Annotated in this window: 46 protein-coding genes and 1 pseudogene (1 of these 47 only partly in view); 24 read left to right on the forward strand and 23 right to left on the reverse strand. The window is 58.8% G+C overall.

Annotated features, from left to right (window positions below; genetic code table 11):
• From CD04_RS0107510 to xth, 4 genes and pseudogenes are all read left to right on the forward strand, one after another.
• On the forward strand, positions 1–107 hold the final stretch of the coding sequence (locus tag CD04_RS0107510; protein WP_031405534.1) for a YqhA family protein. The gene continues 559 nt to the left of window position 1, outside the view; only the last 107 of its 666 coding nucleotides appear in the window; its start codon lies off the left edge, out of view; the stop codon is at positions 105–107.
• A 75-nt stretch (positions 108–182) separates the two neighbouring features.
• Positions 183–1,712: a fumarate hydratase gene (locus CD04_RS0107515; RefSeq protein ID WP_031405536.1), complete on the forward strand. Its 1,530-nt coding sequence runs from the start codon at positions 183–185 to the stop codon at positions 1,710–1,712.
• Between the two features lie 2 nt (positions 1,713–1,714).
• Positions 1,715–2,407 (forward strand): annotated as a pseudogene (gene murI, locus CD04_RS24125) (glutamate racemase); the annotation flags it as partial.
• Positions 2,408–2,704: 297 nt separating this feature from the next.
• Positions 2,705–3,481, forward strand: coding sequence for an exodeoxyribonuclease III (gene xth, locus CD04_RS24130; protein WP_031405537.1), 777 nt, complete (start codon positions 2,705–2,707; stop codon positions 3,479–3,481).
• 51 nt (positions 3,482–3,532) lie between these two features.
• Here the strand turns inward: xth and ntrC are convergent, their stop codons facing one another.
• The 6 genes from ntrC to CD04_RS0107550 all read right to left on the reverse strand — a co-directional run bounded on the left by ntrC (position 3,533) and on the right by CD04_RS0107550 (position 10,225).
• Positions 3,533–5,086: a nitrogen regulation protein NR(I) gene (gene ntrC / locus CD04_RS0107525; protein WP_031405539.1), complete on the reverse strand. Its 1,554-nt coding sequence runs from the start codon at positions 5,084–5,086 to the stop codon at positions 3,533–3,535.
• 55 nt (positions 5,087–5,141) lie between these two features.
• Entirely contained in the window at positions 5,142–6,263 is a 1,122-nt protein-coding gene (glnL, locus tag CD04_RS0107530; protein WP_051849011.1) for a nitrogen regulation protein NR(II), read from the reverse strand.
• Positions 6,253–6,786 carry a hypothetical protein gene (locus CD04_RS0107535; RefSeq protein ID WP_051849012.1) on the reverse strand — a complete coding sequence of 178 codons (534 nt, stop codon included), beginning with the start codon at positions 6,784–6,786 and terminating at the stop codon, positions 6,253–6,255. The genes glnL and CD04_RS0107535 overlap by 11 nt, the downstream gene beginning before the upstream one ends.
• A gap of 213 nt (positions 6,787–6,999) precedes the next feature.
• Entirely contained in the window at positions 7,000–8,415 is a 1,416-nt protein-coding gene (glnA, locus tag CD04_RS0107540) for a type I glutamate--ammonia ligase (protein ID WP_031405544.1), read from the reverse strand.
• Positions 8,416–8,591: 176 nt separating this feature from the next.
• Positions 8,592–9,377, reverse strand: a complete 786-nt coding sequence (locus CD04_RS0107545; protein ID WP_031405546.1) for a molybdopterin-binding protein — start codon at positions 9,375–9,377, stop codon at positions 8,592–8,594.
• A gap of 47 nt (positions 9,378–9,424) precedes the next feature.
• The gene (locus tag CD04_RS0107550) at positions 9,425–10,225 is read right to left on the reverse strand and encodes an EI24 domain-containing protein (protein ID WP_051849013.1); all 801 of its coding nucleotides are present in this window, start codon (positions 10,223–10,225) and stop codon (positions 9,425–9,427) included.
• A 156-nt stretch (positions 10,226–10,381) separates the two neighbouring features.
• Here CD04_RS0107550 and CD04_RS0107555 point away from each other — a divergent pair, with 156 nt between their 5' ends.
• Both CD04_RS0107555 and CD04_RS0107560 read left to right on the forward strand, forming a co-directional pair.
• A complete protein-coding gene (locus tag CD04_RS0107555) occupies positions 10,382–11,743 on the forward strand; it encodes an aspartate aminotransferase family protein (protein ID WP_038168117.1) in 1,362 nt (453 codons plus the stop codon).
• A gap of 151 nt (positions 11,744–11,894) precedes the next feature.
• Entirely contained in the window at positions 11,895–12,404 is a 510-nt protein-coding gene (locus CD04_RS0107560; RefSeq protein ID WP_031405552.1) for a hypothetical protein, read from the forward strand.
• Positions 12,405–12,571: 167 nt separating this feature from the next.
• Here the strand turns inward: CD04_RS0107560 and CD04_RS0107565 are convergent, their stop codons facing one another.
• Positions 12,572–13,273 carry an SDR family NAD(P)-dependent oxidoreductase gene (locus CD04_RS0107565; protein WP_031405554.1) on the reverse strand — a complete coding sequence of 234 codons (702 nt, stop codon included), beginning with the start codon at positions 13,271–13,273 and terminating at the stop codon, positions 12,572–12,574.
• 173 nt (positions 13,274–13,446) lie between these two features.
• Between CD04_RS0107565 and CD04_RS0107570 the strand changes: the two genes are divergently transcribed.
• From CD04_RS0107570 to CD04_RS0107605, 7 genes are all read left to right on the forward strand, one after another.
• A complete protein-coding gene (locus tag CD04_RS0107570) occupies positions 13,447–14,211 on the forward strand; it encodes an SDR family NAD(P)-dependent oxidoreductase (protein WP_031405555.1) in 765 nt (254 codons plus the stop codon).
• Positions 14,212–14,797: 586 nt separating this feature from the next.
• The gene (locus tag CD04_RS0107580; RefSeq protein ID WP_031405557.1) at positions 14,798–15,007 is read left to right on the forward strand and encodes a cold-shock protein; all 210 of its coding nucleotides are present in this window, start codon (positions 14,798–14,800) and stop codon (positions 15,005–15,007) included.
• Positions 15,008–15,139: 132 nt separating this feature from the next.
• Positions 15,140–15,793: a hemolysin III family protein gene (locus CD04_RS0107585; protein WP_031405559.1), complete on the forward strand. Its 654-nt coding sequence runs from the start codon at positions 15,140–15,142 to the stop codon at positions 15,791–15,793.
• A gap of 170 nt (positions 15,794–15,963) precedes the next feature.
• Positions 15,964–17,337 (forward strand): GH1 family beta-glucosidase, encoded by a 1,374-nt coding sequence (locus tag CD04_RS0107590; RefSeq protein WP_197033051.1) that lies wholly within the window; start codon positions 15,964–15,966, stop codon positions 17,335–17,337.
• A gap of 377 nt (positions 17,338–17,714) precedes the next feature.
• Positions 17,715–18,524 carry a glycoside hydrolase family 16 protein gene (locus tag CD04_RS0107595; protein WP_231480498.1) on the forward strand — a complete coding sequence of 270 codons (810 nt, stop codon included), beginning with the start codon at positions 17,715–17,717 and terminating at the stop codon, positions 18,522–18,524.
• 45 nt (positions 18,525–18,569) lie between these two features.
• Positions 18,570–19,514, forward strand: coding sequence for a glycosyl hydrolase family 17 protein (locus CD04_RS0107600; RefSeq protein ID WP_081857849.1), 945 nt, complete (start codon positions 18,570–18,572; stop codon positions 19,512–19,514).
• Between the two features lie 17 nt (positions 19,515–19,531).
• Positions 19,532–20,512, forward strand: a complete 981-nt coding sequence (locus CD04_RS0107605) for a glycosyl hydrolase family 17 protein (protein ID WP_156030170.1) — start codon at positions 19,532–19,534, stop codon at positions 20,510–20,512.
• Between the two features lie 54 nt (positions 20,513–20,566).
• On the opposite strand, the gene CD04_RS0107610 is transcribed toward CD04_RS0107605, so the two are convergent.
• The 11 genes from CD04_RS0107610 to CD04_RS22525 form a co-directional block, all read right to left on the reverse strand.
• Positions 20,567–21,646, reverse strand: a complete 1,080-nt coding sequence (locus CD04_RS0107610; protein ID WP_081857850.1) for a family 16 glycosylhydrolase — start codon at positions 21,644–21,646, stop codon at positions 20,567–20,569.
• A 157-nt stretch (positions 21,647–21,803) separates the two neighbouring features.
• Positions 21,804–24,146 carry a glycosyl hydrolase gene (locus tag CD04_RS0107620; RefSeq protein WP_051849015.1) on the reverse strand — a complete coding sequence of 781 codons (2,343 nt, stop codon included), beginning with the start codon at positions 24,144–24,146 and terminating at the stop codon, positions 21,804–21,806.
• A 51-nt stretch (positions 24,147–24,197) separates the two neighbouring features.
• On the reverse strand, positions 24,198–25,535 hold the full coding sequence (locus tag CD04_RS0107625) for a hypothetical protein (RefSeq protein ID WP_031405574.1): 1,338 nt from the start codon (positions 25,533–25,535) through the stop codon (positions 24,198–24,200).
• Between the two features lie 170 nt (positions 25,536–25,705).
• Positions 25,706–27,058 (reverse strand): glycoside hydrolase family 30 beta sandwich domain-containing protein, encoded by a 1,353-nt coding sequence (locus CD04_RS0107630; protein ID WP_031405576.1) that lies wholly within the window; start codon positions 27,056–27,058, stop codon positions 25,706–25,708.
• A 150-nt stretch (positions 27,059–27,208) separates the two neighbouring features.
• Entirely contained in the window at positions 27,209–28,273 is a 1,065-nt protein-coding gene (locus tag CD04_RS0107635) for an ABC transporter ATP-binding protein (protein WP_031405577.1), read from the reverse strand.
• A 17-nt stretch (positions 28,274–28,290) separates the two neighbouring features.
• Positions 28,291–29,655, reverse strand: a complete 1,365-nt coding sequence (locus tag CD04_RS0107640) for a GH1 family beta-glucosidase (protein ID WP_051849016.1) — start codon at positions 29,653–29,655, stop codon at positions 28,291–28,293.
• Positions 29,656–29,744: 89 nt separating this feature from the next.
• Positions 29,745–30,575: a carbohydrate ABC transporter permease gene (locus CD04_RS0107645; protein WP_031405582.1), complete on the reverse strand. Its 831-nt coding sequence runs from the start codon at positions 30,573–30,575 to the stop codon at positions 29,745–29,747.
• Between the two features lie 8 nt (positions 30,576–30,583).
• Positions 30,584–31,525 carry a carbohydrate ABC transporter permease gene (locus CD04_RS0107650; protein WP_156030172.1) on the reverse strand — a complete coding sequence of 314 codons (942 nt, stop codon included), beginning with the start codon at positions 31,523–31,525 and terminating at the stop codon, positions 30,584–30,586.
• Positions 31,526–31,564: 39 nt separating this feature from the next.
• On the reverse strand, positions 31,565–32,734 hold the full coding sequence (locus CD04_RS0107655; protein WP_197033052.1) for an extracellular solute-binding protein: 1,170 nt from the start codon (positions 32,732–32,734) through the stop codon (positions 31,565–31,567).
• Positions 32,735–33,562: 828 nt separating this feature from the next.
• Positions 33,563–34,543: a LacI family DNA-binding transcriptional regulator gene (locus CD04_RS0107660; protein ID WP_038168129.1), complete on the reverse strand. Its 981-nt coding sequence runs from the start codon at positions 34,541–34,543 to the stop codon at positions 33,563–33,565.
• 64 nt (positions 34,544–34,607) lie between these two features.
• Positions 34,608–35,858: a dienelactone hydrolase family protein gene (locus tag CD04_RS22525; protein WP_051849017.1), complete on the reverse strand. Its 1,251-nt coding sequence runs from the start codon at positions 35,856–35,858 to the stop codon at positions 34,608–34,610.
• A 24-nt stretch (positions 35,859–35,882) separates the two neighbouring features.
• Between CD04_RS22525 and CD04_RS23670 the strand changes: the two genes are divergently transcribed.
• The 5 genes from CD04_RS23670 (at position 35,883) to CD04_RS0107685 (ending at position 43,149) form a co-directional block, all read left to right on the forward strand.
• The gene (locus CD04_RS23670) at positions 35,883–36,065 is read left to right on the forward strand and encodes a hypothetical protein (RefSeq protein WP_156030174.1); all 183 of its coding nucleotides are present in this window, start codon (positions 35,883–35,885) and stop codon (positions 36,063–36,065) included.
• A complete protein-coding gene (locus CD04_RS0107670; RefSeq protein ID WP_031405592.1) occupies positions 36,062–36,934 on the forward strand; it encodes a hypothetical protein in 873 nt (290 codons plus the stop codon). Before CD04_RS23670 ends, CD04_RS0107670 begins: the two co-directional genes overlap by 4 nt.
• Before the next feature lie 582 nt (positions 36,935–37,516).
• Positions 37,517–39,268, forward strand: coding sequence for a hypothetical protein (locus CD04_RS22530; protein ID WP_156030176.1), 1,752 nt, complete (start codon positions 37,517–37,519; stop codon positions 39,266–39,268).
• 940 nt (positions 39,269–40,208) lie between these two features.
• Positions 40,209–42,659 (forward strand): glycoside-pentoside-hexuronide (GPH):cation symporter, encoded by a 2,451-nt coding sequence (locus tag CD04_RS24135; protein ID WP_255333631.1) that lies wholly within the window; start codon positions 40,209–40,211, stop codon positions 42,657–42,659.
• A gap of 127 nt (positions 42,660–42,786) precedes the next feature.
• Positions 42,787–43,149, forward strand: a complete 363-nt coding sequence (locus tag CD04_RS0107685) for a methylglyoxal synthase (protein ID WP_031405597.1) — start codon at positions 42,787–42,789, stop codon at positions 43,147–43,149.
• 445 nt (positions 43,150–43,594) lie between these two features.
• On the opposite strand, the gene CD04_RS0107695 is transcribed toward CD04_RS0107685, so the two are convergent.
• Both CD04_RS0107695 and edd read right to left on the reverse strand, forming a co-directional pair.
• Complete coding sequence (locus CD04_RS0107695) at positions 43,595–44,230, reverse strand: bifunctional 4-hydroxy-2-oxoglutarate aldolase/2-dehydro-3-deoxy-phosphogluconate aldolase (RefSeq protein ID WP_031405602.1); 636 nt, start codon at positions 44,228–44,230, stop codon at positions 43,595–43,597.
• Positions 44,231–44,233: 3 nt separating this feature from the next.
• Positions 44,234–46,072, reverse strand: coding sequence for a phosphogluconate dehydratase (edd, locus tag CD04_RS0107700; protein ID WP_031405604.1), 1,839 nt, complete (start codon positions 46,070–46,072; stop codon positions 44,234–44,236).
• Between the two features lie 282 nt (positions 46,073–46,354).
• Here edd and zwf point away from each other — a divergent pair, with 282 nt between their 5' ends.
• Genes zwf through pgi form a run of 5 tightly spaced genes read left to right on the forward strand, consistent with a single transcriptional unit; the run spans position 46,355 to position 51,984 of the window.
• On the forward strand, positions 46,355–47,815 hold the full coding sequence (gene zwf / locus CD04_RS0107705) for a glucose-6-phosphate dehydrogenase (protein ID WP_031405606.1): 1,461 nt from the start codon (positions 46,355–46,357) through the stop codon (positions 47,813–47,815).
• A gap of 4 nt (positions 47,816–47,819) precedes the next feature.
• Positions 47,820–48,494 (forward strand): 6-phosphogluconolactonase, encoded by a 675-nt coding sequence (gene pgl, locus CD04_RS0107710; RefSeq protein WP_031405608.1) that lies wholly within the window; start codon positions 47,820–47,822, stop codon positions 48,492–48,494.
• Entirely contained in the window at positions 48,475–49,464 is a 990-nt protein-coding gene (locus CD04_RS0107715; RefSeq protein WP_031405610.1) for a glucokinase, read from the forward strand. Before pgl ends, CD04_RS0107715 begins: the two co-directional genes overlap by 20 nt.
• Positions 49,457–50,299: an SIS domain-containing protein gene (locus tag CD04_RS0107720; protein ID WP_031405612.1), complete on the forward strand. Its 843-nt coding sequence runs from the start codon at positions 49,457–49,459 to the stop codon at positions 50,297–50,299. The genes CD04_RS0107715 and CD04_RS0107720 overlap by 8 nt, the downstream gene beginning before the upstream one ends.
• A gap of 26 nt (positions 50,300–50,325) precedes the next feature.
• Positions 50,326–51,984, forward strand: a complete 1,659-nt coding sequence (gene pgi / locus CD04_RS0107725; protein ID WP_031405614.1) for a glucose-6-phosphate isomerase — start codon at positions 50,326–50,328, stop codon at positions 51,982–51,984.
• Between the two features lie 258 nt (positions 51,985–52,242).
• On the opposite strand, the gene CD04_RS0107730 is transcribed toward pgi, so the two are convergent.
• Together CD04_RS0107730 and CD04_RS0107735 are read right to left on the reverse strand one after the other, a co-directional pair.
• Positions 52,243–53,364: a PilT/PilU family type 4a pilus ATPase gene (locus CD04_RS0107730; protein ID WP_031405616.1), complete on the reverse strand. Its 1,122-nt coding sequence runs from the start codon at positions 53,362–53,364 to the stop codon at positions 52,243–52,245.
• A gap of 495 nt (positions 53,365–53,859) precedes the next feature.
• On the reverse strand, positions 53,860–55,770 hold the full coding sequence (locus tag CD04_RS0107735; protein WP_038167592.1) for a GspE/PulE family protein: 1,911 nt from the start codon (positions 55,768–55,770) through the stop codon (positions 53,860–53,862).
• Positions 55,771–56,085: 315 nt separating this feature from the next.
• Between CD04_RS0107735 and CD04_RS0107740 the strand changes: the two genes are divergently transcribed.
• The gene (locus CD04_RS0107740) at positions 56,086–56,838 is read left to right on the forward strand and encodes a class I SAM-dependent methyltransferase (protein WP_031405620.1); all 753 of its coding nucleotides are present in this window, start codon (positions 56,086–56,088) and stop codon (positions 56,836–56,838) included.
• 204 nt (positions 56,839–57,042) lie between these two features.
• On the opposite strand, the gene CD04_RS0107745 is transcribed toward CD04_RS0107740, so the two are convergent.
• Complete coding sequence (locus CD04_RS0107745) at positions 57,043–57,435, reverse strand: hypothetical protein (RefSeq protein ID WP_156030178.1); 393 nt, start codon at positions 57,433–57,435, stop codon at positions 57,043–57,045.
• Positions 57,436–57,671: the final 236 nt, after the last annotated feature.

The following is a 57,671-nucleotide window of genomic DNA, read 5'->3' on the forward strand; positions in this document are numbered from 1 at the left end:
TCACGTTCCTGGCGTCCGCACTGGCCATCGCCTACACCGACCGGGTCATGAGCCGCACCATCCACGACTACCAGGCGGCGCAGGAACGAGACGCGGACAGACATTGAGGGCCGAGGAGTTCGATACGGTCCTAAGATTCGGGGATACCCTGAACTGACAATGACCTCTCGGAGACCACCATCATGTCCACCACTGTCATCCGCCAAGACGACCTGGTCGAAAGCATCGCCGCCGCCCTTCAATTCATCAGCTACTACCACCCCGCCGACTACATCAAACATCTGGCGCTCGCCTACGAGCGCGAGCGCAGCGCTGCAGCCAAGGACGCCATTGCCCAGCTACTGACCAACAGCCGCATGTGTGCCGAAGGCAAGCGCCCCATCTGCCAGGATACCGGGATTGTCAATGTGTTCCTCAAGATCGGCATGGGTGTGCGCTTCGAGGGCCTGACAGGCAGCCTGCAAGACGCGGTGGACGCGGGCGTACGCCTGGGCTACCTCAATCCGGACAACAAGCTGCGCGCATCCATCCTTGACGACCCGCTGTTCGAGCGCAAGAACACGCGCGACAACACCCCCGCCGTGCTCCATGTCGAACTGGTTCCGGGCAACACCATGGATGTAACCGTGGCGGCCAAGGGCGGCGGCTCGGAGGCCAAAAGCAAGTTCGCCATGCTCAACCCCTCGGACAGCCTGGTGGACTGGGTCCTGACCACGGTGCCGACGATGGGTGCTGGCTGGTGTCCGCCGGGCATGCTCGGCATTGGCATCGGCGGCACGGCTGAAAAGGCCATGCTCATGGCCAAGCAAGCGCTGATGGAAGACCTCGACATGAGCGAGTTGCTCACGCGCGGCGCGCGCGACAAGTACGAAGAACTGCGCATCGAACTCTACGAAAAGGTCAACGCCCTGGGCATTGGCGCCCAAGGCTTGGGAGGGCTCACCACGGTGCTCGACGTCAAGATCAAGCACTGGCCCTGTCATGCGGCGAATCTTCCCGTGGCGCTGATCCCGAATTGCGCCGCAACCCGCCACGCCCATTTTGTGATGGACGGTCAAGGCCCGGTGTACCTCGAACCGCCCAGCCTCAGCCTTTGGCCCGACGTGCGCTGGGCCCCGGACTACGACAAGAGCCGCCGGGTCGACCTCGACACCCTGAGTTCTGCGGACGTGGCGGCTTTCAAGCCGGGGGAAACGCTTTTGTTGAACGGCAAGCTCCTGACCGGGCGCGACGCAGCGCACAAGCGTATCGCCGACCTGCTGGCCCGCGGCGAGAAGCTGCCCGTCGATTTCACCAATCGCGTCATCTACTACGTGGGCCCTGTGGATCCGGTGCGCGATGAGGTGGTTGGTCCCGCCGGGCCAACCACCGCCACGCGAATGGACAAGTTCACCGAAATGATGCTGGCCCAGACCGGACTGATCGCCATGATCGGCAAGGCCGAACGCGGCCCAACCGGCATCGAGGCGATCCGTAAGCACAAGAGCGCCTACCTCATGGCCGTCGGCGGCGCCGCCTACCTGGTTGCCAAGGCAATCAAGTCGAGCCGCCTCGTCGCCTTCGGCGATCTGGGCATGGAAGCGATCTATGAGTTCGAGGTCAAGGACATGCCCGTGACGGTTGCGGTCGACTCCGAGGGCACTTCGGTGCACAAAACGGGACCTGCCGAGTGGCGTGCGCGCATCGGCAAGATTCCGGTGACCGTCGCTTGACGATGGCGCAGACCGGGGATGCCACGCCTGGGCCATCGCGTATTGGCGTCTTCGATTCGGGCGTGGGAGGGCTGACCGTCCTTGCCGCGCTGCACCTTCGGCTTCCAGGCGCCACGCTGATCTACGCCGCCGACTCGGCGTACGCACCCTATGGCGAGCGCGATCCCGCCTATGTGCAGCAGCGCAGCATCGAGCTCACACGCTTTTTGCTGGCCCACGGCGCGCAGGCCATCGTCGTGGCGTGCAACACGGCCACAGCACTTGCCATCGCCGAATTGCGACGCACCTGGCCACACGTGCCCTTCATCGGCATCGAGCCTGCCATCAAACCTGCCCTGACCATGGCACACGGCAGGCCCGTGGGCGTCTTGGCAACCCCTGCCACGCTGTCCTCACCGCGCTTCCAGGCCCTGCTGCAAGCCCACGCCGGCCGGGCTGAGGTCCTTATTCAGCCTTGCCCGGGGTTGGCTGAAGCAATCGAAACCCGTGGACCAGAGTCCGTTGAGACGACGACCCTGGTGCGGCGCTTCTGCGCGCCCCTGCGCAAAGCTGATTGCGCCACAGTGGTGCTCGGTTGCACCCACTACCCGCTGATCGCGAAAGCACTGCATGACGCGCTCGATGCGCCCGCCAGGCCGGTCAACCTCGTCGACCCGGCTCACGCCGTGGCGGCGCAAACCCAACGGGTTCTCGACACGCTGCCACGGGCAGGCGCGGCATCAGCCCAGGAACACGCACTCCAGGCGTGGACAAACGGGGATCCGATCGCGTTGGAGCGCATCGCCAAGGCCTGCGGTCTCGATGACATGATCGTGCACCCCATGCCCCCCCACGTGACGAAGGATGCGCATCACGGATCCCGTGTCCTTGCCTTCCCCGTCAGGGCAGCAGGAGGTCCTCGGATCATCCTTGACGCGATAATCGAGAACAATCGACCCCGCCCATCTGTCCCCAAGGCCTCGCGCGCGCCCATCGCCGACTCCGACCCGATGATGAAAATTGCCACCTGGAATGTCAACTCCCTGTCCGTGCGCCTGCCGCAGGCGCTGGCTTGGCTGCAAGCCCAGCAACCCGATGTCATGGTCCTGCAAGAGACCAAGCTGACAGACGACAGGTTCCCCCATGACGCGCTACGCGAGGCGGGCTGGCACGCGCAGTGTTTCGGTCAACGAACGTACAACGGCGTTGCCCTACTGTCGCGCGAACAGCCCATCGACGTCGTGCGCAACATCCCGGGCCTGCGCGATGACCAGGCGCGGGTCATCGCGGGGACGGTGGCGGGGCTACGCGTAGTCGGCGCCTACTTCCCCAATGGTCAAGAGCCTGGAAGCGAAAAATTCGCCTACAAGATGGCTTGGCTGGATGCACTTGAAACGTGGCTGCACGGCGAACTCGCCAGCCATCCGCAGCTCGTGCTCCTTGGCGACTTCAACGTAGCCCCCGAAGACCGCGATGTATACGACCCGGAAGCCTGGCGTGGCAAGATCCACTGCACCACCGAGGAGCGTGCACATTTCCAGACCCTGCTCGGCCTGGGGTTGGTCGATGCGTTTCGCTTGTTCGAGCAGGCTCCGAAAAGCTGGACGTGGTGGGACTACCGCAACCTCGCGTTTCGCAGAAATCAAGGCCTGCGGATCGATCACATCCTGGTGAGCTCGCCGCTCAAGGCGCGCGTGCGCGCTTGCACCATCGATAAGGCGATGCGCAAAAACGAGCGCCCGAGCGACCATGCCCCGGTCGTGGTGGACCTGGACTGGCCGATACCCTGACGCGGCACGCAGCGGTTCTTCGGCAAGACAGCGCGAATCGTCGCAACCCCTTCAGTCATCCAGCCCCAGATCCTGGATCTTGCGGGTGATCGTGTTGCGACCAATGCCGAGCTTGACCGCCGCCTCGATGCGGCGCCCGTGCGTGACACCGAGCGCAGCCTGAATGACGGCACGCTCGAAGCGCTGGGTCAGTTGATCCATCACTTCAGCCTGTCCTGCCTGCAGCAGTTCACGCGCAACGCGGGCAACAGCTGCCTCCCAGCCTTCCTGCGCCACTTGTTGCGACGGGCTGCCGGGTGGAGCACCAGCATCGAGTTCCGGCCCAGCAGCCTGGAGAGGGATTGCGGGCTTCTGCAACCCTGCGCTCGCGGCCGCATCGGCCTGGGCGACCTCGTCCCGTGGCGCCACGACTTGCGCCGGTTGTTGCAACGAAACCCTTGGTGCATGCCCTGGCATCTGGCGCAACTCCGGGGGAAGGTCCTTGACGTCGACCGTAAGGCCTGGCGCCATGACCGTGAGCCAGTGGCACAGGTTTTCCAGCTCGCGCACGTTGCCCGGAAACGGGTAATGCTGAAGAACGGCCAGTGCGGCATCGGACAACCGTTTGGCATCCACGCCAAGTTCGCTGGCGCTTTTCTGCAAAAAATGCCGCACCAGCAGGACGATGTCCTCGCGACGTTCACGCAACGGCGGCAGGCGCAGACGGATGACATTGAGTCGGTGATACAGATCTTCGCGAAACAGCCCCTCGCGCACCCGTTGCTCAAGGTTCTGGTGGGTTGCCGCGATCACCCGCACATGCGCCTTGATGGGGTTATGCCCGCCCACGCGGTAGAAATGCCCGTCCGATAACACGCGCAACAGGCGTGTCTGCAGCTCATAGGGCATGTCACCGATTTCATCCAGAAACAACGTTCCGCCCTCGGCTTGTTCGAACCGACCCCGCCGTGAGGTCTGAGCGCCTGTAAAGGCTCCGCGCTCATGTCCGAACAGCTCGCTTTCCAGAAGATCACGCGGAATTGCCGCAGTATTGATCGCCACGAACGGTCCGTTTGCACGCGGGCTGTGGCGGTGCAACGCCTGCGCCACGAGTTCCTTGCCGGTTCCCGATTCGCCAGTGATAAGTACGGTGACCTGTGAGGGTGAAAGCCGCCCGATGGCGCGGAACACGTCCTGCATGGCCGGCGCCTGGCCCAGCAGTTCCGGCGGCTCCAGATGTGCCTCGTCGGTGCCTTGTTCGCGCAGGCCCTCATCAACGGCGCGCTGGATCAGGTCAACCGCCTTGTCCAGATCGAATGGCTTACTCAGGTATTCGAATGCACCGCTTTGAAACGCTGACACGGCACTGTCGAGATCCGAATACGCCGTCATGATGATGACGGGCAATTCCGGATGCCTGCGCTTGAGATCCTGGAGCAACTCGATGCCGTTGCCACCGGGCATGCGAATGTCCGACACGAGGACTTGGGGTGTGTCGTTCGCCAGCGCCTCCTGAACATCACGCGTATTGGCAAAAGTACGCACCGGAAGTCCCGCCTTTTCAAGGGCCTTTTCCAGTACGAAACGGATGGATTGATCGTCGTCGACGACCCAGATGGGTTTCATGTCCGATGCCTCGCTGCCGGGTGCGGATGCGCGTGAGACGCCCTGACGGCCAACCTCAAAGCAGCGGAATGAGGATGCGGAAATCGGTTTGGCCTGGCTGGCTGTCGCACTCGATGGTTCCCTGGTGTTGTTGAATGAAGGTCTGCGCCAGCGTTAGACCCAGCCCGCTGCCGCCCTCCCGCCCCGACACCAGTGGGAAGAACATCCTGTCCTTGATTTCCGCTGGCACGCCGGGGCCGTTGTCGGAGATATGCAAGAGCAGTGCCAGGCGATAACGCTGCTTGGCCAGCGTGACCTGCCGCACGATGCGTGTTCTGAATTCGATGCGTGCATCGCCCTGCACGCATCGATCAGCCAAAGCCTGCGCCGCGTTGTGCGCGATGTTCAGAATGGCTTGGATGAGCTGCTCGCGGTCACCGCGAAATTCGGGAATACTCGCGTCATAGTCTCGGACGACCTCGAGGCCTTGGGCAAATTCGGCCAGGATGACCGAGCGCACCCGCTCGAGCACTTCATGAATATTGACATCGCCGACGACATGCGGTCGCCGATGCGGTGCAAGCAACCGGTCCACCAGGGTTTGCAGGCGGTCGGCCTCATGAATAATGACGCGCGTGTACTCCTGCAACTCGCGGCTGTCGAGCTCGCTTTGCAGCAATTGCGCTGCGCCCCGAATGCCGCCCAGCGGGTTCTTGATCTCGTGGGCCAGGTTCCGAATCAGGTCCTTGTTCGCCTGCGCCTGGTTCAACCACTGTTCCTCGCGCTCCTGGCGCGTTTGCTGGCCCAGTTCGACGAGTTCCACCAGCAGCATGCCCGGCACTTCAGTACGAGCCAGGATGAGCTGGACTTGCATGGGATCGCCAGAGTTGCGCGCGACCACCGCGCAGTCAAAGCGCTTGCTGCTGAATTCGTCCGCATGAACCTGGCGCAGCGCCTCAAGCCACAGGCCCTGGCGGGTTAACCACTGGACAAGACTCTGCCCGCGCAGATGTCGCCGCGACAAGCCCAGTGCGGCCTCCATTGCCGGATTGGCATAGAGCACGCGGCCCTGCGGGTCGACCAACGCGGCCATCGTGGCAAGCCAATCGAGTGCGGGCTGCGCAGCGAGTTCCGGAGCGGTGCCTGGTTCCTCCTGTCGAGGTGCTTTTGCTGGCTTGTTGTCCACATTACGGCCCATAGCGCTGAAGCTCCCGCTGCAGTGCCTGGATATTGGCCTCGACCAGCGTAATCTGATCCTTCATTGCGGCCACGCGATCGAGATATTTTTGCTGGTTGATGCCTCCACCCACGTTGTGCTCGCTGCCGAGATAGTCGGGATGCCCATTGTTGTAGGCCTTCTGCAGTTCCTCCAGCTTGAGCTGCTGGCTTTGAAGTTCGGCCTCCAGAATGCGGCGTGCCTCTGCGTCGCGGGCGCTTTGGGTCGATTGGCTGATGTGATCCGCGCTTGAAGCGCCGCGCGGTTCAGCAGCAGGCTTTTTCTGCGGCTGGACCGGGGAAAGCACGCTGACGTTCGCGTTGTCCACTGGCTTGCAGTTCTTCGACTTCACCACGCTGAGCATGTTGGTGTAGGAATTGTCGGGGCAGCGGTAGACCCGATTGGGGTCGGTTTCTTGCGCGTGCACGACAAGTGGCGCAAGAGCCAAGCCGGACCACACCAGACACGAGAGCAGACTGCGGCGGAAAGCTGGAAGGCAGAGCATGAATGACCTGTCAGGAAAGGTTGAGCCGGGCTGCGGTGCAGACCCCCGCGCGGCGCCTTGCGGCGAATCAGTACAGTGTAAAACTCCCCGATCGAGGCACGGCATTGCCTCCGATTGGAGACAACCACCCAAAAATGCCAAAGGGACGGCGGACCGTCCCTTTGGAATGTGCGGACCGCGTTGTCTCGTTTAACGCACGCCGGCCAGCCCGGATTACAGCGAATAGTACATATCGAATTCCAGCGGATGGGTGGTCATGCGAAAGCGCGTGACTTCTTCCATCTTCAATTCGATATAGGCGTCGATAAAGTCCTCGCTGAACACGCCGCCCTTGGTCAGGAAGGCACGATCCTTGTGCAAGTATTCCAAGGCCTGGTCAAGACTTGAGCACACGGTCGGAATCTTCGCGTCCTCTTCCGGCGGCAGATCGTACAGATTTTTACTCGCGGCCTCGCCCGGGTGAATCTTGTTCTCGACACCATCCAGACCTGCCATCAACATGGCCGAGAATGCCAGGTAAGGATTGGCGGTAGGGTCGGGAAAACGCACCTCGATACGGCGCGCCTTGTCGCTGGGCACATACGGCACGCGAATGGACGCCGAGCGGTTACGGGCTGAATAGGCCAGCTTTACCGGCGCTTCGAAGCCAGGAACCAGGCGCTTGTACGAGTTGGTCCCCGGGTTGGTGATGGCATTGAGCGCACGAGCATGCTTGATGATGCCGCCGATGTAGTACAGCGCGAACTCGGACAGCCCGGCGTAGCCGTTGCCCGCAAACAAATTCTTGCCGTCCTTCCACACGGATTGGTGAACATGCATGCCCGAGCCGTTGTCGCCCACCACTGGCTTGGGCATGAAGGTGGCGGTCTTTCCGTAGCTGTGTGCCACGTTCTGCACAACGTACTTCAGTATCTGCGTCCAGTCGGCACGCTGCACCAAGGTGGAGAACCGCGTCCCAATCTCGCACTGCCCAGCACCCGCCACCTCGTGATGATGCACCTCGACCGGCACGCCCATCTGTTCGAGCAGCAGGCACATTTCCGAACGGATGTCTTGCAGGCTGTCGATCGGCGGAACCGGGAAGTAGCCGCCCTTCACGGCCGGCCGGTGGCCCATATTGCCACCTTCAATTTTTTCACCCGAGGACCACGAAGCCTCGTCCGAATCGATCTTCACGAAGCAGCCGGACATGTCGATATTCCAGCGCACCTGATCGAAGATGAAAAATTCGGGCTCGGGCCCAAAGAACGCCGTGTCGCCAACGCCCGATGCCTTCAGGTAGGCCTCGGCCTTCTTGGCGATCGAACGCGGATCGCGGTCATACGGCTTGCCATCGCCCGGCTCCAGCACGTCACAGCTCAACAGCAGCGTGGTCTCTTCCATGAAGGGATCGATGTTGGCGGTGTTCGGATCGGGCATGAGCAGCATGTCCGAAGCCTCGATGCCTTTCCACCCGGCAACCGACGAACCGTCGAAAGCGTGACCCTCGGAGAATTTGGCCTCGTCGAAATGCGAAACCGGCACAGTGACGTGCTGCTCCTTGCCGCGGGTATCGGTGAAGCGGAAATCCACAAACTTGACGTCGTGCTCCGTCACCATGCTCATCACATCAGCAACTTGTTTGGTCATGCAAATTCTCCAGTCATGGAAATGGGTTGGGAAAATGGCGGGCTGGTTGCGACCCCTGGTGAAAATCTAGCAGAAACCATGCCACGCTCCGCGAAGGCGAAGCGGCGCCCGCCCGGAGGAAAGCGAAAGTCAGATCGGTTCAAGACCACGCCTCGAACGCACCATACCAGTGCAACTCAAATGGAGCGCACCGTTTCGGTGCGTATTTCAACCTTCAGGTCTTGCAGTCCTCTTTTCAGTGCATCGAAGGCGGGGGCGACCAATTGGGGCTCGCCCTTCACGCCGAGCTCGATGTGCCGTCCCCATTGCGGGTGGTCCACGCTGGGCAGGCTGAACACCTTTGCTCCGGCGTACTCACGCTCGATGCGCTCCATCAATGGCGTGAGGTCTGACTCCATGGCGCCCTTGACGATGAATGCGCGCTCCAGGTAACGGCCTGTCTGGTGCATATCGGCCAAGCATGTGTCCAACACCCATTCGAGCATCGGCCAGGCCATCACCGGAAAGCCCGGCACAAAAAAATGGCGCCGGATCGAAAAGCCAGGAATCTGGTTGTAGGGGTTGGGAATGATCTCGCTGCCCTGCGGAAACATGCCCATCTGAAGGCGCTGTATGCTCGCCTCGGAGTCCAGCTCTCCGAGGCCACTGGAGACAATGCGCTGCTGGATCAAGCGCTTTGCCTCGGGATGCAGGAGCAGCGGAAGGCCGAGCGCAATCGCCACGCTCTGGCGGGTGTGATCGTCGGGTGTGGCTCCAATGCCGCCGCAACTCAGCACCACGTCGCCGCGCTCGAAGCTGGCGCGCATGGTCTGTTGCAGAAGTGAAGGATCGTCACTCAGATACTGCGCCCAGTGCAAGTGCATGCCGCGCGCCTCCAGGAGTTCCTGAATCTTTGTGAAATGCTTGTCCTGCCGCTTGCCGGACAGGATCTCGTCACCGATGATGTAAAGGCCGATCGCCATGATGGGTCAAAGGACGTGGGAAGATTGGTGAGGAAAAACGGCGAAGTTCAGACGGATTGGGCGCATCCGCGCGTGGCCACCAGCGCGGCAAGAAGGTAATGCACGAACCACAACGCGGCAAAGGTCACGGCAAGAGCGTATAGCCACAAGGACAGAAGCATAAGGACCGGCAACAGCGCCAGCGCCCACCATCCCAAGCCGAACAGCAAAGTTGGCAGCATCCCCACATAGCTGCACGCGATACCCATGGCCAGCAAGGGCCAACGGTGAGCACGCAGGATCCGCCGGCGCTCCACACCGCTTGCAAACGAAGCCAACGCATCGAACGCGAACATTTTCGCGGTCATCCAACCCCAGATCAGCGGCGCAATGGCCAACCCGATCACTGGAATGATCCACAGGGGAAGGCTGACCACCAGAAGCGCCGTACCTGCCACGGTGACACCCATCGACCAGAGCAACGACTGCACCAGTTGCGTGCTCGAGCGTCGATGCAACTGCGCGTAGCGGGACCGAGCGACGAATGCCGCTGCCGAAGGCATCACGAACGCCGAAACGAGCAACAGGCTCAGCAGCAGCAGTGCCACGATGCCCAGTGCAGCCACCATCACCGACGCCAGACCTCGCTCCGGCTGCGACCAACCCAGTGCATGCAGCGTGTCAAGAAGCCAGCCCTGGGATCCAATCCAAAGGCGCGTGGAGGTCGTCCACGCATCCCAGAACAAAACATAGCCAAGCGTCCCCAGGAAGCCGGCCGCAGCCAATGGCAGTAACGACAAGATCACCATGCGCGGGCGCATGGTGTCGAGCAAAGCTCGCCACGCCGATTGAATGATGAGGTGGGCCATTACAGGCCGGTCGCAAAAGGGATGGTCATGGCTGCGATCCTAATCGCCCATCATGGCCCATGCATGGCTCCATGCCCCCATGATTTTGTGGTACTTGGACAGGCCGGCCAAGGGCAGCACAATGCGCCTTTAGACCCAAACATGATGGAGTGCACGATGGACCAGACCGAACTCACGCGCGCCAAGCACGCAGCCGCGAATATGCCAGACCTCGACGCGCTTTGGATGCCCTTTACGGCCAACCGGCAGTTCAAGGCGGCACCGCGCCTGCTTGTCGGCGCCAAGGGCATGCATTACCGCAGTCAAGACGGCCGCCAGATCCTCGACGGCGTCGCGGGACTGTGGTGCGTCAATGCTGGGCACGGGCGCGAGGAAATTACCCAGGCGATCATGCAGCAGGCACAGGAGATGGACTATGCGCCACCGTTCCAGATGGGGCATCCCGTGCAGTTCGAGGCTGCCAGGCTCCTGGCAGCCATTGCCCCGGACGATCTCACCAAGGTTTTTTTCACCAACTCCGGCTCCGAGTCCGTGGATACAGCGCTCAAAATTGCGCTCGCCTACCACCGTGCGCGGGGCGAAGGCACTCGCACGCTGTTCATTGGCCGCGAACGCGGCTACCACGGGGTCGGCTTTGGCGGCATCTCCGTGGGCGGCATGGTGGCCAACCGCAAGGTCTTCCGCGGCAACCTTCTGCCAAACGTCGACCATTTGCCGCATACGCATGACCTTGAACATCAGGCCTTCTCGCGCGGACAGCCTGCCTGGGGAGCGCATTTGGCCGATGAACTGGATCGCTTGGTGCAGTTGCACGACCCAAGCAATATCGCCGCGGTGATCGTCGAACCCATGGCGGGCTCCACCGGGGTTCTGGTCCCACCCAAAGGCTACCTGGAAAAACTGCGTGCGCTCTGCAGCAAATACGGCATCCTTCTGATCTTCGACGAGGTCATCACGGGCTATGGCCGCCTGGGCACGCCGTTTGCTGCGCAGTATTTCCAAGTCACTCCCGACATCATGACCACGGCCAAGGCCATCAACAATGCCGCAGTGCCGATGGGAGCGGTGTTTGCCCGCGAGGGCATCTTCGATGCAGTCACGAGCAATGCTGAACCGGGAGCCGTCGAGTTCTTCCACGGATACACCTACTCAGGGCATCCGCTTGCTGCAGCTGCCGCGGTGGCCGCGCAAAAGCTGTACGCCCGCGACGGACTGCTCACCCGCGTGCGGCGCGAGGGGCTTGACACCTACTGGGAAGAGGCCATGCACAGCCTGCGCGATGCGCCTCACGTCAGGGACATCCGCAATCTGGGCTTGGTCGCTGGCATTGAACTGAACTCCCGGCCCAATACTGCGGGCAAGCGTGCGTTCGACGTATTTGTCAAATGTTTCGAATTGGGCGTCCTGGTGCGTTACACCGGGGAGACCATCGCGCTTTCGCCGCCTCTGATCATCGAGCGCGGGCAGGTGGACCAGTTGGTTGAGACGCTTCGGCGCGCCTTGCTTGCCGTGCAATGAGGGGCTTCGCGCGCGCCATGCGCTGACATGGCAATTGGAGAACGGATCGATCCGGGTTCGGGGGTGAATTTCGCCCAAGGCGCGGCTAGTATGGGAGCGTGGGGCTCCACCCCTCGCTTTCGGTTTCGCCCAACTGAACAAGGAGCTTGCCATGCGACGGCTGTACTTTCTGGTTCCCGATATTGCTACGGCGCACAGCATCGTGGATGAATTGCTGCTTGCACGCCTTGCCGAAAAGCACATTCATGTCATCGCGCGTGAGGGCACGCCACTGAGCAATCTGCCCGAAGCAGGATTGGCGCAGAAAACTGACCTGATTCCCGCAATCGAGCGTGGGCTCGGATTCGGCGGGGCCACCGGCACCCTCGCGGGGCTCGTCGCGATCGCCATCCCTGGTAGCGCGGTGATTTCCGCCGGAGCGCTGGTGGTCGCGTTGGCTGTCACCGGCACAGCCCTCGGTGCCTGGATCAGCAGCATGATCGGCATCAGCGTGGAAAGCCCGCGCCTGAAGCCATACGAGCAGGCGATTGAGGGCGGGCAGTTGCTCATGATGGTGGATGTACCAGCGCCTCGCGTCAGCGAGATCGAGGCCCTGATCGCGCGGCAGCATCCCAACGCGCGCCCCGAAGGCATCGAGCCCGACATTCCGGCCTTCCCCTGAGAGCTTGCTGCCCTGCACATGCCAATGCAAAGCTGACCTCCAGCGCACCCACCTCGGTAGCCGTTGCAGGGTGGACGTCCATTGAGGCGTGCGAAGCGTTACCGCTAGGCGGCATCCCCCAGCGCTGCGCGCGGGCGTCCGCCAGAGTCCGATGGCCGAGGACGCCTTCAGAATCGCTCGACCCACGGTCGCAATTCCAGCTCCCAGGACCAGGCACTGCGGTCCTGCCGCACCAAGTGCAAATAGCTGCGCGCGATAGCGTCAGGATCGAGCATGGAATCAGGAACAGCACTTGAATCGATGCGATCGGGATGGCGAATCGCACCGTCAATCACGATATGGCCAACGTGGATACCCTGCGGCGCCAACTCGCGTGCCATGCTTTGCGCAAGCCCGCGCAGTGCGAACTTACCCATCGCAAAGGCGGCCGAATGCGGGTAGCCTTTAACGCTGGCGGATGCTCCGGTGAACAAGATGGTGCCGCGCCCACGCCTCAACATGGACCGTGCTGCCTGCTGCGCGACCAAAAACCCCCCAAACGCCGACACGGCCAGCGCCTGCGCCACGGCATCTGGCTCCACCTCCGTAATGGGGCCGCGCACGCGGTTTGCTGCGTTATAGATGACCACGTCCAATGAGGCGTCGCATGCCTTGTCAAGCTGGTTGAACAGCGCATCGACTTCCGTGCCGTCGCTCGCGTCACAGCGCAAAGCCATCGCACCAAGTTCTTGCGCCAACGCAGCGAGCCTCTCAGGGTGGCGCGATGCCAGAGCAACGCGATAACCGCCCTCGCGCGCGAAAACACGCGCCAAGGAAGCGCTCAATCCGTCGCCAGCTCCAACGATGAGGATGCAGGGTTTCGAAGACATGGCTGCGAGCTCCAGGACACGGTAGAAGGTGTCCCGACTGTAGACGATCACCAGCTCACGTGTGCTGCGACGTTGCTAAACAGACTTGCCGGCAGCGGTCAACGCTGGACACGCCAGCACGGCCCCGCAGCCCGGCGGACAATTGGTTCCTTCTCTTGACTTGGGAGTTTCGCATGAACCTGACTCTTTCACCGTCCGGGCTGCAGGGCCGCGTTGCGCTTGTCACCGGCGCCTCATCAGGCATTGGCGAGGCCACAGCCTCAATGCTTGCTCAGGCCGGTGCCAAGGTCGCCATCAGCGCCCGGCGCGCTGATCGGCTCGACGCGCTTGCCACGAAGCTTCGGTCGATGGGCGCCGAGGTCCTCGTGCTTGCCGCCGATCTTGCCGATTTGGAGGCCGCGCAGCGTGTCGTGCACGACACTGAGGCGCACTTCGGCCGGCTGGACATCCTTGTCAATAACGCGGGGGTGATGTACCTGGAGCCGATCGACACGGCCGATATGGGGCGGTGGCAGCACATGGTCCAGCTGAATCTGCTCGGGCTCATTGCCACATGCCAGGCCGCCCTGGCGGGCATGCGAGCGCGCAAGGACGGACATATCGTCAACATCGCCTCCACCGCAGGCCGCCAGGCCAATCCGAACGCGGGCGGCTACTCGGCTACCAAATGGGGCGTGGTGGGCTTCAGCGAATCCCTTCGCCGTGAGGCGTACAAGGACAACGTACGTGTCACCGTGATCGAGCCGGGCGTGGTGCAAACCGAATTGCGCGAGCACATCGCACACGCCCCAACGCAGGCAGCGATCAACGCCTGGGCTGAGGGTATGCGCCAACTGCAAAGCGAAGACGTGGCGCGCACCATCATGTTTTGCGTCAGCCAGCCAGCCCACGTGAACATCAACGAGGTGCTGATGCGTCCGACGGATCAGGAGCGCTGAGGACCCGAGCCCGGCAAACGCCAACCCCTGGCCACCGCGTCGCGTATCGCCGGCGGCGGGCAATCGGCGTGACCCCAAAATGGCGTATACCCGTCCAGCCGCCGCTCATCCGACGCCCCCGTCGAGCACACTGTGCGAAGCGTCGCCGCCCGGGCCCCAGCCCACGGCTTTCGCGGCGATGCAATCGATCAGGGCGCGGAATAACCAACAGGGGCTCGGGCCAACGCTTTGTGGCACTCGCGCAGGCGCGCAATCATTCGGGACTCACCGCCGCACAGTGCCCGCCCAATATCCCGCGAGTGATGATCGTTCGTGAGAAAGCGACTGCAGGCGCAAGCCGCGGGCTGATGCGGCAGCGCGCGCTTTGCGCACGGCCTCGCGCATGCGTGCACTTTGGGATGGTCCGCACGCGATTAGGAAACAGGATATAATGCATGCTGCAGTTACGCAAAAGCTCGTCGATTTGAAGATTTCCTGTGCCTTGTGCCACTCACGTGGCAAAGTCTGTTGAATTCCCCAAGTGATTGTCTTGCGTGTTGCTGCACTGCGTGGCATGTGCCCCGCATCACTTGTTTAAGGAACTCATATGACTACCCAAACTGGCACCGTGAAATGGTTTAACGAAGGCAAGGGTTTTGGATTCATCGCCCAAGATGGCGGAGAAGCCGATCTGTTCGTGCACTTCAGCGAAATCCAAGGCAACGGCTTCAAGACCCTGGCTGAAAACCAGCGCGTTCAATTCGAAGTCAAGCAAGGCCAAAAGGGCCTGCAGGCGTCAAACGTCCGCCTTGCCTAAGGACCCGTTCTGCTCGAACACAAAGAGCCATGAAAAACCGCAGCTTCGGCTGCGGTTTTTTTTGGTCGCCGCGCGACGGATGCATGCATGGCCACGCCGTGTGCGCAGGATTACCATTGCTGCATGGCACAAATGTCAACAGTCACTCAACCGCCACGCCCTCAGTCTTTGGGCGAGGAACTGGCGAACAGCCTGAGTCACGGCTTGGGCCTTGCCTTGGCCATTGCAGGTCTGCCGGTTCTCATCACCACATCCGCGCATACTGGAAACGGGGCGGCGGTTGTGGGCGCCTCGGTTTTTGGTGGCACCGCCATCCTCCTGTATCTGATTTCAACGCTCTACCACGCCCTTCCCCAGAGAAGGCTCAAAGAGGTGCTACAGGTCCTGGACCACGTGGCCATCTACCTGTTTATTGCCAGCACCTACACACCCTTCACCTTGGGTGTGTTGCACGGCGGCTGGGGTTGGACCCTGCTTGGACTCGTGTGGACACTCGCACTTGCTGGCGTTGTGTTCAAGATCCTCGGCGGCACGCGCTTTCCGCGAGCGTCGACCCTGCTCTATTTGGCCATGGGGTGGGTGATTTTGGTGGCGATACGGCCACTGTGGCTGCACATGCCGGCCACGGGCTTGGCCCTCTTGATTGCGGGCGGAGTCGCCTACACGTTAGGCGTCGTCTTTTTTGCACTGGATGATCGCGTCCGTTACAGCCATTTCATCTGGCATCTGTTCGTGCTTGTCGGTACCGTGTTTCACTTTTTTGCGGTGCTTCTGTACGCAGCGTGAGTGTTCACTCTGGCAAAGCGCACTTGCGCTAGGCACGCGAGGCTTCCCTACGTAGATGATCTATTGACATTGCCTAGAACTTAAATTATCTTTTTCTGAAAGCGCTTTCATGCATAGCCGCGGAGCGTATCGATTCACCCAACTCGGCAGCTTCGGCTCCAACATTACGCATGCTTGAATCCATTCCTCAAATCCACTCGACAGCGTTTCCGGAAGGTTTCATCTGGGGGGTGGCGACGAGCGCGTACCAGATTGAAGGGGCCGCGGCGGAAGACGGGCGGGGCGCATCGATCTGGGATACGTTTTGTCGGCTCCCCGGGGCCATTGCCGATGGCAGCAACGGGGATGTGGCGTGTGAGCACTATCGCCGCTGGGCCACGGATCTGGAGTTGATCGCCAGTCTGGGGGTCAACGCCTACCGTTTCTCGGTGGCGTGGCCGCGCGTACAGCCCCTGGGCGAAGGCGCATGGAACGCCAAGGGCATGGCGTTTTATGACCGCCTGGTTGATGGATTGCTCGAGCGCGGCATCGGCGCGCATCTGACCCTCAATCATTGGGATCTGCCCCAGGCACTACAGGACAAAGGTGGGTGGGCGAGTCGCGACACCGTACACCGCTTCGTCGAGTACGCCTGCGGCGTGGCCCAGCGGCTTGGCGACCGTGTGGTGTCGATCACGACGCATAACGAACCCTTTGTGCAGTCCATCCTCGGGCATGAATCGGGCATCTTCGCCCCAGGGGTGCGCGACAGGGGCGTGGCCATGCAAGCGGCACACCACCTGTTGCTCAGCCATGGCATGGCCGTGCAAGCGTTGCGCACGCTGGGCATCCGGAGTGATCTGGGCATCGTGCTCAACCTCGCTCCCATCCAGGCCGCATCCGGTGCTGCGGAAGATCGGGCGCGCGCCCATCTGGAAGACGGCCGCTTGGTGCGCTGGTACATGGACCCCCTCTTCAAGGCAGCCTATCCCGAGGACGTGCTTGCGTTCCTGGGCCAGGATGCCCCCCGCATTGAACACGGCGACATGGCCATCGTCGCCACCCCGATCGATTTCCTTGGCGTCAATTACTACTCGCGTGCCGTCTTCAGCGCATCCGGCCCCCAGGATCCGCACGACAGCGGTGCCGAGATCACCGACATGGGCTGGGAAGTCTACCCCGAGGGACTCACCGAGTTGCTGGTGCGTTTGCACCGCGATTACGCCATTCCAGCCCTGTACGTGACGGAAAACGGGGCCGCCTTCAAGGACCAACTCGTCAATGGACGGGTCCACGATACCGCACGCATGCGCTACATCGCCAACCACATCGCCGCCGTGGGCAAGGCCCTGCACCAAGGCGTGCCCCTGCGCGGCTTCATGGTGTGGAGCCTGCTTGACAACTTCGAGTGGGCAAGCGGCTATGCCAAGCGCTTTGGCATCGTGCATGTCGACTACCAAACCCAGCGCCGAACCCTCAAAGACAGCGCCCTGTGGTACCAAAACTTCCTCAGCTCACAACCCGACAAATCCGTCGCGCCGGACGGGCTACGCGCAGCGGCTTGAACCGTCCTTCGCCGATTTCCTCACCTCCCATCTCGCGACGAGCGCAAAAACCTACCCGTCCCGCTCATTGCGTCTGCACTCACCGTCGTGGAGCCATGCTGCCTACCGCTTGTTTGGTCACTTTGTGGCAATGCGCAGCAGCACTGCACAGCGCAAGTGCCGCAGTCATTCGCTCTTGCCCCAGCACCTAAACCGGAAACGGCAAGCGTTACGGCTTCGATGTCTGCCCCTGGCCAGGGTCCCCAATTGGCGTACGCAGCATGAGCAAAAGCATCGCATCGTGTGATTTCAAACCCACGGACGAATCCGAATGGACTCTGGTCTGGAGCGATGAGTTCGACGGTGACCATCTGAATCCCCAAAAATGGGATTTCGATTTGGGCAACGGCTTTTTCGCTGGAAAGGACAAAATCTGGGTTTCAGGTTGGGGCAATGACGAACTCCAGTATTACACCCGCGACCCCTCCAACATCTTCGTCCGCGACAGCGCGCTCCACATCCGAGCCCTACAGGAGTCACTGCACGGCTGTGCGTATACGTCGGCGCGCGTAAAAACGCGGCGCCACGACGGCGCGCCCTTGTTCATCAAGCAGTATGGTCGATTCGAATTTCGCGCCAAGGTACCGCATGGCAAAGGTCTCTGGCCCGCGCTTTGGCTGTTGCCGCATGAAGATCATTATGGCAGTTGGGCTGCCTCCGGCGAGATCGACGTCATGGAGATCCTCGGCGAACATCCGGAAACCGTTTTGGGAAGCATTCACTTTGGCTCCTCGTTTCCAGAACGCGAACTTGTGACGCACACGCATTCGATCCCCGATGGCGGCAGCGTCGGCGACTGGCACGTTTACGCCGTCGAATGGTATCCAGGGGAGATTCGCTGGCTGTTTGATGGGGTGATGTGGGCGAGGCAGAACTTTTGGTGGAGCTGCAGCTCCACCCGCGATGGCCAAGGGACAACGCCCTTGGCGCCCTCCGAATTGAATGCCTGGCCTGCGCCGTTCGACAGGCCCTTTTACGTCGTGATGAACGTTGCCGTGGGCGGGAATTTTCCCGGATCCCCAAATGAGCGGACCCGTTTCCCCGCCGATCTGTTAGTCGATTACGTCCGAGTCTACGACCGTGCGAAGGGCTATGAAGCGCCGAAGCCGAGAGGTGTGGGCATGCTTCCATGGGCAAAACCCCGATAAGAGCCGCATCCACGACGTCCATCCACGCCAGCCATCGGAACCACGATGTCCAAAATTCAATATCGCTGCGACGACAGCCATTTTTACCATGCGCGTTCCGGCGCCGACCCGACAATTCCCTGGGCCGCGTCGGTGCCTTCGACGCGCCAATCGCTTGAAGACCCGCGAAATCTCAAAGAGGCCTTCCGCGCGGCGCTTGACAAGGGCCTCCACGGGCTATGCTTCAGCCCCTATCTTGACGGTCAGGGCCCGGGTTCCTCGATCACCGAGCTGCAAATCCGCTCACGCCTGGAAATTATTCAATCCCACGTGCGCTGGATTCGAAGCTTCTCCTGCACCGAAGGCCACGAGGCAACGCCACGCATCGCGCATGAACTCGGCTTGAATACGCTCACTGGCATGTGGCTTGGCACCGATTCTGCCAGCAACGAGCGTGAATTCGAATCCGCCGTCGCCATCGCACGCGCTGGATACGTTGATGTGCTGGCTGTCGGCAATGAAGTTCTGTTACGCAAGGACCTTTCGGAAGACGAGTTGCTTGATTACTTGAGGCGAGCGAAGGAGGCGCTCCCCGGCATCCCAATTGGCTATGTCGACGCGTACTTCCTCTTTGAGCAGCACCCTCGTGTCACCCAGGCGTGTGACGTCGTTCTGGCCAACTGCTACCCATTCTGGGAGGGCTGCCCTCGCGATGAAGCCGTGCCCTACATGCAGACGATGTACGCCCGCGCACTAGCTGCTGCGCCCGGCAAGCCCGTGATCATCAGTGAAACCGGTTGGCCGCATCGAGGTACACCCTTCTTCGAGGCTACACCTTCTGTCGACGGCGCGATGCGTTACTTCATCGACACCCAGCAATGGGCCCGCGACCATCACATTCCCGTGTTCTATTTCGCGGCCTTTGACGAAGCATGGAAAGTTGCCGCTGAGGGGGACGTTGGCGCCTATTGGGGCCTTTGGAACCAGGATGGGCAGCACAAGTTCATCTAATTGACCACACAACACCAATGATCAAGCTCCCAACCGGCCCCGCGATCTGCTACTCCGGCTACCGTGAAGGCCAAAGCCCAGTCGAAAAGCTGTATCCATCACACGGTGAGATCGCCGAGGATCTAACCATTTTGCGGGACCACTGGTCACTCCTGCGTCTTTATGACTGCGGTGCACATGCACAGCGGGTTCTGGAGATCATTCGACGGGACCGACTTCCCTTTCGCGTCCTGCTTGGCGCCCATTTAGCCGCAGAAGTCAACAACCCCGCCTGCCCTTGGGGTGGCATGTACGCGGATCAACAACTCGAAGCCAACAGGGCCGAAAACGATGCCGAAACGCAGCGCCTCATCTCGCTAGCCACACGCTATCCCGATATCGTCTTTGCTGTTTCCGTTGGCAACGAGGCCATGGTTGATTGGACCGATCACCTTCTGCCCATCGAACGGATGATTGCCCTTGTGCGTCGCGTCAAAGCACATTTGCCTCAACCGGTCACTTTTTGCGAAAACTATATTCCGTGGCGACACCAACTCCTGGATCTTGCCGCTGAACTGGATTTCATCTCGCTGCACACCTACCCCGTTTGGGAATACAAGAACGCTCACGAAGCGATTGACTATACGCGGGAAAATTATCACAGCGTGGCAAGTCTCTACCACACCAAACCCGTCATCATCACCGAAGCGGGCTGGACAACCGGCTCCAATGGTCGTGGCATAGAACCGCACAATGCATCCCAGGCATTCCAGACCATCTATCTCGAGAAGCTGCTGGCCTGGACCCGTAACGAAAATGTCCTCACCTTCATCTTTGAGGCCTTTGACGAGTCATGGAAGGGCTCAAATGACCCCCTTGAACCTGAGAAGCACTGGGGGCTGTATACCGTGGACCGCCAACCTAAGGCCTTCATCGCGGGTTGGGAAAGCTCCAAGACCTTCGTCTCGCCCCTGCCACCGGAGTCGCAGCCGATAGCACCCAGCGCCAGCCTGGGATAGGTGGCGCCGCAGGCGCTGACGCGCCGCATCGCAACGCGGCGCGTTCCTTTCCTTTTACGGCGTCATGTACCTCACGTAGGCCACGTCCATCGCTTGACTGTAATTGGCTGGAAGGTTTGCATTGCTTCCGCTTGGGGCACCCAGATTGCCTCCCACCGCCAAATTCATGATCAGATAATAGGTTTGATAGATCCCACCGTATGGCCAAAAGGCTGATGGCGGAAGCGCAGGAGAGTTCGGATCGGTAGGGGTACAAACAAGAGTGCTCTTCGAGCACGTCGTCAACACCGTGTTGTCCACCGCAAACTGAATTTGGGTTGCCGTCCAGGCAAGCTGATATAAATGAAAACTCGTATCGATGGGCGTTGAAAGCGTCGCCTTCACATACTGGTAGGCGTCAGTGTAGGCCGGACTCGATGCGCCCGATGGCAGATGAAAGGTGCTTTGAATCACGGAATTCTGCGTTCCAAAATACCTGCTCAGCCATTCCACCATATCAATCTCCCCCCCCGCTGGCCATGTTGGCTGCGTTGCAAGCTGCGCGCTGGTTGGCGGGAAATTCTGCCCTGGCGATTCGCCAGGAAGAAGCCAAATTGCGGGCCAAGATCCGGTTCCCGTGGGAAGCTGCGCCTTCACTTCAAGAAAACCCGGCTGACTTAAATCAATGGGTTTCAGAGACGTGACCTTCGCTGACGTGAAGCTGTAGCCCGTCTGCGAATTGTCTGCCTTCCCCGTGATCACCAAATCTCCGTTCTCAACTGCGGCATTCGAGGGCAGATAATATTCGGCCTCGTTGTTGCCCCATCCCGGGTTCCCGTACTCTGCTCCGTTTCCAGTTTCCATGGCCCATAGACTTGTATTGGGCGGGCCGGAGGGGTCCTGCGAAAAATTATCAAACCACACCGTCTTCGCATAACTCGCCGCGAGCCCGGTGCTCGGTAGGGAACCAGAATTGCTGCTCGGTGTCGTGGTGGTGGTGCTGCTGCTGCTGCTTCCGCCCGTCGTTGTAGTACTCGTCCCAACGCTGGTGCTTGTCGGATTGGTGCTTGCGGTCGTGGTTCCACCACCGCCTCCTCCGCACGCACTCACGACAACCGAACCAATTGCAATCACCATTGCTGCTTTACGCATCATCTCTCCTTTTTGCCTCGCTCGGCGGCATATTCAAAACGCTGAACTATTACCGCATTTGTCGACTTTCCGCATTGGGCAGCCTTCGCCATGGAATATCAACGCCTTCTCCAGCCAACCCATTTGAAACCCCAAGACCGCGCACACCTTGATCGACGACCTAGTTTAATTTGCTTTCGCTTATATTCGGTGTCGCTCCAGGGTCACTCACAACCATTCGCGTCAAGGCGTGAGGCGCTGCATCAAGCTTTGCCCCATCGCTGTATTTGACCGGGAGCGAACTGTCACCTGGATTAAAGGCAAGATACGTTTCTGCGCCGCCCGCCTTTTTGAACACCGCGTACAACGGTGTATCCGCTGTGACTCCAAAATCGGGCTCCCCCATGTATTGCAGACTTTTAATCCAATAGTAAGCATGGGTGCGACTGTCTCCCGCTTCGGAAGATCCCTGCGAGTTCCAATCACCTCGCGCCACCTTTGGGAAGGCCAATGCCTTGTATTCCGCAAAGACGTCCTGCCAAATGTCCGATGGCGTGCCGTCTGACATGCCACTGCTTGCGTACTGGGCCTCCTCTTTCTTTAAGCCGTCGAAGAAAAGTTTGATGTAGCCTGGATCGCGGCCAAGATAAGTCGAGGCTGGAGTGATTGGCAAGAGATTAATGCCTTGGATTTCACGCGGATTCTGTGTCCACCAGGTGTTGTACGCGTATTTATCACCAAACACCTGAGCCGCCAATACCCGGTTGTAATTTGGCGCAAACACAATGTGATGAATATCAAACCAGTAATCGTCAACTGCCTGAACCTCTGTCGTATATAGATAGATTCCGAGATTGCGCACTTTATCGTCGCCAGTTGCTGCCCCCCAGAAAATAAGACCGGCCCACGCGTTGATCGCTTCCGACGATGATTCCTGATTATTGCCGTCATTCATCATTTCATCGCCACTGGCCCAGGAATGGCCCTCATAGGGGTCAAAATTTCGAAGATAAGGATCTCTTTTCAAGCCACGCCTATCGGTCGCAATGTCGTGAACCAATTGATCGACCATCCCGCCCCAATGATCTTTCGCTGCCCATGTGGGGTCCCGCAGCGCCACTTGCGCGGCCGCGTTAATCCAGTAGCCGTAATGAAAATGATGGTCATTCATGTGGCTCACACTTCCATATTCCTGCGGGTAGCCGATAGTTGTTCCAATCGATCGATCCACAACAAAATATGTTGAGGAGTTTTTTCCCGAAAAAAAGTCCTCCATGTGCTGGGTCAACATGTTTTCTAGTTTCTGCGCCTCGCCCGCCTTGCCTTGCACTGCAGCGATATCCATAAGTTGCGCGGCTCGGCCGAGCCCCTTGCCAATCCAATAGGTTCCGGGGCCTTGGACACCAAATGCGCCGTACATCTTCGCCACGTCGCCACCGAGCAGGGAGTCCACTCGGCTTCCGCCAACCGCAGCAGGAAGCTTCGGCCAGAACGGGATAATTCCGTGGTACGTCATCTGCGTAGTGAACTCATCAGCGGCGAGGAGCTTGATCGTGCCCCGGACACTTGGAAAAACATCGGGAAGCAGACCCGGAATGCTTTGATCAAACCACTGATGCGGATAGAGCCCAAGAATTGGAACCGTTTCGCCGCCTTGCATGGCGTGCGTTGTCACGACGAAGTGCGTAATGACTCGACTGGTCTTAGCGTCATAAGTCCACTCCGCCCGGGTGTTCGTAACAAATGCATAGGCATGTTGCTTAAACAGCTCGATCGTTTGCATCGAATCGTTGGGCAATGCCGCAACGGAAAAATAGCCCGAGCCCGCAGGAAGGTGCAAAATCATTTCCCGCGGCGAAACCCAGGTGAAGCTGCATCCGGAAGGCCCAAAAGCTGCATAGGGGTGGCCATCAACCACAAAGCTCGCCACCCCCGATGGCACTCCATGTCCAGCAATTACGGCGTCAGTGTCGAATTTAAGGCGCACGTCTCCGCGTGTGATTTTGTAATAGCTGAAGGGACTGCCATGAAGGATCGTGGCATCAAATTTGTCACTTCCGTTGGCCATTTGGACCTCGACATTCCAGTCCCCATGTCCGGCCAGGCGCGCGTCGACGGGTTTGAATGCAGTCGGGCTGATCGTCAGTTCCGCACGGTGTGGCCAGATCACCTCCTTGAATCCACTCGTTGCCTTGCTCACAGTGGGGGTCGGCACGCCGACCTCGAAACCGTTTGGCCCGGCTCGATAGCTAACTGGTGTCGCGAACAGAGGATATGACCAGCGCTCAAACATCAAGGATGAATACCACTGATTCGTAGGCGCCGCCATTTTCATCATCGCGGCGGTACGGTAATTGGCTTCTGGCGGCGACGGATCCGATGACCCCAAAAAACCGCCGGGATGCGGCGCTGAAAAATAGGCACCAAGCCCATCTGTAATAGGGTTGTTGAAGGTCGCGTTGGCTTGGGCCTGTCCAGCCAATACAAACAGTGCCGCTACCGCAAAAACTTCCAGGTATCTCATCAAGACCTCCGATCGAGGCGCCTTCTCAACGCCGGTATGTGATGTTTTCGCTTAGAACGTCACTAAAACACCGAGCGTCACCGACTCGCCAGAGCGCGTCGTGCGAGGATCGATGCCGGCAAAGGCAGTGTTGCTTGGCATGCTCAGAGGGGCGGGTCCCAAACGGCCAAAATGGACATAACCAAGACCACCGTAGATGCTGAGATTACGGTAAAGCTCAGGAACCTTTCGGTAAATGCCAAGGTTGGTGAAGATTGCCGAATTACTCTGGCCCCACTCGGTTGGGTTGTCTGTTTTTGCCTTGCCAAGATACACCATCCCTGCGGTGTAGGTCCAGAGGCCATGGTAATGTGATATACCAAGCAGAAAATCATTAACATTCGCAGCGTAGCCGGGGTTTATCCCACTGAGGCCGGAATAATTAAATCCCGCGTTATAAACGCACCCAGAGTATTGAACCGCATAGTCACACGTCAAGGCGGCACCTGACCAATAGCTATGCCTTACGCCCCAGGTCAGCATCCATTGCGGATTAAACCAATGGTCGCCCTCGAGAATTGCGACGCTTTGGCGAGGAATGGAACTGTAGCGTCCAGTTGTCGTTCCGGGTAGCGTCTGAGGGTCGCCTGGAGCGCCGACAAACGGTGATTTTCCCCACGATGACTGAGCACCGCCATGGCTGAGCTCCAAGGTCAGCTCAATCAAATTCTTCTGATTGGAAAATTGCGCGAACAACTCAAGCATTTGAGGCGTCGGCGTATAGACGGGTACGGGCGGGTTTTTGTTGAAGTACGTGTCGTACGCGGTTTCCGTGGCGTATGTCGCCTCGAGAGTTAGTTTGCCAAGCGAGAAATTGATTTGCGGCGTTGTATAGCGAATGGATTGAGGGAAGAGACCAAACCCAGCGCCGGATTCGCTCCATGGACTTGAAAGGCCGATGGGATAACTGAACGCGTCCTGTCGTGACCACGCGCGCGCAAGTTGCGTGCCCACGCGGATCGTGCCAAACGTCGGATATGAGACCCCAATGTTTTTGTCGAACCAGTACTGTCCCACAATGTCATTCGATCCATTGCGAATGCGTTTGGTCAGTCTTCCATCGACGGTCCAACCCGAGTCAAACTCGTGCTTGGTGGACGCCGTCACCTGAATCATGGGCGTGGGCGTGGTCACTGTCCCGGTGGTAGTGGGCGCGCCACACCCGGGGAAGGCCGTTCCCAACACACCACGTGTGTCGCCGAAGCAGTTGGTCGCAGGGGGTGCCACGTTGTTGGCAACGCTTACCTCATCTTTGGCAAAACCGGACAGATTGATCAGGCCAATTTGGGCGCCAAATGCAGAGGCCGAAGCAAGGCACGTGACTGCACCGAGCGCAAGTTTGATTTTCAATCTGATCTCCTTTCGTCTTCTCGCTACACTTCCCGACTGAAAGCGCTTTCATTGAGGTTAGGCGAGCCTCCCCCTGCATGTCAATAGCAGAAATACCGAGTCGCGTAGAACGTCATTCGTGGAATCGGTATGGCCGACTGCCGGGCGCAACGATGCGGCCGCCGACACCCTCAGTGCGGCACCGCCGCGGCAAGGGACGCAATTGCATGCCCGGGTATTTGCGTGAGGAATCGGCTTCCATCCAGTCGAAGCATGAACGATACAGGGGCATCCGTTCGGTTCATCACAATCAGCACGGGCGAGCCGTCAGGGTTGCGAAATGCCGCGCACTCGAGCGCTGCGACCGATGAGGCGCACAGGACACGACGTGCCCCGGGAACCACAAAACGGCAGAAGTGCCCGATGTAATAGAAGGAACTCTGCTGGTACAGCGCATCGTGAGCTGTGTCGATCAAAATGGGGGCGCTGCAGAAATTTCCGACGTGATTGGGCCCACCCTGCAGGTCGAGAAAGAGATTCCAGTCAATCCACCCTACCGTCCAACGGTTGAGATCGTTGATCATCGAATGCGCATAACGCTCGCCGAGCGCCCAGCTGCCCATATGTGCGCCACCTTCCTGACAGCCTTCGGTAAACAGCAACCGCTTTTCAGGCCAGGCATCGTGGACACGCTGAACATGATCAAAGTGATCCTCTCCATACCAATGGAAGCCGAGCCCCCATGCATATTTCGAGGCCTCGGGGTCGCCGTAGATGACGCTCGCCCGATCAACCATCAAATCACGGTTGTGATCCCAAACGACAATCTTGATATCAGCAAGTCCCGCCCGCACGAGCTCGGGTCCCAAATAGTCACGGATGAAATCTCGCTCTTCCTCGGCGGAGTAAACGCATGAATCCCAGCGCTGTGTTGCCATGGGCTCGTTTTGCACCGTGACGCCCCAGATCGGAACCCCCTCTTGTGCGTAGGCTTCGATGAACCGCACGAAACACCGCGCCCAAGCGAGTCGATATTCGGGTCGCAGCTTCCCGCCATGGTTCATGCTGCCATTGGTTTTCATCCAAGCCGGCGGACTCCATGGCGACGCCAGCAGCTTGATGGGATGCCTTGCGACCCGCTGGGCCGCCTTGATGAACGGCAACAGGGCTTGCTGATCGCGGCTGATGTTGAAGCTGCGCAAATCCACGTCCCCGGTGGTGTGCACGTGCGCATAATTGTCAAGGGCGAAATCGCAGCTATTCATGTGCACACGGCAAAGGGCATAGCCGTGCCCGTCTTCGGCTTGCGTAGCGAAGTACGCCCTCAACGCAGCGTCTCGCTGGTTTGGACCCAGTGCCATCCAAGATACTGCCCCTGCCTCCGTGAACGCCCCACCAAAGCCCTCGATGATTTGGAATTGATGGGTCGTGTCGACCGTCAGTACCGGCAATCCCGGTGTTTCAACACTAGACGGCTCAAGGGCGGGCTGCTCTGAAAGCCGAGCCTCCGAGTCGCGCGCCGTCAACACGTAGCGAAGCAACATGTCATCATCCTGTAGATCCGTAAATTCCCTGCACGATTGCCGTCTGGGAGCAGATGAAGGGCCTCGCATCCGCTTGTGATGCGAAGCCGGAGCAACTCGATGAATTGGGGTCCCCGCGGAACCACATGCCATCAGCCACGATCACCATGCTTATGACATGACGATTCGCCTTGCAGCTGCATCGAAGGCCAGAGCCCACGCAGGGTCTGGCACCAGCCCCACGGTCTGGCCCGCGTCGCACTGCACACCGCAGTCGCTGTGGATCGTGGCCGCCCAAACAGATTCAACACCCTCTACACGGAGGTAAATAATCGACGAGTCGCCCAGATGCTCCGCCAACTCGACCGTTGCGGGAATTCCCTGACTGGCTGGAACCACGGCGAGGTGCTCCGGGCGCACGCCCGCGCGCTGCGCGCTGTCAGCTCTTCGTCCAATTAGCGCCTGCCAAAGCTTGCGCTGCGTCGCGGAGGCGCCCGAGCCGGGTTTGTCGATCAGATTTATGCGCGGTGTCCCGAGGAACGTCGCAACGAACTCATTTGCCGGGCTATTGAAAAGCGCCATGGGCTCACCAAGTTGCTCAATCACGCCCCTGTTGAACACAGCGATTCGATCGCCCATCGTCATGGCCTCGACCTGATCATGCGTTACATAGATCATGGTCGTCCCCAACTCCTTGTGTAGACGCGTCAATTCGATGCGCATATTGACCCGCAAGGCCGCGTCCAAATTTGAGAGCGGTTCGTCAAACAAGAAGACCTTCGGCTTACGCACAATGGCTCGCCCAATCGCAACACGCTGGCGTTCACCACCCGAGAGTTGCTTCGGATAAAAGTCCAGCTGATGACTAATGCGGAGAATCTCGGCAGCACGAGCCACACGCTCTTTTCGAATGGCTTTCGCTATACCTGCCATCTTCAGCGAAAAACCCATGTTCTCCGCCACCGTCATATGCGGGTAAAGAGCGTAGCTTTGAAAGACCATTGCCGCGCCCCGCTCGGCCGGACGCACGTCGTTGGCTCTCGCGCCATCAATCTCCAAGTCGCCTTCAGTGATGCTCTCCAAACCCGCAATCATTCGCAGCGTGGTTGTCTTGCCACACCCCGATGGGCCAACAAAAACCAGGAACTCTCCGTCGTGCACCTCGAGGTCGACCCCTTTGATGACATCGACACTGCCGTAACGCTTGCGCACGCCTCTTAAAGTCACCCGACACATATCACGCTCCAATCGATTCAGCCAACTGCGACGGATTTGTCGGGTTGTGAGCTGAGGAAGTTTTGGTACCACAGGGCGCTGTCTTTGAGGGTTCGGCGCTGGGTTTGGTAGTCGACATGCACGATGCCAAAGCGCTTGGCATAGCCGCTTGCCCACTCGAAGTTGTCAAGCAGGCTCCACACCATGAAGCCGCGCAGGGGCACGCCTTGGTGCAGGGCCTTGCCCACGGCGGCGATGTGGTTGGCGATGTAGCGCATGCGTGCGGTATCGTGGACCCGTCCATTGACGAGTTGGTCCTTGAAGGCGGCCCCGTTTTCCGTCACGTACAGGGCTGGAATGGCGTAATCGCGGTGCAAACGCACCAGCAACTCGGTGAGTCCCTCGGGGTAGACTTCCCAGCCCATGTCGGTGATCTCGGCACCGCTGTCGTGCGGATCCTGGGGGCCGGATGCGCTGAAGACGGCACGCGAGTAGTAATTGACGCCAAGGAAATCGATCGGGGTGGCGACGATGGCCATGTCGCCGTGTTCAATGCGGGGGGCATCCTGGCCCAGGAACGCAAGCACGTCCTCGGGATAGGCTGCCTTGAAGAGGGGGTCCATGTACCAGCGCACCAAGCGGCCGTCTTCCAGATGGGCGCGCGCCCGATCTTCCGCAGCACCGGATGCGGCCTGGATGGGAGCGAGGTTGAGCACGATGCCCAGATCACTCCGGATGCCCAGCGTGCGCAACGCTTGCACGGCCATGCCATGGCTGAGCAACAGGTGGTGTGCCGCTTGCATGGCCACGCCCCTGTCGCGCACCCCTGGGGCGAAGATGCCCGATTCATGCCCGAGGATGGACTGCACAAAGGGTTCGTTATGCGTCGTGATCGACACCACACGGTCGCCAAGCCGCTGGGCCACGCCGCAGGCGTACTCGACGAAGCGGTGTACGGTGTCGCGACTCGCCCACCCACCTTTGTCCTGTAGTGCCTGGGGCAGATCCCAATGATTGAGGGTCAGATGCGCGCCGATGCCGCGCTCGAGCAATCCATCAACCAGGCGGTCATAAAACGCCATGCCCTTGGCGTTCCATGCGCCTTCGCCCAGGGGCTGTACGCGCGGCCACGCCACCGAGAAACGGTAGGCGTTGACCCCCAGACTGGCGATCAACTCCAGATCCGTGGCCCAGCGGCGATAGTGCTCACACGCCACATCCCCGTTGCTGCCATCGGCAATGGCCCCGGGGAGCCGACAAAACGTATCCCAGATCGATGCGCCCCGCCCGTCTTCCGCCGCGGCCCCTTCAATCTGGTACGCGCTCGTCGCCACCCCCCAGATGAAACCTTCCGGAAACGCTGTCGAGTGTGTAAACCCGTCAACCGCACCATTGCTGTGCATCGTAGCTATTGCATCCTCATGGTAGAAATGCGCAATCTTTGATCGCCATCGGGTCGCACAAAAAGCAGGAGAACGGCCACGCCATTCCCCTACTTCACCGCGCCCGCCGTCAGTCCCGATATCAACTGGCGCGAGGAAAACACAAAGAGCACGATGAGCGGCAGTGTTGCAATGGCCGAACCTGCCATGAGTGCACCCCATTGAGTATCCACTGGACTTTGCAGACTGCGCAGGGCAAGTGGCACCGTATACATGTCAGGTGAGCGCATCACGATCAATGGCATGATGAAATTGTTCCAGGATGCGATAAATGTGATGAGGCCAAGCGTGCCAATGGCCGGCCCCAATAGAGGAAGCACAATGCGCACGTAAATGCCGATTTCCCCACAACCATCCATGCGGGCCGCCTCCACAAGCTCGCGTGGAACCGACGATCCGATGAACTGGCGCATCAGAAAAATGCCGAACGCGCTTGCTGCACCCGGCACATAAAGCGCGCGCGGCTCGTTGATCCAACCGAGTGCATCCATAATCATGAAGGTGGGAATCATGTTCATGAACTGAGGCAAAAGCATTGTTCCCATGACAAGAACAAAAAGAATATTTTTAAAGCGAAACTCGAACATTGCAAATGCATAACCAGCCATTGAGCAAAATAGCAGGGTCAACGCCGTCGATGCGAGTGCAACGTAAAGACTCCAGCCTAAATTTCGCCAAAATGGAATGGTCGACACCAAAATATCAATATTGCGTACGAGATTGCTACTAAAATATACGGGCGGCGGAGCGCTAAAAATTGACGTACGCGAATGCGTGGCAAAAACGAACATGAAATAAAATGGCGCCAGCATAATTAATGCCCCGATACCAACGATACCGTAAGCCAACCACTTACCGGCATTTCCCTTTTTTGGATTCATTGCGAGCCTCATGCTGACCGATTCCGTGGGCGAAACGCTATATTCGTCAACCAAGTCAACAAGGCTACGAACGCAAACAGGACCCAAGACATTGCACTCGCTCCGCCGAAGTCATCAAAATCAAACGCCTCCCGGTAGAGATAAAGCGCAGTTGTTAATCCGGCCTGATCGGGTCCACCGTGGCCTCCAGTCAGAATAAAAGCCTCATCGAAGAGCTGCAGCCCGCCGATAACGCTCAACGTCACCGCGAAGTACATCATTGGGCGGATGCTCGGAAGCGTGATATTCCAGAACTGCTGCAAACTACTGGCGCCATCCATCGTGGCCGCTTCATAAAGATCCTTCGGGATCGTCTGCAGTGCTGCCAGATACAAAACGACGTTGAATCCGACATATCGCCAAAACACGATCACCGCAATCGCCGGCTTGACATATTGAGGCCGCCCCAACCAGTCAATAGGACCGACCGGCACCAGGAATCGCAGCACCGGAATGTGACTGAGTCCGTGGAGCGCCTGATTGATCAACCCATAATCTGTCGAAAATAAGGAGCTAAAAAGAATGGCGATCGCCACCGTCGATGTAATGTAAGGCATAAAATAAACGCCAACAACTATATTACGAAAACGCTTGAACCCGGCCTGAATAAACACGGCCAAAGGGATCGCGATCAAATGCTGAGGCACTCCTGCGGCAAGCGCCAACCAGGTAGTATTACCCATCGATTTCCAGAACCAGGGATCGCGAAGTGCAAACTCAAAGTTTCTCAAGCCCACAAAACTCATGGAAGCCAGGCCGCTTGCGGGCTCCCATGAATGAAAAGCGAGATACAACGAAAATCCAAGCGGAAACAATCCAAAAATGAAGAATAGCGTGACGAACGGGCTGAGAAGCACATACGGAGCCCAAGCGGGCGAGATTCGTAGGCTCTTCGGGATCTTCATGGACATGTCATGTGTTTTTCGGAAGCCGCAGCGGCGCTCTTTAATTCAACGCCCAACACGCCGTTCAAGTAGCCTCTGAGCCTGAGCAAGCGATGCTTTGATCGATTTCCCCTCGTGCAGAACCTTGAATAATGCAGTGTTAACAACTTCTGCGGCAAAGGCGTCTTGGCTGTGAACCTGAACAGCTCTGATGTTGAGTGCTGCTTCGCGCCACAATCGGCGTGCTCTCTGGCCGCCTAAAAACGGAATTGGTTCGTCAAAAAATGGCGCATGATAGGTGTTGACCAATACGGGAAAGGCATCCTCGGATTTAAACGCCGCTAGCTGACGCGTCGCATTCAGCGAGAGGAGCTTGACGAAGTCCCAGGCGTAGCGCTTCTTTGAGGCGGTTATGTTCTTAGGGAGAGCAAGGAACGACCCCCCGTACGCTGCCCATGTTTTTTGGGGCAACTGGGCGGCGCGCCAGAGACCCCTGGTTTGAGGGGCCAACCAATTACTCATGTGCCCGACAAGCCAGGCGCCCGACATCAGGGTCGCAATTTTCCCGTTTCGGATGCCCTGTGCCCAGTCCGTTGACCAGGTCCGGACCTGCGCATCCAGGCTGGCCTTCCGTATTTGAGCGGCCAACGTGAATCCCTCAACAAATCGGCTTGTTGTAATTAGCGGTTGGTCGTTCTCATCGAAATACAGCCCTTGATTGGACCGCACGCCCGTGCGAATCAAAATGTTGACGACGTCCGAGGCGTTGGCGACGAGATAAGCGCCTGAAGCTCGCTTGATCTTGATGCCAACGGCGACGAAGTTCTCCCAAGAATTTTGCAAATCCTCGATCGTGGAGCCAGCCTCTTGCAAGATATCGTGACGGTACAAGAGTGTTCCCGGTCCGACGTCGCTAGGTGCGGCGACGACCGAATCAGTCTTGGTCGTCGCCTGGTCAAAGGCATAGGGCACAAATTCTGGCTTGAATGCTTCGATGCTAAACGGCGGCTGCGCCAAGTTCTCGAGCCCACCGCCTCGGGAAAATCGGCCCAGGTAGCTCACCTCGATCGCCATTACGTCCGGCAGATAGGATTCCGTGGCCAAGGCAGTCATCATGGCCGTGTGGTGGTCGGTGATCTGCCGGCTGATCACTTCGATGTTGAGGTCTGGATGGATTCGCTTCCATGCGGGTATTGCCGCTCGGGCAATCGCGTCGACTGAGGGGTAGGCGGCCACGACGAGCGTTTGATCAGACGCTGAGACGGTGCGGCCGCAACCCGCCAAGGCGCCGCTAAAACCAACTGCCCCAACGGCCTTAAGAAATTCCCGACGTCGATACATACTGCGAATCTGGAGCCAGTTGATGGGTGGGCAGCGAAATGAAGCGGGAAGAACAAGAGAAGGCGCCGAACGTCAGCGGCCAATCCGGGTCGATTACCGGCAAGGTGCGTTCAGCCCCACCACTGTGACCCAACGACTGGCGTCAAGGCTTGTTTAAAAGACAAGCTCAATTCACTGAAAGCGCTTTCATTTACTGTAGGAGCGAGTCGGATGAGTGTCAACGCAGGGAAATCCCGAATGATCAGCCCTGACGTGCACGAATGAGGCAAGTCGCTTGCGAGGTGTGGATAGGAGGGGAACCGAGCCGGTCATCGGCCGCTAGCTGCCCTGAATGAGCGCTCCCCCGTATGCACCCATGCACAGGAACGCCGACAAACTCGTCAGGAACCGGAACGACCGGCGCCGCAGGTGCCACGCACACCCGCACGCTGTTACATGCACGCGACCGCCGAGGGCACACTTGATGCGACCGATCCCCCGGGTTGCATTGGGTCTGCCATCAATTCGGCCGCGTCTGCAAAGGCAAGGCGGGTACCCGGCGAATTGGGGCTCGGGGTTGGTTGCAGCCTTCGCACAAAGCTCCACAGCCCCAAATATCACTGGCAATGCACAGGCGCGTCACTGCGGCACCGCCAGTCAACGAATTACCGAGGCCGGGCCCGACGCATCGCAATTGCCAAGGCCACACCACATCCCCGCAAGGCGCGATGCTCGAGCTTGCGGTCAGCGCGACGGAGCGGCAGTGGACTCGCGCACGATCAGGCGGGGGCTCGGCATGCTGAGCACGGGCGTTTCGCCATGAAGCAGCTGCAGCATGGCTGTGGCCGCAAGGGTGCCCATTTCGTGACTCGGCTGGTGGACTGTGGTGAGCGGAGGGATGGCGTAAACCGAGGGCTGCAAGTCGTCGAAACCAATTAGCGAGACATCATCAGGAATGCGCAGTGCATGTCGGTAAAGTGCCAGCGCGGCCCCAAATGCCATCTGGTCATTGGCGGCGAAGATCGCAGAAAATTTCTTTCCTTGGCTCAACAGGCCCTCAACGGCGCGAAGACCACTCTCTTCGGAAAAGTTGCCAGGAACAACCAGCGCTTCGTCAATGGCGACACCCCGTGCTTGCAAAGCTGCTCGATAGCCGCGTTGTCGCTCAAGGGCGTCCTGATGTGCCGGGTCACCAGCGATAAACACAATGCGCCGGTGACCAAGCTCAATGAGGTATTGAGTGGCCTGCTCGGCCCCTTCAAAATTGCTGAAATGTAACGAGGCGACATTTGGCGCCTGCAGCGAACGTCCGGTAATCACCACTGGCAGATTTCGCGCCAATGAACACACGTCCGCGTCGTCGACGCGCCCATCAAGAATGATGATCCCGTCAACGCGGCGCGCGCGCAGCAAATCAAGACACCGAGCCTCCTCCAGTTGGTTCCACTGCCCACTAATGAACAAGGGTGTATAGCCAACCTTCTGGAACTCAATTTCGATGCCGCGCAGCGCCGCGCCGTAAAACGGACTGTCGAGCGACTGGGTGACAACCCCAATGCTCAGTGTGCGCCCTCCAGCAAGCCCGCGAGCCACGGGATTTGGGATGAATCCCAATCGATCTATCGCACTATTTACCGCTTGCCTCTTAACATCCGCAACCCCCGCAGTGCCGTTAAGAATTCTTGAAACTGTGCTTGGTGAGACTCCTGCTGCCTTCGCCACCATCTCAATCGTTACGGGCAATCGCCCCTGTGCATCAATCTCTAGCTTGCCACTGATGGATTGCTTTTTACCGGGTCTGGATCCCATTTCGAATTCCCTTTATTTTGGTGGATTGCACCCAAAGGTTTGCGTACTTCGAGAAAAGCCGGCGAGCTGATGTATCGGTGGCTTCCTCGCGCGTTGACGCATCATGCTCGACCACATCCGGCTGGTCGGACGCCGCCGCCGGCGACACTATAACGTCAGTGTGCGCATGTTTTGATTTTTCCCGGTTGCCTTCGATTCCTGATGACAGGCCATGAGTGTTAGCCGCCTTGGGCGGCCGCCGTGCCGCGCGATCGAAGCCCAGACTTTGGATAAATTGATCGAAAGCTGGATGCCACGCTCCCGGGTTGCGATTGAAGATGAAGTGCCCATTGTTTTTATCTGCGGGTAACGTCACAAACTGCCCGCGCCCACCCGAGTCAGTGAAATCACGAAACCATATTTTCGGATAGAGAGGGCCCCATAATCGATCATTGACGCTGTACATCCACAACGTGGGCAAGCGGTTTGAACGCCCATAGGCAGCGAACGTCGCGCTCATCTGATCAGGACGGCAGGGATGGTCCACATGACGAACCGAATCCCCACCGTCGCCTCCCGAAATATTGATTGCAGCAACGACCCCCGGAATACGTGCGGAGGCAATCGCGACGGCTGCAACACCACCGAATGAATCCCCGACCACCAACCCTCGATGCCGATCGATGTCTGGCAAATGACTTGCGAATTCCAGGACTTGACGGGTCTCCTCAACGACAGCTGTCATGCCCTGGCTGAAGTCTTTATCAAAACAGGTTCCCGTGTATTCGAGATCGGGGCCGCCTGTGACCCCATACCCTACCCTCGTAGGAATCAAAACGACGAAGCCCAGCCCCGCAAAGAAGCTTGCATTGCCGGGTGAAGTGACTTGCCCTAATCGAATGCGCGCGTCCACGCTAGCGGGCCGCCCATGCAAAAGAACCAGGAAGGGCCTGCGGCGGTCTCCTTGGCGGTCTCGCACAACAGTCAAGACGAGATCCTGCTTCACCATTCGACCGAACCCATTTCGCAGGCTCACCGGCACCCTGAATGAGCTTTGCCTTACCGTCGAGCTTGGGAACGCATATCCCGCAGCCGGAACAACCCAGAGAAGAAGCACCTGCACCGTTCGCATGACGAAGTGCGTTGAGCTCCCTCGCCATCGCTCCTGCACGATCGTTCGCGGCGACCCTTCGGCATGTTGGCTCGTCTTTGACCCGATTGCATGGTTGAACGGGCCGCTGTTGTTCGGCATGCTTAAGCTCCTGTGTCGATCCACATGCAACAAGCCCAAACCGCACGTGCGGGTAAATCCGTATTGGCGGCAAGCGCTTTGAAAACTAAAAAGGGTGATGTGAAAGCGGTTTCAGAATGCGCTTTCGGCAACCATCGTACTCGCGCTTGTCTGGCAGCCCTAGGATCGGGCTTTACAAAATCTGATCATCCAAGGAGAAACGAATGAAAGTCAAATCGACGCTCGCTCGCGGGGCGCTCACGGTGTCTGTCCTCACCGCCGCGACCGCCATCCTGGCGGCCTGCGGCGGCGGCAGCACTGTACCGCTCGCGTCCATCACCGGCACAACCAGCAGCACAACAGGTACGACGCTCGGTACAACCACGACCAGCGGTGGCGGCGGCACCACGGTCTCCCAATCGCCTTACCTTCTCTTTGCGAATGACTACATCACTTACGCCAGCCAAGCTCCGGACAGTGCATTCCTGCATTCGATCCAAGGCGGCGACGTGATCACCGGATTCGGTGGTAATTACACCTACGGGAATTATTCGTCCCCTCAGACCGATATGAATCGTACAGGCTTCTACAACTTGCAAGCCCAAGCCAAGGCAACTGCTCCCACGACGGCTGCTGATTATGAATATGTCGCCGTATTAGCGCCCGGCAATTCGACCTTCGATATCAGTCAATCGAATAGCTTGTTAATTACGATGGGCAATACGGTTGCCACCGCGTCCACCGGTTCGTCAATTGGCGGCCACGTTAACGTGTTGACGGTCGATATCAACAACGCTGTAGGAACCAAGGCGGCTACCGGTGACTGCTCGTACGACCAGACTCTCAGTGCAGTAGGGCCTGGCCAATTATCTGCCACTGGTGTTCGCAATTACGCCATTCCTTTGTCATCCTTTACATGCACGGTCGGAAGCATGACGACTCTGCAATCGACAGGAATTACCGCCGTTGTCGTCAAAATTGTCGGCAACAAGAATCCGAATGTCCTCCCGAACGAATTTGACACCGTTGCTGTGGGCACAATCGGATTCAGCAATTGGTCGGCATCGGCAAGCGATCAGGCTGCTCTTGCACAGTGAGGCGATTGAAACATGACAATTTGGTGCGGGCGACAGTCATTGTACGGCCGCAACCAAAAACCACTTCGGGCCGTCCATTTTTGAATGAACGATGCTCTCACTATGTGATCTCATATAAGGAGGAAATGCTCATTCAACATTCGCAAGCGCAATCCATGCGCATCAAGGGTTAAACGTTTATATTTTTTTAGCCTGACTGAAAGCGCTTTCATTTAAACATAACAAATCATTTGGAGACCCCTTGTCATAATCGACGTTTTGCATACCAAAGTTAAATAAGTTCCACTCCTGAGGACAGCAACGTTTTGAGTTTTTGATCCCACCCGACATACCGATATTCAAACCGGACCCGACTGAAAAATAGCATCTTTTGAAACGCGTCTACGCCAACATAGCCACGATCAATTTCATCGCGTTCAACCACATTATTCTGATTTCAATTTTATAGGAAGAGACAAAATGATTTCCATTCGAAGGTCTTTACCCAGGTTAGCCACTGGGCTTGCCGTCGCGGCGTTGCTCAGTGCCTGCGGTGGCGGAGGCGGAGGCACGACGACGCCCTCCACGACCACGTCGTCCTATTTGATCTCCGGCTCGGTCAAGGGACTCGCCAGTGGGACCCAGGTCACGCTGCTCGACAATAATGGCAACCCCGACAGCGTCAGCGCGAACGGGTCGTTCGCCTTTAGCACCGACATTCCATCGAATGGGAGTTTTGCCGTCACCGTTGGCACTCAACCGACGGGAGAGACCTGCACGGTTTCGAACGGTACCGGCGCTGGCGTAACCGCAAATATCACCAACGTGACCGTGACTTGCTCAACGAACACCTACACCCTTGGTGGCTCCGTGTCCGGGCTTCCAAGTGCAGAACAGGTCGTTTTGCTGGATAACGGAGGTGACGCTGCAACCGTCTCGGCCAATGGCACGTTCAACTTCAAGACGCCCGTCGCCTACAACGGCAGTTACGCGGTAACCGTTGGAACACAGCCCACTGGCGCCACGTGCACGGTTGCACACGGAACAGGCGCGGGGGTGACCGCAAACGTCAACGGCGTCGCAGTAACCTGCGCGACAACTGCAACGAGCACCTATACGATTGGCGGCTCGGTCAGCGGGTTAACGGGGACCAACCAAGTCACTCTGGCGAATAACGGGGGGGACCTCACGACGGTCACTGGTAATGGCGGCTTCGCTTTCGCCACGCCGATCGCATCCGGCACCGGTTACTCGGTCACCGTGGGAACGCAGCCCAACGGGGAGACTTGCACAGTCAGCAGCGGGACGGGGTCGAATGTGACGGCCAACGTCACCAATGTCGCCGTGACCTGCGCGACGACCAGCACGGGCACCTACACCATTGGCGGGACAGTCACTGGCTTGACCGGCACCAATCAGGTCACGCTCGACAACAACGGTGCAGATCCGACGATCGTCAGTGCCAGCGGCAACGCAGCCTTCACGTTCGCGACACCCATTGCCTCTGGCACCGGTTACGCCGTCACTGTTGGAACCCAACCCACGGGGGAAACCTGCACCGTCACCAACGGCACGGGATCCAATGTGACCGCCAACGTCACCAACGTCAGCATCGCTTGCAGCAGCACCACGTCGACTCTGGTGTATTCCACTGGTTTTGCCGCTTCATCATTGACACCCGAAGGCGGTACATACGGCGGATACAGCGGCAGCAATCTTGATGGCTATTACTGCCCGCCCGGAACGCCAGCGGATTGTGGCACGGGTGGCGCCACGGTTTCTTCCACCGTTACGGCCGCAAATAGCAGCTTCTACAGCTACTATCAGTCGACCACCCCTACTTCAGGGGAATACGTGGGTGCCTTTGTCCTGGCACCTGGGGTGACCAAGCTTAGTGGAACCGCGGACACGCAAGGCGTGCAGGTCACCAGCCAGACGCATGTCAACTTCACGTTCAGTGAGAACCCCGAGTGGGCAAACAGCCCCGACAACAATTTCATGGTGGAATTGACTCTCGGGAAATTCTTTGCTGTCGGCGCAGGCTGCCATGTACAACTGCAAGCGGTCATTCATCCTGCTTCGGCAGCCAGCGCGCAAACGGCAACCGCCTACAGCATCCCGCTGAGTTTCTTCACCGTTGCACAAAACTGCGCCCAAGGGAGTCTGACGCCGACGAGTCCGATCCAGGCTCTGGCTCTGTATCCGGTCTCGCAATTTGATGTCCAAGGCGATAGCGGTGCTTCTGCACTTACGCGAAATGCCCTGACAACCGGAGCCAACACGTCGATCATCACGTCCGCGGGCGTGTATCCGACGACTGTCGCGCTCCAAGGAGGTATCACGTTTACACCTTGATTTGCCTTGCCTTCGTTCCGCATCCTGAATGATCGGAGCGACGGCAGGTTCATCCGAAGAGAATTGGCAGTACGGGGCTCACTGACGCGTCGAAAGCGTGCCAGTGGGCCCCTTGTCTTTTGCGGCGAGACCGTCTTGACCTGAGGAAGAAAGAGCGACATGCGGGTCTAAATCACCCATGCCGCAATTGGCCATTGCTTCTTGTCACGGCTGCCGATGCGCGCATCAGGCCGTGCGCGGGACATCCATACGCCAAGTCAAAGCCGTAAGAGGTTGGACGCGAAAGCGCGGGCCAGCACCTGCGGCGTCATCCTTGATGAAAACCCCATCTACGCAATGCGAATAGGCGACCCCTGCATGCTCATTCTTTGGCGAACACGAGGCGGTCATGTCCAGGTTGCTTTGAAGTCGTACACATGGCCGCGCCACCCCGACCCTGAAACCACCGGTGACGCGTCGCGCATCGCTCACTTGTGTGTTCGTCGCCATCCTGGTCGTCGCCGCGAAGTGGCCAAGGCCTCCGCCATGCGATCCTTCGGGCATCGAGGACTGCCGGTGCCGGGCTAGAGTTACAAGAGCATTTGGGGAATACCCTCTCTAAGCCATTGAATCCTTGCGATACATTCAAAATGAAAGCGCTTTCATTTCGTCCTGCGCCGGCGCCCTTCCCTGCGAAAACCACCCGCGCAGCTTGCTGCAACCCTTCCTGGCCCTCGGTACGCGTTGATGCGCACAGTCTGCAAGCCTTTGCACTTCGCCTTACGTTCGCAAGGCGCTCTTTGCGCTCGCGCGCCGCGCAGCGCCGAGGCCACCCATCGTGAAGCGCCAAGCATGAAGGCAACAAATCCGACCCACAACCGCTGCATGCGGTACTTGGCAGAGCTAAATCTCGGTACCTTTCCTGCCCAGATTGCAATCAGCATGCCGCCGCCCCAAGGCGGTGCTGGCAGCACGCCAAGATGCCTGGCACCGCAGCCCGCGCATTGCGCATCCACTCGCCTCAGCCTTGGAGTACCTTTTGGCCTCTGAACCGTCTCGCCTCTCAATCGCCGAAAAGATTGGATACGGTTCGGGGGACTTTGCCTCGAACTTGTTTTGGCAAATGTTTTCGATTTTCATTGCTAAGTACTACACAGACGTCTTTCTGCTCAGCGCTGCGACGATGGGAACCATGATGTTTGTGACGCGACTCGCGGACGCATTCATCGACCCGATGATCGGCGCCCTTGCTGACCGCACGCACACCCGTTGGGGCCACTTCCGCCCTTACCTGCTATGGATGGCCGTTCCGATGGCGGCCACAGCCGTCCTGACGTTCACCGTGCCCAGCTTCGGCGGCACAGCCAAGCTCGTCTACGCTTATGCGACCCTGAGCCTGATGATGATCGCCTACTCGGCAATCAATATCCCCTATTCCGGGCTGCTCGGCGTGCTGACACCGAGCTCCGCTGAGCGCACCAGCGTCTGCTCCTACCGCTTCGTGATGGCGTTATTGCCCGTGTTCATCATTGTCAATACGGCTTTACCTTTGGCAGTGCGTTTTGGCGGCTCCGAAAATTCCCCGGCCGGTTGGCAGATGACGATGCTTATTTATTCGATCATCGCCATTGCGCTTTATTTCACGACATTCGCCATGACGCGGGAACGGGTCAAACCCGAGAGGAGGAGCAAGGGATCCTTCCGCAGCGACATCAAGGATCTTGGGCACAATCGGCCGTGGATGATCCTTTGTATTGTTGGCGTTTCTGCGCTGGCCTACGCCAACATCCGTGGCACCGTCAGTATCTATTATTTTCAGGATGTCGTTCCAAACGGAAACGCCTATTTCGGCAGGGTCATGACAACGGGTGCCATCGCCTTCATCCTGGGCGTCATGGTGACCTCTCCTTTGTCCCGAGTGTTCGGCAAGCGGAACTTCTATATGGCGTCGATGGCGCTATCTGCCGTCTTGACCGGTGGCTTCTATTTTGTCCCGCCGCAGAATATCGACCTCGTGTGGGCTTCGCACGCCTTGATCAGCTTTTGCGCAGCTCCGACTGCACCCCTTGTCTGGGCGATGTATGCGGATACCGCCGACTATTCGGAGTGGAAGCACGGTCGACGGGCAACGGGCCTTGTGTTTTCCGCCGCCTCGTTCGCTCAGAAGTTTGGCTGGGCCATTGGCGGCGCTGGAACCGGCTGGCTGCTGGCGTACTTCGGCTACCTGCCCAATGTTGCACAGAATCCGACAACCATCGTCGGCATCAAGCTCATGATGAGTTTCATCCCCGCGGTGGGCGCGGTCATTGCGGTCATTGCTCTGTGGTTTTATGAACTTGATGAAGAGATGGTCACACGCGTGAGCAAGGACCTCAGCGATCGGCGTGCACAAGACCCGCAGTCCACTTCTGAACCGGATCGTCCCGCCGCTCAGCACCACGCAGCAGTCCGCGAGGATGCGCCACGCGTCCTGCAGTCTCACAGCGCCTTCGGATCTTCATCGGGCTCCCGGCCGGTTATGCAACCGCTGAGTCCCGCGCTGGGGACGCATACGCCGCTGATATCGCCGCAAGAGCGTGCAGTGCTGCGCAGCCAGTGTGACGAGATCCTCAGGACCGGCATTCACGGCTGGTGCTTCAGTCCCTACCTCCAGGGCCAAGGACCCGGCGCACCGGTCACGGAGCAGCAGATCCGCGCACGCCTCCAGCTCATCAGGCCGCACGCCGATTGGATACGCACGTTCTCATGTACGAATGGAAATGAACACACGCCGCGCATCGCCCATGAACTCGGGCTGAAGACTCTGGCAGGCGCATGGCTTGGCTCCGATCATCAAGCAAATGTGCGCGAAATCGAAAATCTCATTCGAATCGCGCGCCTGGGTCATGTCGATCTTGCCGCCGTCGGTAACGAGGTACTGTTGCGCGATGATTTGCCGGAGCACGCGCTGCTGGGCTACATCCATGACGTCAAAGCGGCATTGCGCGACATTCCGGTGGGATATGTCGACGCCTATTACATGTTTGAAAAGTACCCACAAGTGACTGCTGCGTGTGACGTCGTTCTGGCGAACTGCTACCCGTTCTGGGAGGGCTGCTCGAATGCTCAGGCAGGCGCTTGTCTGCAAACCATGTTCAAGCGTGCAAAGGCCGCTGCCATGGGCAAGCCAGTGATCATCAGCGAGACGGGTTGGCCTGACAAGGGAAGTCCGCTTCAGCATGCCGCGCCATCGGCCGACGGAGCGCTATCAAATTTCGTCGAAACAGTTCGCTGGGCCAAGCAGGAGGGGATCAAACTATTTTATTTTGAAGCCTTCGACGAACCATGGAAAGCTGGCACCGAGGGTGACGTCGGAGGGCATTGGGGATTGTGGGATGCAAATGGATTGCCCAAGTATTCCGGAACCCCCTGACACACACGGTCAACAGCCTTAGCTGCCTTCAACTCTGCGCCACCGTCTGCCGTTGCCAACCGTCCGCTTTTCACGGCCGTGTGCCGCGCGCAGCGGCACATCCTGACCACTATTACGCGGGATCTGCATGAACATCGCCTTAATCGCCCATGATGCAAGGAAGGACGCAATCGTCACGTTGGCCAAAACCTTCGCGCCACAGTTGCGCAAGCATTTTCTGCTCGCGACTGGAACCACTGGAAGCAGACTACATAAGGAGGTCGGACTCGAGGTCGAATGCTTGCTCAGCGGGCCTTTCGGCGGCGACTTGCAGATTGGGGCTCGGCTCGCCCAAGGAATGGTCGACCTGGTTGTCTTCCTACGCGACCCGATGACCGCACAACCGCATGAACCCGATATCAATGCCCTTCTGCGCGCTTGCGATGTTCACAACGTTCCCTGCGCAACCAACAATGCGACTGCGAGTTTGCTACTGAGTCACCTCGCTTAGCCCACCGCGTTTTCCTGATTGGCGCAAACCGCCGAGCCGATTATCGCCAACGGCGAAATCTGGCGACCAATCGTGGACGTCCCGACGCGGCTCGCTGCTCTGCCGCGCGACCGCAAGCGCACGATGCCGGTGCGCCGGACACAGCCCGGGTGGAACGATCCGAAGTCACGCCCACGCAGACCATGGACAGTCCGGATGGCAGCAATGCGGTTCAGCTCGTGGCGCTGAAGTGGGAAACGCCGCCTCAACGCCTCGTGTTGAGCGACGGGAGAGTTCATCCACTCACCATGCTTGGGCGTGCGCGGTCATCTGCGCCGGCGTATGCCGGACCCAGCGCAATAACCAAGATACAGAAGAATACCCCGTGATCCGGCTGGACAGGGTCTAGTGATCAGGCGCCAGCCCAAGCCTGCCTTCGCGTCGGCACTCAGGCCGTGCTAACTATCTATCGGGTGGGAGCCGTCCGCATCCCCGCCGCAGCTTGGGCCAAGCGCGTGATCCGCAACCAATCGCGACTTTCGACTGCATCGTCCGGAACCAGCCACGACCCGCCAACGCAAACAACGTTCGGCAATGCGAGATAGTCCAACGCATTTTCCGGATTGATTCCGCCCGTCGGACAAAACCGAAGATCGGGAAAGGGCCCATAAAGCGCCTTCAACAATGAGCGTCCCCCAATTGCTTCCGCTGGAAAGAGCTTCTGCACGGAAAATCCCTCATCGTGTGCACGCAACGCTTCGGTAGCAGTGCCGACTCCTGGTAGAAAAGGCAAGTTTGCGCTTCGCGCCGCTGAAGCAACTTCAGGCGTCAAACCCGGACTCACGCCAAATTGGGCACCCGCGTCAACTGCTCGTTCCCACTGCGCACGATTGAGGACTGTGCCCGCCCCGACGATGGCATCCGGAACCGCGTCGCGTATGAGGCGAATGGCTGCAAAGGCGGCTGATGTTCGCAGCGTAACTTCCAGGGTTCTGACGCCTCCAGAGGTGAGTGCAATGGCCAGATCCACCGCAGACGCGGCGTCTCGCACCACGATGACAGGCATCACCGGTCCTTCAAGCAGAAGTTCGAGGGCATTCATGATTTAGCAAGAGCTCCATTGCGGATGTTGGAAACACGCGGCACCCTGCTCGGCGCCATCGGCGTTGGCACGAAAGACCGCGAACAACTCGCGGCCTACACCATATTGATTCGAAGACAGATCCACCGACTCGGGTTGACGAGCATCCCAATCATCCGGCGCCACCAATGCCTGAAGAATGCCACGCTCGGCATCGACCATGATCAGATCGCCTGTACGAACCTTGGCCAAGGCTCCTCCACTGGCGGCTTCAGGCGTGACATGAATGGCCGCAGGAACTTTGCCTGACGCACCGGACATGCGCCCGTCGGTCACCAGCGCAACCTTGAATCCTCTTTCCTGCAAAACGGCTAACGTCGGCGTGAGCTTGTGAAGCTCGGGCATGCCGTTCGCCCTTGGCCCCTGAAAGCGAATCACGGCCACCATATCTCGCTCCAGCTCGCCGCGCTTGAAGGCGTCCAAAAGCTCGTTCTGGTCATCAAACACACGAGCCAATGCCATCACCACGCGATGCTCGGGCTTAACCGCGGAAACCTTGATGATCGCGCGGCCAAGGTTTCCCGTCATCAATCGCAGCCCACCGTCCGGAGCGAACGGAGCCTGGTAACTGCGCACCACATCGGCGTCCATCGATGTTGCAGGCGCATCGCGCCACCGAATGTGCTCGCCATCAAGATACGGCTCCTGCGTGTAGCGATCGATGCCCGGGCCAACGACTGTATTGACCTCCGCATGCAGCAGTCCACCCTGCAGCAACTGCCGGATGACGAAGCCCATCCCACCTGCAGCCTGGAAATGATTGATGTCTGCCTGACCATTCGGGTATACACGTGCGAGTGTCGGCACCACCTTCGAGAGATCATCAAAGTCAGTCCAATTGATTTCGATGCCCGCCGCACGTGCAATGGCGACGAGATGAATGGTGTGATTCGTCGATCCCCCCGTTGCCAGGAGGCCGACGATACCGTTGGTGATTGAGCGCTCATCGAGCATTTCGCCAATTGGAGTGAAACACTCGCCTTCAGCCGAGATCGCTACGGCACGCCGCGCAGCAGCTTTTGTCAATGCGCCGCGCAATGCCGTGTCGGGGTTCACGAAAGCCGATCCGGGTAGATGCAACCCCATAATCTCCATGAGCATCTGATTGGAGTTGGCAGTGCCGTAAAAGGTACAGGTCCCGGGCCCGTGGTAAGACTTGGATTCCGCCTCCAGCAGCTCTTCCCGCCCGACCTTGCCCTCGGCGTAGAGCTGCCGAATTCGCGCCTTATCGCTGTTGGGCATGCCGGTCGTCATGGGTCCGGCCGGGACAAAAATGGCAGGCAGATGACCAAACGTCAATGCGCCGATCAAAAGACCCGGAACAATCTTGTCGCAGACCCCCAGATAGAGTGCCGCGTCGAACATCTGGTGGCTCAGGGCCACAGCCGTTGCCATCGCAATGACATCACGTGAGAACAGCGACAACTCCATTCCCGCCTGGCCTTGAGTCACACCATCGCACATCGCGGGCACACCGCCAGCAAACTGCGCCGTCGCACCCACCGCATTTGCTGCCTGCTTGATCAGCGATGGAAATCCGCCGAGAGGCTGGTGGGCTGAGAGCATGTCGTTGTAGGCCGAAACGATGGCAAGATTTGGACGTGCCGCAGTCTTAACTTCCTTCAGCATGATTTTGTCCCCCGCCGGCATGGCCGCCATAGCGTGCGCCAAGTTCGTGCAGGACAGAAGGCTGCGCTCGACCTTGGTGCCAATCGCCGCTCTGACTCCTTCGAGATAAGCGGCTCGACGAATGCGACTGCGCTCTGTGATGCGCGCCGTGACCTGGCTGAGAACGGGATGCATAGGGTGTCCTGAACGATGGTTTGGCGATCTTATGACTGAAATATCATTACGTTTTTCTATTCTATCAGCGTGCACGCCAACGGCCGATGACGATCAACTATTTTTGCGATTCTATTTTATATTGTTTTTTCATTGTGTTAGAAGCTTTCGTCGCACACCTATCTGTCGACGTCTTTCCCAAATGTCTCAGGAAGGCCCCAAGCGCGCGGTGTTGACTTGATGTAGTTTTGCTACATACACTATGCGCTAACCTTCTTGTCAACAACCCTTATGAGCTCCTCCATGACGACGACGCCTCCCTTTGACATGATTCTGTTCGGCGGCACGGGCGATCTGGTCATGCGCAAGCTTCTTCCGGCTCTGTATCAGGCGCACAAGGCAGGGGCACTTCATCCCGAGGGGCGCATTCTGGCTCTTGGGCGCAAGGATTTCGAGCGAGAAGCCTACGTTGCCCAGGTCGAATCGCAATCGCGCCCGCACGTCGGGGCGGATTGGGTTGCTGATGCGTGGAACACCTTCATCGATCGCATCAGCTATCTAAAACTTGACGCGGAACATCCGCAGGACTTCGCGCCCTTAGCCCAATTCCCGGTCCACGACCCCCAGCGCGTGACTGTGTGCTACCTCGCCACCGCCCCACAACTGTTTGCAGGAATTTGCGAACAACTTGCCCGTGTTGGGCTGAATCACCCTGGGGTGCGAGTCGTTCTGGAGAAACCATTGGGCCATGATTTGGCCTCATCGAATGCCATCAACGCTGCTGTGGCCCAATACTTCGACGAAAATCAGCTGTACCGGATCGACCACTACCTCGGCAAGGAATCTGTCCAAAATCTGATGGCCATCCGCTTCGGCAACGTTCTGTTCGAACCTCTCTGGCGCCGCGACTGGGTGGACAACGTCCAGATCACGATCGCTGAAGACTTGGGAGTTGAAGGACGGGGTGACTTCTACGACAAGACAGGGGCTCTGCGCGACATGATGCAGAACCACCTTCTGCAGTTGCTGTGCATGGTCGCCATGGAGCCGCCCGCCAGCCTTGAGGCAAACGCAATCCGTGACGAAAAACTCAAGGTTCTCAAGGCACTCAAGCCTTTTAGTGAATCCGATGTTGTACGCAAGACAGTGCGCGGTCAGTACCGGTCCGGCGCCGTCGATGGCAAGCCGGTCGTCGGCTATCTCCAAGAGCCCAATATTCCGCCGGGGAGCGTCACGGAGACCTTCGTGGCCGTGAAAGCGGAGATTGCGAACTGGCGGTGGTCAGGCGTCCCATTCTTTCTGCGCACGGGCAAACGCATGCAGGAGAGACTCGCCGAGATCGTCATCAACTTCCGCGGTGTGCCGCTATCCCTGTTTGCGGGACCCGACCCCCAGCGCGTCGCCAACAGGCTGGTCATTCGCCTGCAACCGGACGAAAGCATCCGCCTGCATTTTCTCGCCAAGGAGGCAGGCGATGGCATGCGGCTTCAGCCGACATTTCTCAATCTTGATTTCGAGTCGACATCCCGAACGCGCAGAGCCGATGCCTATGAGCGCTTGCTCCTTGACGTAATCCGAGGCCATTTGGGGCTGTTCATGCGCCGCGATGAACTCGCTGAGGCGTGGCGCTGGGTCGAGCCGATTCTTGAGAGCTGGGCCCGCAGCAACGAAGCTCCGAAGTCTTATACGGCGGGCACATGGGGTCCAGCGGCCTCCAGCGCTCTTTTGTCGCGTGATGGAGTCTCCTGGCACGAGGAGTTGTAAGCCGATGTTCACGGAGTACCCCGATGATGAGAGCCTGGTGTGCGCCATGGTCGATTGCATTGCGTCGAACCTTGCCGACGCGATTGCCGCCCAGGGACATGCTGTATTGGCTGTATCCGGGGGCCGCTCGCCAATCAGGCTTTTTCATGCGTTATCCGAGACCCCAATCGACTGGCCACGAATTCTCGTCACTTTGGTGGACGAACGCTTCGTCCCGACCGATGACGACGACAGCAACGAGAATCTTGTGCGTCGGCATCTGCTCAGGGCTCGCGCAGCGAAGGCGCCTTTTCGGGGTCTCATCACGCATCCAGGAGATCTCATGCGCTGCGTGCTCCAAGCCAACGTCCAGGCACAGCCCATTACCGTGGCCGTGCTCGGGATGGGCGAGGACGGCCATACGGCGTCGTTGTTTCCCCATGCGCCTGAGCTTCCGCTCGGCCTCGATCCGCACAACCCGAATGCTTATATGGCGGTCACCCCGACGACAGCACCACATTTGCGTATCAGTCTGACTCTGGCCGCGCTTCTCAAAGCCCGCCACCTGCTCGTCGCACTCAGCGGCAAGCGCAAGCGTGAGATCTTTGATCGAGCCTGTTTGGCACCTACCGCGAGCCTTCCCATCAGCCTGCTGATCCACCAGACCCTGACGCCCTTCGATGCCTACTGGACCCGATAATCGTTACCCCCGCCTAGTCGCCGATATCGGCGGAACCAATGCACGCTTTGCCCTCCAGACTGAGCGCGGCCTGGCGGACATCCGGGTTATGGCCTGTGCCGAGCATCCGACCTTCGACGCGGCGGTGCGCAGCTATCTCGCCGCGGTCGGAAGGCCTGCGGTGCGACACGCGGCCATTGGCATTGCTAACCCGGTGCACGGGGACTGGGTTCAGATGACAAACCATGATTGGGCCTTCTCGATTGAAGCGACCCGGGAAGCGATGGGGCTTTCAACCCTCTTGGTCATGAACGACTTCACGGCTCTCGCCCTGTCTCTCCCCCACCTTCCGCAAAAGGATCTGGTCCAGGTTGGCGGCACAGCAAGCGTGGCGAACGCCGCCATAGGTTTGCTTGGAGCAGGAACGGGGCTTGGCATTTCTGGGCTCATTCCTGCATCGGGAGGCGCCGTGGGCGCGCTGGCTGGCGAGGGGGGCCACGTCAGCTTCACTCCCTTCGACGAGCAAGAGATTGACCTCTGGCGTTTCGCGCATGCCCGTCACGGCCACGTGTCGGCTGAGCGGATCCTGTCTGGGCCGGGCCTGCAACTCATCCACGAATGGCTTAGCACGCGCGCGGGTGTTTCCTTTCAGCCTCTACCTGCGGCAGAAATCAGCCGACGCGGGCTTGAAGGGCACGATGCTCTGTGCCGCGATGCTATTGACATGTTCTGTGGCGCGCTCGGCACAGTTGCCGGGGATCTTGCGCTAATCCTTGGCGCGAAAGGTGGAGTGTATGTCGGCGGAGGCATCGTCCCGAAGTTCGGCGAGTATTTTGCACGCTCTCCGTTTCGGAGTCGCTTCCAAAACAAGGGCAGATTCTCGAAGTATCTTGCCGCTATCCCCGTTTTCGTGATCACATGCGCATGGCCGTCCTTGATCGGGGCGGCAAGTGCCCTTGACGAACACCTGGAGCGCGCCGCGCATGCTTGATCGCATCCGCAATCAATACACGCAACTCACGCCGGCTGAGCGCAAAGTGGCCGATATCGTGCTCCAACAGCCGAACGAGTTTGTGCAAGCAGCGGTCGCCGACATCGCTCGCAACGCTGGTGTGAGCCAGCCAACGGTCATCCGCTTTTCTCGCTCGGTCGGATGCTCCGGCCTTCAGGATCTGAAACTCAAATTGGCGGGTAGCCTTGTCGGTGGCGTGCCCTATGTGCACGCAAACGTGCGGCCCGAAGATACGATTCCGGAAATTTCGGCCAAGGTCTTCGACAACGCGATCTCGGCATTGCTCAAATGCCGCAACGAAGTCAGCCCTCAAAGCCTGGAATATGCCATCAATTTGATTGCGAACGCGCGACGCCTTGAGTTCCATGGCCTGGGCAATTCGGGCATCATCGCCGCCGATGCCCAGCATAAATTCTTTCGGTTTGACATCCCGTCGGTGGCCTACGCGGATCCTCACATCCAGGCGATGGCGGCAACCTTACTCGGCCCCAAAGATGTGCTGGTCGCGATCTCCAACTCAGGGCGAACCAATGAGTTGCTTGATTCCGTAAGCATTGCTCTTGCCAATGGCTGCAAAGTGGTGGCCATCACCTCCCCTGGATCGCCTCTTGCCAAATTGGCGACTGTTGCGCTATTAGCAGACGCTCGCGAAGATGCGGAAATTTACAGCCCGATGATTTCGCGCATTCTGCACCTGACTCTCATCGATGTACTCGCCGTTGGCGTCGCACTGCAGCGCGGCCCTGCTCTCATCGAGGTCTTGGAAAAAACAAAGCGAAGCTTGAGAAATCGCAGACGGCGCCTTGACGCCTGAGCAAACCCGGACCAATGACGTAACCCATGAACACCTTATCTCAACTACCCGCCTGGCGCGCCCTTTGGAGTCATTTCACGCGCGCACGTGATTGGCACATGCGCAGTCTGTTTGGGACCGACCCCGATCGTGCGCAGCGCTATTGGATTGAACAAAGCGGGCTGACACTCGACTACTCGAAGAACCGCATCACCGACCAGACGCTCACGCTTCTCATCGAGTTGGCTCGGGAAGCGGGTGTGCCGGAACAGATCAACGCGATGTTTCGCGGGGACAAGATCAATACCACGGAACATCGCGCAGCGCTGCACATCGCGCTTCGCAATCGGTCCAACACGCCAATCGTGGTTGATGGCGAAGACGTCATGCCGAAGGTCAACGATGTGCTCGCACGCATGTCGCGCTTTGCGCACGCGGTGCGCTCGGGCGAATGGCTAGGCTACACAAACCAGCCCATCACGGATATCGTGAACATCGGCATCGGTGGGTCTGACCTCGGCCCCCTCATGGTTTGCCAAGCGCTGAAGCCGTTTGCGCACCCACGCCTGAGCATGCATTTCATCTCGAATGTGGACAGCTCCCAGTTGAAGGAGGTATTGCGTCGGGTTCATTCGGAGACCACCCTCTTCGTCGTGGAATCCAAGACCTTCACCACCCATGAAACGCTCACCAACGCACATACTGCACGCGAATGGTTTCTGCATCGGGCGCAGGACGAAGCGGCAGTCGCGCGGCATTTTGTAGCCGTGTCCACCAATCAGCAGGCGGTGGCGGACTTCGGGATTGACCCAGCAAACATGTTCGAATTTTGGGACTGGGTGGGTGGGCGCTTCAGCCTTTGGTCCGCCATAGGATTGCCGATCATGCTTTCCCTCGGCGAGAAGAATTTCCTGGCCATGCTCGACGGGGCACACAGCATGGACAACCATTTCCGCACGGCGCCACTTGAGGCCAACATGCCCGTTTTGCTTGCCTTGCTCGGTATTTGGTACATCAATTTCTTCGGTGCCGGCAGCCACGTCATCACGCCATACGACCAGTACCTCCATCGCTTTCCCGCCTTCATCCAGCAATTGGACATGGAGTCCAATGGAAAGCAGACGGCACGCGATGGACAACCCGTCGACTATGAAACCGCGCCAATCATCTGGGGGGACACCGGCATCAATGGGCAGCACGCGTTCTTCCAGCTCCTGCATCAGGGCACGCACATTTCGCCCATCGATTTCATTGCCTCGCTCGATCGCAGGGGCTCACTGCCGGGCCACCATGAGATTCTCCTGGCCAACATGTTTGCGCAAGGCGAAGCATTTATGCGCGGCAAAGGGGCCGAGGAAGTTCGCGACGAACTTGAAGACCAGGGGTTGAGCGCCGAGGAACTTGAGGCTCTGCTGCCCTTCAAGGTTTTTGGGGGAAACCGACCTTCGAACACGCTGCTGCTGTCCAGACTTGACCCCTTCTGCCTGGGCGCGCTGATCGCCCTTTACGAACACAAGATCTTTGTCCAAGGAACCATCTGGAACATCAATTCGTTTGACCAGTGGGGCGTCGAACTCGGCAAGCGACTGGCAAAGACGATCTTCGATGAGCTGAGCGGGACAACCGGCATCTTCATCCACGACGCATCGACCAGCCGGCTCATTCAGCTCTACCACGCGTCGAACCGAACCGCATCGGCGCGCTAAGCGCCCTGGTTGGAGGCTGACTCGGCGTCAGAGCCCCCCATGGGAGTGGCGACGCGTACCTCCATTTTCTTGCGCCAAACGCATCGAGAGTTGCTGAGCCGTCCCATCAAAACTATGCGAGCAGGTTCAGCGCCGCGGTGCCATGCTGACCCGACTATCGAGCAAAACCGACGTGGTCTTATACCCGACACAACGCGGCCGTCGAAGACCGAGGCGCGATGCGGAGAATGTCCATTTCATCGCTCGCATCACCCGGCATCAAGACAACATCGCTGGTGGATCGGTCTGCATCTGGAGCGACGACAATGCACCCATCCCACCACCCTGATTGAGCCTGATCCGAAGCGCTAAATCCGTACGCGAATCTGCATTACCCAGCGCTTCGTCGATTGAGATCATGCCAGCGTTGAAGAGGTGATAGAGGGAATCGTCGAACGTCTGCATGCCAACGCCCGCTCCCTGCGCCATTGCCTCCTTGAGCTTGCCAAGGGCGCCCTTCTCAATGACGTCTGCAATATGTGCTGTGTGGAGCAGAAGCTCCACTGCAGGGATGCGGCCACCGCCCTTCGCATTCAGGAGTCGCTGGGAAATGACGGCGCGAAGGTTCATCGACAGATCGACGAGAACTTGGTTTCGCTCGCCTTCAGGAAAAAAGTTCAAGATTCGATTGACCGCCTGATTGGCATTGCTCGCATGCAACGTGGCCAAACACAGGTGACCGGTTTCCGCATAGGCCAACGCTTGGCGCATCGTGTCGAGGTCGCGGATCTCACCGATGAGGATCACATCCGGCGATTGGCGCATGGCATTTTTCAGAGCTGATGCATAGCTCAAAGTGTCGACACCGATCTCGCGTTGATCAACGATTGACTTCCTGTGAGCGTGGAGGAATTCGATCGGCTCTTCGATGGTCAGAATATGCCCACTGCGAGTCCTGTTGCGGTGATCAATCATCGATGCCAGCGTGGTTGTTTTTCCGGAACCTGTCGCCCCGACAACCAACAACAGACCCCGCGGCACCATGACGAGATCCATGAGTTTCGCCGGCAGATTCAACTCCTGCACAGTCGGAATGTCACGCGGAACGAAGCGCACTGCGATTGCCAACGTACCCCGCTGCTTGTACACGTTGATCCGAAAGCGTCCGACATCGCGCACGGCATAGCCCAGGTTCATTTCCAGCGTGGATTCGAATTCCCTTTGCTGCTGGGCGCTCATGACCGAATAGGCCACGGCGTGGACGTCCGGAGCGCTCAGTGCCGTCAGCTCAAGTTGAAATGTCTCACCCTGCACTCGAATCGCGGGTGGTGCCCCGACACTCAAGAACATGTCCGACGCATGACGCGTCACCATCGTGTGCAGCAAGGTTCCTATATCCATCGTCTACTCCCGTCGGTTCCTCAGAAATTCGTGCGCGACGCAAACCCCTGCGAATCGCGCTGCAGTTAACCGCCATCCGCCGGCCGCAGTATCCTGAGGTGTCACTCTCCTGATGGCCGGCCCGCTGTGGCGTTTCGCAAGACGCGCATCTTGGCGAGGAGCAGTCAGCGCATGCCCGATGTTGCGCCAGCAACGCTTGCGCTGGGGCGAGCCAGTTGAACACCAGTCCGCAAGTCATCGTGACCCACATCTCGCTCGTTCGCTTGTTTACGACATCACAGCGATTGCAGGAGCGCTCCAAGCCAGCGCTATTAAAAACTCTCATCTCCTTTTTTCCTCCCTTGTTGAGCATGGCAGATCTTGGGAAGCAGTTGTGCCTGACCTCCAGCAATTAGCCGCTCGGGGCCATCAAGGCGGGACCAGTCTTTGGTGGCTCAAGACTGGGCCAATTGCATCATCACGCTCAGATTCCAACGGAGGAACGAACATCGCTTGCTACTGATTCGTTGCAGCCATCACTTCGGACAGATCCGTCAAGCCTGCAAACATCTTTTCAATACCGTCTTGCCGTAGCGTGATCATGCCCGCCGATTGCCCGAAGGCAACAATGTCTAGCGCTGAAGCACGGCGACGAATGAGTTCACGCATGCGTTCATCAGCCACCAAAAGTTCATGTAACCCAAGGCGACCGTGGTACCCCGTGCCATCACACTTTGCGCAGCCCTGTCGGCGGTATCCCCAAAGATGCCCCTCGGAGTCACCGTGCGTCCCTGCCCAGCGCGCGATCAGTGCGCGCCTGTCGATCCCGCTACCGCCGCCGCTCTTGATGTAGAGATCTGCCAGATAGTCCCGCTCGATGCTTTGCAAGCGCTCCCTGATTCGGCATTCCGTACAGAGCCGTCGCACGAGCCGCTGCGCAGCGATTGCGAGCAACGAGTCTGAGAACGTAAAGGGATCCATGCCGATCTCAAGCAGGCGCGTAATGCTCTCGGCAGCCGAATTCGTGTGCAAGGTCGACATCACCAAATGCCCAGTGAGCGAGGCCTCGATGGCGATCCGCGCCGTTTCCTCATCACGCATTTCTCCAATCATGATCACGTCAGGATCCGCACGCAGAAACGTACGCATGGCCGCAGCGAAGGTCCAACCGATGCGCGCATTGATTTGAACTTGGCGCAGCCCTTCTTGTGTGATTTCCACGGGGTCTTCGGCCGTCCATATCTTTCTCTTTCCGGTGTTGAGATCACGCATCACGGAATGCAACGTGGTCGTCTTTCCGCTGCCTGTCGGACCGCAGATCAAGATCAGTCCATACGGTTTTTTCATTACGGCGCGTAGCCCCGCAAGGTTGCTCGCACTGAGGTCAATATCCTCCAGCGGCATCGGCTTGAGACCACTGAGCAAGCGCAGTACGACGTCCTCCAAACCGTGCGCCGTGGGCACGGTCACCATGCGAAGTTCAACGTGATCGCCTCCGAATCGTGCAAAGTCGATCTTGCCGTCCTGCGGTTTGCGATGCTCGGATATGTCCAGATCCGCCATGATTTTGAGTCTGGAGACAATCGCAAAGCTATAGCGTCCGGGAAGCTCCAGATAGTCCGAGAGATCCCCATCGATACGTAGCCTGATTTTGACAGGATTGGGGGCGGCGGACGTCTCGATATGAATGTCCGATGCGCGCAATTTGATTGCATTGGCAATGAGGCGGTTGACGAATTGAACGAGCACGCTCTTGGAGTCTGATGCGGATGCAATATCGTTCATCACGATCAAATCGTCGTTCTGGGCGAGCTCGGCGGTCAGTTCCTGAAGACTACGCTGCGTCGAGACCGCCGCAGCCGATGCCGTGTGCAGATATGCGCGGGCAATCGCCGGCGCCAACGTCCCCGCCACGCCAGCCACGGGAAGCACTCGTAGATTGGTCCGGAAACGCAACTCATCCAGGATCGCCTTGTTGTCCCAAGGGTCTGCGACGGCGACCACCAGTGTGCCTTCCCGAACCATTAGAGGCAGCACTGACTCGCGCTCTGAGAACTCTGCAGGAACAAGCTGCAATGCCTCTGCCTCTGGTCTTATGGCATGCAAATCCACGAAACGAAGGCCAAGCCATTCCCCCATGACGCGGTTGATTTGCTCAGGCCTAAGGATTTTGTTGTTGATCAGAACCGAACCAAGTGTGCGGTGGGGAGTCGTGCGTGCCTGTAGAGCAAGCGCCTGTGATAGTTGATGCGTCGTCAGTAACCCGCGTTCGACCAGAGCCTCGCCGAGGTGTCTGGCTGGATCTGCGGAAGAAAACCGAAGCGAATGCCAGAGGACATCAAGCCTAGATGAGTCGGGCGCATCTAACTCGCTGGGCGCTAGTGAAGGCGCGGATTGGTCGTCCTGGATTCGTGGCAGAGCGCTCATAAATCAGTGTCCATTGGATTCTCGGAACAGAAGTCGGCTATGCGTAGGCTACGTTTTCCAGCCAGCTTCGCAAGACGCTGGCGACGTCGAAATCCAAAACCGTGCGACATTTGTCACGCTCCTTGCAATTTCTCAACTCCAACTCAAAATGGCGAAGCGTCCTCGACCAAGACTGGGGCTCACGGCTTGGAGGCAAGAATTAGGATCCGTCTGTCGCGCGCACGGACCCAGCCAAGGACAATCGGTTAGACGGGACGGCTGTGGCTGAATCGCACCGAGCATCGCCGCAACGATCGAGGAATGTTGGCCTGGAACATGTCAGACAGCTTCAATGATCATTTCTCAAAACGCTCCGCGGACTACGCCCGGTTTCGACCGACTTATCCGCCGGAGCTTGTCGTCTGGTTAGCCAGCGTCGCACCGTCGCGAAGGCTTGCCCTTGACTGCGGCTGCGGAACTGGGCAATTGTCGACCTTGCTCGCGCAACAGTTCGACAGGGTTATCGGCACTGACGCCAGTCCCGCGCAGATCGCGAATGCGACGCGCCATGAGCGCGTGCAATACCGCGTGGAGTCTTCCGAGCGAAGCCGACTCGGCGATGCGAGCGTGGACCTGGTCTCGGCGGCCCAGGCTGCGCACTGGTTCGATCTCGAAGCGTTCTTCGAAGAAGTTCGCCGCGTTCTGCGCCCGCATGGCTGCGTCGCGCTCATCACGTACGGCATCACGGAAACAACCGGCGAGCCCGGTCGCCTACTGGAAAACTTCTATTCAACCGTCATCGGACCGTACTGGCCACCTGAGAGGCGACACGTCGAGACCGGCTATCGCCTGTTGCCCTTCCCCTTTGACGAGATTATGGCGCCCGAAATGACGATGACGACCCACTGGTCGCTTGATCAGCTTCTTGGCTACGTCGACACCTGGTCCGCTGTCCGTCAGGCCGAAGTAGTCCTTGGGCGTACCCCATATGCGCACTTCGTCGATCAAATGCGCACCACCTGGGGCGACCCAGGAATGCGGCGCGAGGTCCGCTGGCCGCTCAGCATGCGTGTCGGGTTCAAGAACTAATCACTCGGACCATGCGCGCCGCTGCCTAAAGAACAGGGCGATCTCCACGGACTTCGGGATGCAGCGCCGTGCAAAATGAACCCGTAAGATCGTTCGATGGCGTTCTCTTTTCGTCTCACCAGAAAATTCCGTACTCGGAAAGTTACCCGGTCTGGAGGCCCTGTTTTCAAGGCACTCCGAGGCGTGTTACTCGACCTGGGTCTGTCATACCCTGGCCTTGAAAGCACCAGGCGCAGCCCCACGCGAGAGCGCCATGACGACCCGTCGAGAGGCCACGTTGACCGCTGTCTCGTACTGGAGTTCACCCAGACCATTCGCACGCGCGATTGGCTGCTCAGTGCCAGTCGAGTCGCTCAGGCGCTGGCAAAAGAAAGGCTGCCAGAAAGGCGATGAAACGGACACCCCAGGGAAGAAATGGACCGCATCCTGCGCTTCATGCAGCAACTCCTCGGTGGGTCCAACTGCTGCGGCATGGGCGAGGGCCTTGGCCCCCTCCCGCTTGACCCGAAGGAACAGCGCGGTCGCAGACTGGAGAAGCGGGCTGCTGCTCTTGCCAGGGCTACGGCACCTCGGCTGCTCACGTAAGGGGTGATTCAACACGCTAAGCGTCGGCTTTGGCGCTCCACCGCCCAATAATCCCTGATTTTCGATCACGACCTCACACGTCAGATGTCTCACTGACCAACGCGTTGCGGGAAGTACGCGATGATCCAAGTTTGTGCTACATAGCCATTTGTCGTGATCTTCGACGACGATCCCACCATGCTGGATGTTCGCCAGTGAGAACTTTTCGGAGTGACAAGGATCTTCCAATAGGCTGGCACTTTTTTCCC

Origin of the sequence: Thiomonas sp. FB-Cd, assembly GCF_000733775.1 — a bacterium.
Taxonomy (GTDB): Bacteria; Pseudomonadota; Gammaproteobacteria; order Burkholderiales; family Burkholderiaceae_C; genus Thiomonas_A.

Bases quoted from the DNA above. Each gene is read 5' to 3' on its own strand.
- CD04_RS0107740 (WP_031405620.1), top strand. From the start codon at position 56,086: ATGTCAGACAGCTTCAATGATCATTTCTCAAAACGCTCCGCGGACTAC.
- CD04_RS0107670 (WP_031405592.1), top strand. From the start codon at position 36,062: ATGAAAGTCAAATCGACGCTCGCTCGCGGGGCGCTCACGGTGTCTGTC.
- CD04_RS0107600 (WP_081857849.1), top strand. From the start codon at position 18,570: ATGTCCAAAATTCAATATCGCTGCGACGACAGCCATTTTTACCATGCG.
- CD04_RS0107660 (WP_038168129.1), bottom strand. From the start codon at position 34,543: ATGGTGGCGAAGGCAGCAGGAGTCTCACCAAGCACAGTTTCAAGAATT.
- CD04_RS0107605 (WP_156030170.1), top strand. From the start codon at position 19,532: ATGATCAAGCTCCCAACCGGCCCCGCGATCTGCTACTCCGGCTACCGT.
- edd (WP_031405604.1), bottom strand. From the start codon at position 46,072: ATGCATCCCGTTCTCAGCCAGGTCACGGCGCGCATCACAGAGCGCAGT.
- CD04_RS0107610 (WP_081857850.1), bottom strand. From the start codon at position 21,646: ATGATGCGTAAAGCAGCAATGGTGATTGCAATTGGTTCGGTTGTCGTG.
- CD04_RS23670 (WP_156030174.1), top strand. From the start codon at position 35,883: ATGCAACAAGCCCAAACCGCACGTGCGGGTAAATCCGTATTGGCGGCA.
- CD04_RS0107650 (WP_156030172.1), bottom strand. From the start codon at position 31,525: ATGTCCATGAAGATCCCGAAGAGCCTACGAATCTCGCCCGCTTGGGCT.
- ntrC (WP_031405539.1), bottom strand. From the start codon at position 5,086: ATGAAACCCATCTGGGTCGTCGACGACGATCAATCCATCCGTTTCGTA.
- CD04_RS0107560 (WP_031405552.1), top strand. From the start codon at position 11,895: ATGCGACGGCTGTACTTTCTGGTTCCCGATATTGCTACGGCGCACAGC.
- zwf (WP_031405606.1), top strand. From the start codon at position 46,355: ATGACGACGACGCCTCCCTTTGACATGATTCTGTTCGGCGGCACGGGC.
- pgi (WP_031405614.1), top strand. From the start codon at position 50,326: ATGAACACCTTATCTCAACTACCCGCCTGGCGCGCCCTTTGGAGTCAT.
- glnA (WP_031405544.1), bottom strand. From the start codon at position 8,415: ATGACCAAACAAGTTGCTGATGTGATGAGCATGGTGACGGAGCACGAC.
- CD04_RS0107715 (WP_031405610.1), top strand. From the start codon at position 48,475: ATGCCTACTGGACCCGATAATCGTTACCCCCGCCTAGTCGCCGATATC.
- CD04_RS0107545 (WP_031405546.1), bottom strand. From the start codon at position 9,377: ATGGCGATCGGCCTTTACATCATCGGTGACGAGATCCTGTCCGGCAAG.
- pgl (WP_031405608.1), top strand. From the start codon at position 47,820: ATGTTCACGGAGTACCCCGATGATGAGAGCCTGGTGTGCGCCATGGTC.
- CD04_RS0107620 (WP_051849015.1), bottom strand. From the start codon at position 24,146: ATGAGATACCTGGAAGTTTTTGCGGTAGCGGCACTGTTTGTATTGGCT.
- CD04_RS0107685 (WP_031405597.1), top strand. From the start codon at position 42,787: ATGAACATCGCCTTAATCGCCCATGATGCAAGGAAGGACGCAATCGTC.
- CD04_RS0107720 (WP_031405612.1), top strand. From the start codon at position 49,457: ATGCTTGATCGCATCCGCAATCAATACACGCAACTCACGCCGGCTGAG.
- CD04_RS0107695 (WP_031405602.1), bottom strand. From the start codon at position 44,230: ATGAATGCCCTCGAACTTCTGCTTGAAGGACCGGTGATGCCTGTCATC.
- CD04_RS0107590 (WP_197033051.1), top strand. From the start codon at position 15,964: ATGCTTGAATCCATTCCTCAAATCCACTCGACAGCGTTTCCGGAAGGT.
- CD04_RS0107515 (WP_031405536.1), top strand. From the start codon at position 183: ATGTCCACCACTGTCATCCGCCAAGACGACCTGGTCGAAAGCATCGCC.
- CD04_RS0107730 (WP_031405616.1), bottom strand. From the start codon at position 53,364: ATGGATATAGGAACCTTGCTGCACACGATGGTGACGCGTCATGCGTCG.
- CD04_RS0107535 (WP_051849012.1), bottom strand. From the start codon at position 6,786: ATGCTCTGCCTTCCAGCTTTCCGCCGCAGTCTGCTCTCGTGTCTGGTG.
- CD04_RS0107580 (WP_031405557.1), top strand. From the start codon at position 14,798: ATGACTACCCAAACTGGCACCGTGAAATGGTTTAACGAAGGCAAGGGT.
- xth (WP_031405537.1), top strand. From the start codon at position 2,705: ATGAAAATTGCCACCTGGAATGTCAACTCCCTGTCCGTGCGCCTGCCG.
- CD04_RS0107555 (WP_038168117.1), top strand. From the start codon at position 10,382: ATGGACCAGACCGAACTCACGCGCGCCAAGCACGCAGCCGCGAATATG.
- CD04_RS0107645 (WP_031405582.1), bottom strand. From the start codon at position 30,575: ATGAATCCAAAAAAGGGAAATGCCGGTAAGTGGTTGGCTTACGGTATC.
- CD04_RS0107565 (WP_031405554.1), bottom strand. From the start codon at position 13,273: ATGTCTTCGAAACCCTGCATCCTCATCGTTGGAGCTGGCGACGGATTG.
- CD04_RS0107630 (WP_031405576.1), bottom strand. From the start codon at position 27,058: ATGTTGCTTCGCTACGTGTTGACGGCGCGCGACTCGGAGGCTCGGCTT.
- glnL (WP_051849011.1), bottom strand. From the start codon at position 6,263: ATGGGCCGTAATGTGGACAACAAGCCAGCAAAAGCACCTCGACAGGAG.
- CD04_RS0107635 (WP_031405577.1), bottom strand. From the start codon at position 28,273: ATGTGTCGGGTGACTTTAAGAGGCGTGCGCAAGCGTTACGGCAGTGTC.
- CD04_RS22525 (WP_051849017.1), bottom strand. From the start codon at position 35,858: ATGCCGAACAACAGCGGCCCGTTCAACCATGCAATCGGGTCAAAGACG.
- CD04_RS0107640 (WP_051849016.1), bottom strand. From the start codon at position 29,655: ATGCACAGCAATGGTGCGGTTGACGGGTTTACACACTCGACAGCGTTT.
- CD04_RS0107735 (WP_038167592.1), bottom strand. From the start codon at position 55,770: ATGAGCGCTCTGCCACGAATCCAGGACGACCAATCCGCGCCTTCACTA.
- CD04_RS0107585 (WP_031405559.1), top strand. From the start codon at position 15,140: ATGTCAACAGTCACTCAACCGCCACGCCCTCAGTCTTTGGGCGAGGAA.
- CD04_RS0107570 (WP_031405555.1), top strand. From the start codon at position 13,447: ATGAACCTGACTCTTTCACCGTCCGGGCTGCAGGGCCGCGTTGCGCTT.
- CD04_RS0107550 (WP_051849013.1), bottom strand. From the start codon at position 10,225: ATGGCCCACCTCATCATTCAATCGGCGTGGCGAGCTTTGCTCGACACC.